A 54424-nucleotide genomic window follows, 5' to 3' on the forward strand; every position below is an offset into this window, starting at 1 on the left:
AGTCGACCGTGGAGTCACAGAATCCCTGGCAGCACCTCCTCCGACAGATCGGCAAAAGCCTGCTCTTGGTCGGCCAGATAGGCGCTCCAGGCATCCTCGGCCCAGATCTCCAGCCGGGTGTTGGCCCCGATGACCACGCAGTCGCGGCGCAGGCTGGCGTATTCACGCAGGGCCTGCGGAACGGTGATCCGGCCCTGCTTGTCGGCGACCTCGTCGGACGCGCTGGCGAACAGGACGCGGCTGTAGTCACGGACCGCCTTGGCGGTCACCGGCGCGGTGCGCAGAGCCTCGGTTATGCGCTGGAACTCCTCTACGGGAAAGACGTAGAGGCAGCGCTCCTGGCCTTTGGTGATCACCAGACCCTCCGCCAGCTCCTCACGGTACTTCGCCGGCAGGAACAGCCGTCCCTTGTCATCGAGACGCGGGTGGTGGGTGCCGAGGAACATCGGCCTCACCTCCCGTGCCCAGCGGAGCGCCAGGCATCGCAGCCCTGCCCTCCACTGCGCACCACCATACTCCACTTCTCTCCACCGTCAACTGATTCCACGCCTCTTCGCGGCGGGTTTCACCGACATTTCCCCAGTTCAAATGGGGTGGGGTGGAGTGGAGGGGGTTGGCGCCCCGACATAGGCCGCGGGCGTGTCGTAAACACCGTCCAATAGCTCAAAGATCATGAAATGCTCGTAGACCAGAGGAGAACCACGGGGGCCGAAACGGACGCCCGATCCGTCACGGGACCGGCACGTCATCCGCACAGGATCGGGATGAGGATGGGACACACTGTGGCCATTCACCCGGAATCATCCCTGATGACCAGATAAAGTCGCCGCCGGTCCGCGCGGCACCGTAGTGTCGGTAAACAGAATGAGCAAGGGGATCGCAAAGGTCCCGCGACAGAACCCCCCGGCGCGCAACCGCCGCACCTTCATGGAGGCCTGGGTGGCAGTAACCCATGACGTCTCACCGCAGCTTGATGATCTCGTCGTCACCGCGCACCGGATCCGTGAGTCGATCGAATCGGTGATCGAGGGCAAGAGCGACGTGGTCCGCCTGACCCTGACCGTACTGCTCGCCGAGGGCCACCTTCTCATCGAGGACGTCCCCGGAGTCGGCAAGACGATGCTCGCCAAGGCGCTGGCGAGGTCCATCGACTGCCCCGTACGCCGCGTGCAGTTCACCCCGGACCTGCTCCCCAGCGACATCACCGGGGTGAGCGCCTACAACCAGCAGACCATGGAGTTCGAGTTCAAGCCCGGCCCGGTGTTCGCCAACATCGTGGTGGGCGACGAGATCAACCGGGCCTCGCCGAAGACCCAGTCGGCCCTGCTGGAGTGCATGGAGGAGCACCAGGTCACGGTGGACGGGGCGACCTACCGGCTGGACTCCCCCTTCATGGTGATCGCGACGCAGAACCCCATCGAGATGGAGGGCACCTATCCCCTCCCCGAGGCGCAGCGCGACCGCTTCACCGCCCGGATCGCGATGGGCTACCCCGCCCCGTCCGCCGAGCTGGAGATGCTCGACGTGCACGGCGCCGCCTCCCCGCTGGACAAGCTGGAGCCGGTCGCCACCACCGAGGAGGTCAAGGCGCTCATCGAGGCGGTGCGCGGCGTCTACGTCTCCCAGCCCATCAAGATGTACGCGATCGACCTGGTGACCGCCACCCGCCAGTCCCCCGACCTGAGGCTCGGCGCCTCGCCGCGCTCCACCCTGCAGCTGGTCCGGGCCGCGCGGGCGCACGCGGCGCTGGCCGGCCGCGACTACGTCATCCCCGACGACCTGCAGGACCTGTGCGTCCCGGTGCTGGCGCACCGGCTGCTGCCCAGCGTCGAGGCCCAGGGACAGCGCCGCCCGCCCGAGCAGGTGATCGCCGACCTGGTCCGCCGGGTGCCCGTTCCCGAGGCCCAGCCGCGGTGACCTCCGGCCTCAAGGCGCTCACCGCCCGCGGCCGGTCCTTTTTGGCGTCCGGCGTCGCGGCGCTGCTGTGCGCCTTCGTCCTCGGCGAGCACGACCTGCTCAGGATCGGCGTGCTGATCCTGTCGCTGCCGCTGCTCGCCGCCATGGTGGTCGCCCGGACCCGCTACCGGCTGAGCTGCGCGCGGCGCCTGGACCCGCCGCGGGCCGAGGTGGGCAGCGAGGCCACCGTCACCCTGCGCCTGGAGAACGTCACCCGGCTGCCGACCGGCCTGCTGATGATCGAGGACACCGTCCCGTACGCCCTGGGGGCCCGGCCCAGGTTCGTCCTCGACCGGGTGGAGGCCAAGGGCGTCCGGGAGATCGACTACCGGGTCCGCTCCGACCTGCGCGGCCGGTTCACCATCGGGCCGCTGGCCATCCGGATCAGCGACCCGTTCGGCCTGGTCGAGCTGACCAGGGCCTTCACCATCACCGACACCCTGGTGGTGACGCCCCAGGTGGTGGCGTTGCCGCACGTGCGGCTGGCCGGCGAGTGGAGCGGCGGGGGCGAGAGCCGTACCAGGAGCGTGGCGGCGGCGGGGGACGACGACGTCGCGCCGCGCGAGTACCGCCAGGGGGACGACCTGCGGCGGGTGCACTGGCGCTCCACCGCCAGGCGCGGCGAGCTGATGGTGCGGCGCGAGGAACAGCAGTGGCAGAGCAGGGGCGCGCTGCTGCTGGACACCCGGCGCTACGCCCACCGCGGCGAGGGCCCGCGCTCGTCGTTCGAGGCGGCGGTCTCGGCCGCGGCCTCCATCGGCGTGCACCTCGCCCACGAGGGGCTCGGCCTGCGGCTGATCACCGACCAGGGGGCCGAGCACCTCACCGACAGCGGGCTGAGCCGGTCCCTGCTGGACACCCTGGCCGTGGTACGGGCCGGCACCGCCCGGTCGCTGGAGTTCGGCGTCGGCGCGCTGCGCCAGGGCGGCGGCGACGGCCTGATCGTGGCCGTGCTCGGCTACCTGGACCTGGAGCAGGCCCAGGAACTGGCCAGGGCCAGGCGCGGCAACGTGACCGGCGTGGCCGTGATGCTGGACGTGTCGGGATGGGAGCATCCCGAGCTGGGCGAGAACGAGGAGTTCCAGGCGGCGCGGGCGATCCTCGCCGGGACGGGCTGGCGCGTCGTGCGGCTGGCCGCGGGCGCCTCCGTCGCGAGCGTCTGGCAGGAGGCCGCGCGACGCGGCCCATTCGCAGCGAGCAGAGGTGACACATGAGACTTCCCATCGCCTCGGGGATGGCCACGGGAGCGGTCGCGATCGCTCTCTATCCCCTCTTCCAGGGAGGCGACTGGTTCTGGGCGAGCCTGGGGGCCGTCCTCGTGGTCGCCGGGATCGGCACGGCCGCCGGGTACTACGCGCTGCCCGGCTGGCTGGTGACGCCGGTGCAGGTGTTCGCCACGTGGATCTACCTCACCGCCACCTTCGCCGGTGACGAGGCCTGGGGCAGGGTGGTGCCCACCGCGGACTCGGTGGTGGAGCTGACCAGGCTGCTGACCAGGGGCTTCGCCGACATCCAGCGGTTCGCCGCCCCCGTGCCCGACAGCACCGGCATCGTCCTGCTCACCTGCGGCGGCGTCGGCGTGATCGCGATCGCCGTGGACCTGCTGGCCGCGCGGCTGCACAGGGCAGCGCTCGCCGGGCTGCCGCTGCTGGCGCTGTTCACCGTCCCGGCCGCGGTGGTCGCCGAGCCGATCGGCTGGCCGGCGTTCATCGTCGGCGCCGCGGGCTACCTGGGGCTGCTCGTGGCCGACGGCCGCGAGCGGGTCACCCACTGGGGCCGGGCGGTGCTGGTACGCCGCACGTCGGCCGCCACGACCGCCCGTCCCGCCTCCTCCGACGCCGGGCCGCTGCGGCTGTCGGGCAAGCGCATCGGTTTCACCGCGGTCGCGCTGGCCATCCTGCTGCCCGCGCTGCTGCCGACCCTGGAGCCCAGCCCGCTGTTCGCGTTCGGCGTGGGCAACGGCAGGGGCGGCGGCAACTCGGTCAGCATCCCCAACCCCATCGTCAACCTGCGCGGCCAGCTCTCGCTGCCGGAGAACTCCACGGTGCTGACCTACCGGGTCAGCGACGGTGACTCGCGCTACCTGCGGATGTACTCCCTCGACGTCTTCGACGGCGAGCAGTGGACGATGTCGGAACCCAAGGGCCGTCCCGAGGACCGCACGTCCGAGGCCGCCATGCCGCCTCCCCCGGGCCAGAACCCGTCCCTGTCGGTCACCTCGGCCACGCTCGACGTCGCCGTGAGCGACCAGGTCAGGAGGCTGAGCTTCCTGCCGCTGCCCTACCCGGCGGCCCGGGTCACGGCCGCGGGCGACTGGCGGCCGGACCGGGACACGCTGATGGTCTTCTCCACCCGCGACACCGCCGAGGGCCTGTCGTACCGGGTGATCACCGCCGAGCCCAGGTCCACGGCGGAGCGGCTCAGGGCGGCGGGCCCGCCGTCCGCGGCGATCGGCGAGCGCTACCTGGCGCTCCCGGAGAACCTGCCCGGCGAGATCAGGCAGCTGGCGACCCGGGTGACCGAGCGCGGCGCGAGCCCGTACGAGCAGGCGATCCAGCTCCAGAAGTTCTTCACCGAGGACGGCGGGTTCACCTACGACCTGTCGACCCAGGGGCACGACGGGCCGGCGCTGACCGACTTCCTGATCCGTAACCGCACCGGGTACTGCGAGCAGTTCGCCGCCTCCATGGCGGTGCTCGCCCGCGTCCTGGGCATCCCCTCCCGGGTGGCCATCGGCTACACCGGCGGCGGCAGGGTCGCGGGGGCCTGGCAGGTGCGCACCCACGACTCGCACGCCTGGCCCGAGCTGTACTTCGAGGGGACCGGGTGGCTGCGTTTCGAGCCGACCCCGGCGGGCGGGGCCGGTCAGGGCAGCGCCACGGTGCCGGAGTACACCCGGCCGCAGGCGGCCCCGACCGCCAGCGCCGCGCCGAGCGCCGCGCCGTCGGCGGAGGCCGGCGACTCGACGACCGGACCGGGCGGGACCGCGGCGAACCGCCGTGACCGGATGCTCGAACGCGACCTGGGCGGCCTGCCGATCGCGCCCGAGGAGGGCGTGCCGACGGCCGCGAAGATCGGCATCGGGGTGGCCGTCGCGCTGCTGGTCATGCTGATCCCCGGCCTGATCCGCTGGCAGCTGCGGCTCCGCCGCCGCAGGGCCTACTCGCGGCCGGTCCCTGCATCCGGGCCGGTCCCGGCCTCCGGGGGCGAAGGGCCGGTCGGGACGCCGGGACCGAGGCCGGCCGGGATCGCGTCGCCGGACGGGAGGCGCCGGGAGCCCGCGGTGGTGGCGGCCTGGGCCGAGCTCGACGACGCCCTGTGCGACTACGGGATGGCGCGGGAGCCGAGCGAGAGCCCGCGCTCGCTGGCCCGTCGGCTGGCGAAGCAGTACGCCTTCGACCCGGAGGCCACCGCCGCGCTGGCGAGGATCGCCGCCGCGGTGGAGCGGATGCTCTACGCCCGCAGCGGCGGGGAGGTCGGCACGCTCCGCGAGGACCTGTCCCGGGTACGGCGGGCGCTGGCGGCCACCGTGACCCGCGGCAGGCGGATCAGGGCGGTGCTGCTGCCCCCCTCGACGCTCCTGCGGATGCGGGCGATGGGCGGGCGGGTGCTGGACGGGTTCGACCTGCTGGAGAACATCCGGCTGCGCAGGCCGGCCAGGAAGGGCGCCTGAGCCCGGGCATGGATCACCTCCGGCCGTTCCCCGTCCGGGGGACGGCCGGACGCGTTCCCGCCCCGGGAACGGCCGGCCCCTGGGAGCGGCCGGGTGCGGAGGATCACGGGCGTGAGGGGTCGCCCGGCGGGCCGGAGGAATCGACCGGGCGCGAGGGGTCACGGGGCGTGAGGGACCGGACCTGAAGGGTCACGGACCCGAAGACGGCCGGCCGCGGAGGACCGGCGGGGCGCCGGAGATCGCCGGGCCGTCGCCGGGGCACGCGGGAGACGGATCCGGGCGCACGGAAGGGAAGTGTCACCGGGGAGGGACCCGCCGCCGCGGACGGCGGCGGCCCCGGCGGTCTAGCGCTCGTCGTGACGACGGCGCCAGCGCTCCTCCATGCGTTCCATGAAGCTCTGGCGGGGGCCGGGCCTGCGGCCGCCGCCCCCTGCCCTGCCGGGCGGCTGATCGGTCGGCGCGGCCGGACCGGCCTCACCGAACCCGTTCATCCGCTTCCAGCTCGACAGGCCCCACAGACATGAGGCGAGCATGACCACGAAACCGCCGACGCCGAGCGGGATGCCGAGCGGGACGTTGTTGATCACTACGCCGACCATCAGCAGGACGATGCCCAGGATGAAGCCGATTCCGGCCTTCACCAGACGACGCCTGTAGTGGCTGCGCGGATCACTGATCCTGACGGTATTGGCCCACTTCGGGTCCTCGGCGTAGAGGGCCTGCTCGATCTGGTCGAGCAAGCGCTGCTCGTGCTCAGAGAGCGGCACGGCGCCTCCCAAGGACAGCCCCAGGACGGGGAAGACGGTGACGGACGACACGGGGTGTCCGAACCTCGCGGTCGGTTATCCCCAGAATACGAGGCTGTAGACGTAGACGAAAGAAAACGTCCAACGTAGTCCAAACCGGAGGCGACGTCATGGTTCCATTCCATCAAACGGCGGGCGGATAAGGGAGGCCGGGAGTACCGCATCCCGGCCGAATCTTCGGGTCGCCCGGTCCATCGCCAGCTCGGCCTCCCGCCAGCCGGTCTCGCGCTCACCGAGACCGAGCTGCCGGGTCGCGCCCTCGGCCGGGCCGAGGTTCTCCACCCGCACGCCGACCAGCCGCAGCGGGACGTTCTCCAGGCCGGAGGCGGTGTAGAGATCGCAGGCGACGTCGTACACGATCTTGGCGACGTCGGTGGGGTCGTGCAGGCTCCGGGAGCGGGACAGGGTGGTGAAGTCGGCCCGGCGCAGCTTGACGCTGATCGTGCGGCCGACGACGCCGGCCCCCCGGAGCCGGGCCGCGACCCGTTCCGACAGCCGGAGCAGCTCCCGGCGGATCCGCACCGGGTCGTCGATGTCGGTGGCGAACGTCTCCTCGGCCCCGATGCTCTTGTCCGGCGTGTGCGGGGTGACGGGGCGGTCGTCGCGTCCCCAGGCGAGCTCGGCCAGGTGCGTGCCCGCCGCCTGCCCCAGCTCGCGCCGCAGGGTGTCCACCGGGACCGCGGCGAGGTCGCCGACGGTCGCGATGCCCAGCCGGGCCAGGGAGCGCTCGGTGCGCTCCCCGACGCCCCACAGCGCCGCCACCGGCAGCGGGTGCAGGAAGTCGACCACCTTGTCGGCCGGCACCACGAACAGCCCGTCGGGCTTGGCGTGCCGGGAGGCGAGCTTGGCCACGAACTTGTTGCGGGCCACCCCGACCGAGCAGGTGACGCCCTGCTCGCGGGCGACCTGCTCGCGGATCATCGCGGCGATCTCGGCCGGGCGGCCGAGCCGCTTGCGGGCCCCGGAGACGTCCAGGAACGCCTCGTCGGACGCGATGGGCTCGACCTCGGGGGTGAAGCTCTGGAAGATCTCCATGACCCGCCGGGAGACCTCGGCGTACTTCTCGCGGCTGGGCGGGAGGATCACCGCCTGAGGGCAGAGCCGCCGGGCCCGGGTCATGGGCATGGCCGAGTGCACCCCGAACTCCCTGGCCTCGTAGGTGGCGCTGAGCACCACCCCGCGGCCCGCGGACAGGCCGATGATGACGGGCCTGCCCCGCAGCTCCGGGCGCGTGCGCAGCTCGACACCGGCGTAGAAGGCGTCCATGTCGACGTGCAGGATCGGGCAGCCCGTGTCGTCCGACCCCAGGGCCGGACCGGGGCGCGGCATCTGCTGCTTTCTCGACACGACGTCATTCTACGGGAACACTCGTTCGATGCGGCGTTCACCGGTGTCCGAGGACGTGCAGCTGGGTGGCGATGTCGCGCAGGACGGGGTGCGCCGCAGCCGCCTGTTCCAGCGCGACCAGGGCGCCTGCGGCTCCGGGCTCGCCGTCCAGCACCCTGCTGGGCACCAGGTCTGCGAAGATCCGCACGCCGTGCACCTCGCCGGGGGTGAAGCCGGTCGCGGCCAGCAGCAGCTCCAGGCTCTCGCGGGTGAAGCGGCGGGGGGTGGGGTCGCGGTCGCCCCAGCGGCCGTCGGGGTCGGTGAGGACCTCGCGGGCCTCGTCGAACCGGCCGGCGATGGAACGGTGCAGCGCGGCGGCCAGCGGGTTGGCGGCGAGCACGCTGATCACGCCTCCGGGACGCAGCAGCCCGGCCATGGCGGTCACCGCGCCTGCCGGGTCCTCCACGTACTCCAGCACGCTGTGGCAGAGCACGAGATCGGTGTCCCCGGGAGGGAGCAGCTCTCCCAGGTCGGCGGCGTCGCCCTGCAGGGCGCGCACCCGCACTCCCGTCTCGGCCGCCCTGCGCTCCAGCGCGGCGAGCGAGTCGGGGCTGGGGTCGACGACCGTCACGGAGTGGCCCAGATCGGCCAGGGGGACGGCGAAACCGCCCGTGCCGCCCCCGGCGTCGACGATGTCCAGCCGTTCACGGCCCGTGGCGGCCGCCCGCTCGGCCAGCACGGCGCTCAGGGCCTCCCACACGACCGCGGTGCGGACCGCCGGGGTACCCGCCTGCCGCGAGATGCCTACGGCGTGCAACTTCAGATCGCCTCCTCGTACGGTGACGAGTCCAGCCTACGCCGCGTCCCGCGCGGTGCGGGCGGAGAGCCGGGGCGAACGGCTCCCCGCCGGGCACGGCTAGAGCGCCAGGGAGGGTTTGAGCTGCTTGAAGCGGGCCATCAGGCCGTTGACGAACTGCGGTGACTCGTCGGTCGACAGCTCCGACGCCAGGCTGACCCACTCGCTGATGACCACGCCCTCGGGGACGTCGGGCATCCACAGCAGCTCGTAGGTGCCGCCGCGCAGCAGGTTGCGGTCCACCGCGGGCATGCGGTCCAGCGTCCAGCCCTCGGCGTAGGCGGTGATCAGCTCGTCGATGCGCGACCGGTGACGGCAGACCCCCTCGACGATCGTGGTGGTGTACTCGTTGACGGGCGGATCGGCCCGCTCCAGGCGCTCGGCCAGGACGTTCCTGGGGTCCTCACTCCGCGCCTCGGCCTCGAAGAGGATGTCCAGCGCGCGCCTGCGCGCCTTACCCCGTGCCGACATCAGGCGCGGCCGAGATAATCGCCGGTGCGGGTGTCGACCTTGACCTTCTCGCCGGTGGTGATGAACAGCGGCACCTTGATCTCGGCGCCGGTCTCCAGCGTCGCGGGCTTGGTGCCGCCGGTGGAGCGGTCGCCCTGCAGGCCCGGCTCGGTCTCGGAGACGATCAGCTCGACGGCCGCGGGCAGGTCGACGTAGAGGACGTTGCCCTCGTTGATCGCCACGGTGGCCAGCATGTTCTCCAGGAGGTAGTTGGCCGAGTCGCCGACCGCCACCCGGGAGACGTGGAGCATGTCGTAGGTCTCGGTGTCCATGAAGACGTAGTCGTCGCCGTCCATGTAGGAGAACTGCATCTCGCGCTTGTCGACGTTGGCCACCTCGACCTTCACGCCCGCGTTGAAGGTCTTGTCGACGACCTTGCCCGACATCACGTTCTTGAGCTTGGTGCGGACGAACGCGCCGCCCTTGCCGGGCTTGACGTGCTGGAACTCCACGACGGCCCAGAGCTCGCCGCCGTCGAGCTTGAGCACAAGGCCGTTCTTGAGGTCGTTCGTCGTCGCCACTGATCTCTCCTGCGTACGGCCGCTCTTAAAGGACGAGCAGCTCTTTGGTCGTCCGTGTGAGAAGCTCCGGCCCGCCGTCGCGCGCCACGAGAGTGTCCTCGATGCGCACGCCGCCCCTGCCGGGCAGGTACACCCCGGGCTCGACGGTGATCGGAACTCGATCCTCTAGTCTAGCGTGCCCGGCGTCCCGCTCCGGATGTCGCGGAGACAGGAACGGCACCTCGTGGATCTCCAGCCCGACGCCGTGCCCCAGGCCGTGCTCGAAGAACTCCGCGTACCCGGCCTCGGCGATCAGGTCGCGGGCGGCGGCGTCCACCTCGTGCAGCGCGGCACCGGTCCGCGCGGCCACCAGGCCCGCGCCCTGGGCGGCGTGGACCAGGTCGTACAGCTCGCGCTGCCAGGCCGCGGGCTCGCCGATCGCCACGGTCCTGGTCATGTCCGCGTGGTAGCCCCGGTGGCGGGCCCCGAAGTCCATGGTGACCAGGTCCCCGCGCCGCAGCGGCCGGTCCGAGGGCGAGTGGTGCGGGACCGCGCCGTTGGGGCCGCTCGCCACGATCGGGTCGAAGGCGGGCCCGTCCGCGCCGAGGTCGGCCATCCGCCGCTCCAGCGCCCTGGCGATCTCCTTCTCGGTCACCCCGGGGCGCAGGCCGGGCAGCACCTGCTCGAAGGCCCGGTCGGTGAGCTCGCACGCGGTGCGCAGCAGGCCGATCTCGTCCTCGTCCTTGACCATGCGCACCGACTCCACCGTCCCCGACAGGCGGAGCAGGTCGCCTCCCAGCCGGAAGTAGGCGGCGACGGGCAGGTGGTCGGCCTCGATGCCGGTCCGGCCGGTGCCGCCGGTGCCGCCTGTCCGGCCGGACCCGGCGAGCAGCGCGCCGGCGACGTCGCGTTCCTCGACCACCTCGATGTCGGCGCAGACGTCCCGGGCCGCGCCGATGTAGCGGGAGTCGGTGGCCAGCGTGGCGGTGGCGTCGGCCCGGACCAGGACGGCCGCGTTGGAGCTGGCCAGGCCGGTCAGGTAGCGCACGTTCACGGCGTGGGTGACCAGGATCGCGTCCGCCTCGTGAGCGGGGAGCAGGGCGGCGAGGTTCTCGCGGCGCCGGGCGTGAAGGGCGGTCATGCCAGGCATGCTATTGACCGCCATGCCCCGTGTCGCCACCGCGACCGTCCCCCGCCCGCCTCTCCTGCGCCGTCGCGGCCGTCCCCCGCCCGGCGCGGGGGTCGAGCGCGAGACCGGACGCGGGGGCGAGCACGGGCCTCGGCTCAGGGCCGGGCGCGGGGGGCCGGCCTCTCGCCCGGGACCCGGCGCGAGGCCCACCGGACGCCGTACGGCCGGGGTCAGGCGGCGAGCTCCCTGACCCGCTCGATCAGCCGGACGCGCTCCTCGTGGGTGCGCGCCAGCGGGCTGACGTTGACGGTCGTGACGCCCGACTCGCGCATGGCCTGCAGGCGCTCGCGGACGTGCCCCTCCGGGCCGATCAGGGACGTCCTGTGCAGCAGCTCGTCCGGGACGAGCGCGGCGGCCTCGTCCTTCCTGCCGTCGAGGTAGAGGTTCTGGATCTGCTCCGCCTCCTTCTCGTAGCCGTACCGGCGGGCGAGGTCGTTGTAGAAGTTCCTCCCCCTGGCGCCCATGCCGCCGATGTAGAGGGCGGCCATCGGGCGGCCCAGCTCCAGCCAGTCCGAGACGTCGTCGCCGATGGCCAGCGGCGCCTGGGCGATCACGTCCAGCTCGCCCAAGGCCGGGTCCCGCCTGGCCTTGCCCGCGGCCAGGGAGGCGCCCCAGACGTCGGCGGCCTTCTCCGGGACGTAGAAGATCGGCTCCCAGCCCTCGGCGAGCTCGGCGGACAGCTCGACGTTCTTGGGGCCGATGGCGGCGACGACGATCGGGATGCGGTCGCGGACCGGGTGGTTGATGAGCTTCAGCGGCTTGCCCAGGCCGGTCCCCTGGTCGGCCGGGAGCGGGATCGTGTAGTGCCTGCCGTCGTAGGTCACGCGCTCGCGCCGCCACACCTGGCGGCAGATCTCGATGACCTCGCGGGTACGGCCGAGCGGGGCGGTGTAGGGGACGCCGTGGAAGCCCTCGATGACCTGCGGTCCCGAGGCGCCGAGCCCCAGGGTGAAACGGCCGTCGGAGACGTAGTCCAGGCCGGCTGCGGTCATGGCCAGCAGGGCCGGGGTGCGGGAGTAGATCGGCAGGATGCCGGAGGCGATCTGCAGCCGCTCGGTCTTGGCGGCGATGTACCCCATCTGGCTGACCGCGTCGAAGCTGTAGGCCTCGGCGACGAAGACGATGTCGAGGCCCGCCCTCTCGTAGTCGGCCAGCGCGGCCACCGTCTCCTTGAACCCTCCGGAGTAGTTCAGGGCCATACCGATGCGCATGGTGGGATCGTCCTTCCGCAGCACGACAAAACCGAATGTTGTTCCGTTGTCTCGGCAACAAAGGCTATCGACTCACCGCCCGCACACCAAGCCCCGCGCCACCGCCTCCGGGCCGGTAGCCTACGCATTCCGGGGTAGGGCGACCCCGGCGGAACCCGGCGGGAACGGACGAGGAGCGGTGTGCTGAGGCAATCGATCGTCGTGGCGGCGGGGGCGCTGGCGCTGACCCTCGGGGGGCATCGCCTCCTGCCCGAGCTGGGCGGGTTCACCCCCGTGCTGGAGAGCCTGCTGCCCTGGCTCGGCCTGGCCGTGCCGGTCCTGCTGGTCTGCGCGCTGGCCACCCGGTCCTGGCAGGTGATCTGCGCGGCGCTGCTCCCGGCGACCGTGTGGGGGGTCATGTTCGGCCCGGCGTTCCTGCGCACCCCGCCCGGAGGCCCCAGCGACCTGTCGGTCGCCACCATCAACGTGGGCGCGACCAACGGTGACTCGGCCGACGCCGTACGGGCGGTCTCCAGGGGGCGTGACCTGGTCGCGGCGCAGGAGCTGACCGCGGGCGGCCCGGCGGCCGAGGAGCTCAACGCCCGCTTCCCGCACCGCTACCGGATCGCCACGGTCGGCCTGTGGAGCCGCTTCCCGATCGCCGAGGCGCGCAAGGCCGACATCGGCCTGGACTGGGCCCGCGCGCTGCGCGCGGTGGTCGTCACCCCCAAGGGCAGGGTCACCGTCTACGTCATGCACCTCGCCTCGGCCCGGCCCGGCCGGACGAGCCAGCGCGACGAGACCCTGGCCTACGCGCGCCGGATGATCGACAAGGACGACAGCGCGCGCCTGCTGCTGCTCGGCGACCTCAACACCGCCACCACCGACCGCAAGCGGACCGGCCTGGTGCCGCCGCTCTCGGACGCCCAGCAGGAGGCCGGCAGGGGGTTCGGGTTCACCTGGCCGGCCGCCTTCCCGGTCACCCGGCCCGACCACATCCTCTACCGGGGGATGACCGCGACCAGCGCGGGCGTCGAACCCGCCGCGGGCAGCGACCACCGGGCCGCCGTCGCCTCCCTGCGGCTGGGCACCTGACCGCCCGTCAGGTCGCGGGGCCGGAGCGGGCCCGCAGGGCGGCCAGGTCCGCGGGGGTGTCGATGTCGGCGGGGTCGGCGACGTCGTCACAGGGCACCGCGACGACCAGCCCGGCACGGGCCCGCAGGAACGGGCGGGCACCGGCGTCGCCGGTCGCGAGCCGGGCGACCTCCGCGAAGTGCTCCCTGGCGATCAGCACCGGGTTGCGCCGCTCCCCCGCGTAGGTGGCCACGGCGACCGAGGCGCCCCGCCCGGCGGCCCGGATGAGCCGCCGCACCGCCCACGGCCCGACGAACGGCTGGTCCACCAGGGCGATCACCACGTGCGCGGCCGTGCCGGGGACCGCCTCCAGGCCGGTGCGCAGCGAGGAGCCCATCCCGGAGGCCCACTCCGGATTGTGGACGGTGACCGCACCCGGCACCCCCGTACCGGCGGCCCCGAGCACCACGATCACGGACCGGCAGCCGCCCTCGCGCAGCACCCTGACCCCCCGGTCCACCAGCCGCTCCCCGCGGAACTCCACCAGCGCCTTGGGGGTGCCGAGCCGCGAGCCCGACCCGGCGGCCAGCAGCAGGCCCACGCTCACCCGTTCCCCGGCGTCCTCGGAGCTCCCGGCCTCCCGGGCGTCCTCGGCCGACCCGGCCGACCCGGCCGACCCGGCCGACCCGGTCGTGCCGGTCGTGCCGGTCGTGCCGGTCACGTCGGCCGGTCGCGTGCCCGCCGGCCCCCCGGGCTCCCGCGCCGCGTTCACGTCCCCGGCCCGTCCCGGTGGATCCGGCCGGAGCCGTCGGTGAGCGGGCGGCCCGAACCTCCCCAGCGCAGCTGGATCAGCTCGGCGGCGATGGAGATCGCGGTCTCCTCGGGCGTACGCGCGCCCAGGTCCAGGCCGATCGGCGAGCGGAGCCTGGCGAGCTCGGCCTCCCCCAGGCCCGCCCGCGCGAGCCGGGCCAGCCGGTCCTCGTGCGTGCGGCGCGAGCCCATCGCCCCGACGTACCCGGCCGGGGTGCGCAGGGCCACCTCCAGCAGCGGGACGTCGAACTTCGGATCGTGGGTGAGCACGCAGATCGCGGTCCGCTCGTCCACCGCGGCCGAGACGAGGTAGTCGTGCGGCCACTTGACGACCACCTCGTCGGCCTCGGGGAAGCGCTTGGCCGTGGTGAAGACCGGCCGGGCGTCGCAGACGACCACGTGGTACCCGAGGAACTTGCCGACCCGGGCGACCGCGGCGGCGAAGTCGATCGCGCCGAAGATCAGCATCCGGGGCGGCGGCGCGAAGGACTGGACGAAGACCGCCAGCTCGTCGAGGCGCCGCTGCCCCTGGGCGCCGTACCTGCGCACGCCCGTCAGCCCCTGGGCCAGCATGCCCCGCGCGTCGTCGTCCACCGCGGCGTCCAGCCGGGCCACGCCCAGCGACCCGCCCGAGCGGTCCGGCCAGATCACCCGGCGGGCGCCCACCGTGCCCGGCCCGGACAGGACGGTCGCGACCGCCACCGGTTCGTGCCCGAGCACCGACGCGGCGACCGACCCCAGCTCGGGGAAGGTGTGTCTGGAGACCGGCTCGACGAACACGTCCAGGATGCCGCCGCAGGTCAGCCCGACGGAGAAGGCGTCGTCGTCGCTCACCCCGTACCGCTGCAGCACGGGGGTGCCCGAGGAGACCACCTCCCGGGCCAGCTCGTAGACGGCGCCCTCGACGCAGCCGCCCGAGACGCTGCCCTCGGCCTCCTCGCCGAGCACCGCCATGGACGCCCCAGGCGGGCGGGGCGCGCTGCGGAAGGTGTCCACCACGGTGGCCAGGCCGAACGTCTCCCCGGCCTCCCACCAGCTCAGGACCTGCGACAACACATCACGCACGGGTGCCTCCCAGCAGCGCCGCCAGTTCTTCGAAGGCGGCCAGGCTGTGCCCGGCCACGAAGTCGTCGATGTACGGCAGGGCGGCCCGCATCCCGGCCGTGAGCGGCTCGTAGCCGTCCCGGCCCTTGTGCGGGTTCACCCACACCACCCGGTGCGCCGTACGGGACAGCCGGGCCATCTGCGCCCCCAGCAGCTCCGCGCCGCCGCGCTCCCAGCCGTCGGAGGCGATCACCACCGTCGCCCCGGCGGCGTCGCTCCGCGTCAGGAACCGGCGCAGCTCCTCGCCCAGCCGGGTGCCGCCGCTCCAGTCGGGGACGGCGCGGGAGACGGCGTTCATCGCGGCCGCCGGGTCGCGGTGGCGCAGCTCGGCGGTGAGCCGGGTCAGCCGGGTGCCCACGCTGAACACCTCGGTGGCCCGGGGCTCGGACCTGACCAGCGCGTGGGCCAGGCGGAGCAGCGTGTCCGCGTACGGGGTCATGGAGCCGCTGACGTCGACCAGCAGCACGACGCGGCGGGGCCTGGTCCGGTGCTCGCGGTGGCGGAGCCCGGCGGTCTCGCCGCCCCGGCGCAGGCTCTCGCGAACCGTGGCCCGGCCGTCCAGCCGTCCCCGGCGCGAGGGCCTGAACCGGCGCGACCGGCGCCGTTCCCTCCCCGCCCGCATCAGGGCGAGCAGCCGGTGCACCTCGGCCAGCTCCGCTCCCGTCATCGCGGCCACGTCCCGGGTGCGCAGCACCTCCGTCGCGCTGGCGGTCGCCGCCAGGGCGGGGGGCTCGGCGCCGCCGTCGGGCTCGGGGGCGGCCCCGGGATGGGCCGCGGTGTGCCGGGTGACGGTGATCGTCGCGGGTCTCGCCTGGGACGCGCTCCGCCCGCCGAAGTAGGCCGCGAAGACCCGGTCGTAGCGGGGAAGGTCGTCGGCCGAGGCGCAGAGGGTGAGGCGCCCGGCCCAGTACACGTCGCCGGGACGCGAGGCGTCCAGGTGCGACAGGGCGCGGAGCAGGCCCTGGGTGCGCTCGTGGTCGGCCGGCACCCCGGCGGCCCGCAGGGTCCTGGCGAAACCGGTCATCACCCGCACCAGGTCCGGCCCGGCCCCCTCAGCCGCGGGACGCACCGAGGAGTCCGTTCCCGAGCACCGTCTCGTGGTCCTCCCGGTGCTTGAGCAGGGCGCCCAGGGTGGCGGCGGCCAGGCCGGGGTCGAACTCGCGCGCGCCGAGGGCCATCAGGGCCTCGGTCCAGTCGAGGGTCTCGGCGATCCCCGGCGGTTTGATCAGGTCGGCCTTCCGGAGCCGCCCGGTCGCCGTGGCCACCTGCTCGGCCAGGGTCAGCGAGCACTCCGGGAGCCGCCTGCGCAGGATCGCCACCTCCCGTTCGAACGAGGGGTGCTCCAGCCAGTGGTAGAGGCAGCGCCGCTTGAGCGCGTCGTGCACCTCGCGGGTGCGGTTGGAGGTCAGCACGACCACCGGGGGGACGTCGGCGCGGATCGTGCCGAGCTCCGGGACGGAGATCGCGAAGTCCGAGAGCACCTCGAGCAGGATCGCCTCGAACTCCACGTCGGCCCGGTCCACCTCGTCGATGAGCAGCACCGCGGGGTGCGTCTCGATCGCCTTCAGCAGCGGCCTGGCGATCAGGAAGCGCCGGTCGTACACCTCCCCCTCCAGCCGGGCGGCGTCGGTCACCCCGCCCGCCTCGGCGGCCTTGAGGTGCAGGAGCTGGCGGGCGAAGTCCCAGTCGTAGAGCGCCTGGGAGGCGTCGAGCCCCTCGTAGCACTGCAGGCGGATCAGCGGGGCCCCGAGCACCGCCGCCAGGGTCCTGGCCAGCTCGGTCTTGCCGACGCCCGCCTCGCCCTCCAGCAGCAGCGGGCGGCCCATCCTGAGCGCCAGGAAGGCCGCCGTGACGAGCCCCTCGCCCGCCAGGTAGGCCTGCCCGGCGAGCAGCTCCGCAAGCTGCTCGGGCGATTCCACGTCGGATGCCTCGATTGTCCGCCTCACCACCACCTCAGGCTACGCCGGTCACACGTCCCGGCGTGCCCCGCCGGCGAACGGGCCGGACGGGATCGCGGGACGGCGGCGCCGGTCGCGACCGGATGATCGTGGGAACGGGATGACAGCGGACGTACTGCCGGTCCCTTCGAAGAAGTATTGTCGCCCTCTGTGAAGAACCTGCTCGACCAGATCAACACCCCGTCCAGGGTCGTCGTGCTGGCGTTCCTGACCGCGGTCCTCAGCGGGACGGGGCTGCTCCTGCTGCCGGTCTCGGTCGAGGACGGGGTGTCGGCCTCGTGGACGTCCGCGCTGTTCACCGCCACCTCGGCGGTGTGCGTGACCGGGCTCGCCGTGCACGACACCGCGGCGCACTGGTCGGTCTTCGGTGAGGTCGTGCTGATGGTGCTGATGCAGATCGGCGGCTTCGGGATCATGACGCTCTCCTCGATCCTCGCATTGATCGTCTCCGGCAAGCTCGGCCTTCGGGCGCGTCTCAACACCCAGGCCGAGACCAAGACCCTGGGGCCCGGCGACGTGCGCCAGGTGATCGTGGGGGTCGCCAAGGTCACCCTGGTCGCCGAGGTGCTGACCGCCACCGTGCTCGCCGTCCGATTCGTGGTCGGGTACGGGGAGCCGGTCGGCCGCGCCGTGTACTACGGGGTCTTCCACGCGGTCTCGTCGTTCACCAACGGCGGGTTCGCGCTCTGGCCGGACAGCATGATGAGGTTCGTCCGCGATCCGTGGATCTGCATCCCGCTCATGCTGGCGGTGGTCGCCGGCGGTCTCGGCTTCCCCGTGTACGCCGTGCTGCGCGAGCACTGGCGCCGCCCGTCGCGCTGGAGCCTGCACGCCAAGATCACGTTGGGGACGACCGCCGTCCTGTTCTTCGGCGGCGCGCTGGCCATCACCGCCACCGAGTGGAACAACCCCCAGACGATGGGCGGACTCTCCCCGGGCCTGCGGATCATGGCCGGGTTCTTCCACAGCGCGATGACCCGCAGCGGCGGGCTGAACTCGGTGGACACCTCGCAGATGAACGAGAACTCCTGGCTGATCAGCGACGTGCTGATGTTCATCGGGGCGGGCAGCGCGAGCACCGGGGGCGGCATCAAGGTGACCACGTTCGCGCTCCTGGGGTTCGTGATCCTCGCCGAGCTGCGCGGCGAGCCGGACGTCACGGCGGGCCGCCGCCGCATCCCCGAGCAGCTCCAGCGCCAGGCGCTGACGATCGCCCTGCTGAGCGTGGCGTCGGTCACCGTCGGCACGCTCGTCATGATGGCGGTCACCCCGTTCAACCTCGACCGCGTACTGTTCGAGGTGGTCTCCGCCTTCGGCACGGTCGGGTTGTCGACGGGGATCACCGCCGACGTGGGCGCCGAGGGACATCTGGTCCTGACCACCCTGATGTTCGTGGGACGGCTCGGGCCGGTGACGCTGGGCGCCGCGCTGGCACTGCACGTGCAGACCCGTCGGTTCCGATACCCGGAGGAGGGTCCCCTCGTTGGTTGACAAGAGAAACCGCCACGAAGCGGTCGCGGTGATCGGCCTGGGCCGGTTCGGCGGCGCCCTGGCGATGGAGCTGGTGGGACGGGACGTCGAGGTGCTGGGCGTGGACAACGACCCCAAGAACGTGCAGCACTTCTCCGGCCGCCTCACCCACGTGGTGAGCGCCGACTCCACCGATCCCGACGCACTGGCCCAGCTCGGCATCGGCGAGTTCGGCAGGGCCGTGGTCGGCATCGGCACCGACATCGAGGCGAGCATCCTGACCACCTCGATCCTGGCCGACCTGGAGGTGACCTCCATCTGGGCCAAGTCGATCAGCCTGCAGCACAGCCGCATCCTGCGGCGGGTCGGCGCGCACCACGTGGTGCAGCCCGAGCACGACATGGGCGAGCGGGTCGCGCACCTCGTCACCGGGCGGATGCTCGACTACGTGGAGGTCGACGAGGGGTACGCCATGATCAAGACCATGGCGCCGCGCTGGGCGGACGGCAAGACCCTGGGCTCGCTGGGGATCCGCAGCGAGTACGGGGTCACCGTGGTCGGGATCAAGAAACCCGGCACCGGGTTCACCTACGCCGCCTCCGACACCCTGATCCAGAACGGCGACACCCTGCTCGTGGCTGGTGAGACCACCAGCGCCGAGCGGTTCGCCGAGGAGACCTGAGCCACCGTCCCCGGACCGGCGGGGACCGTCCCGGCCGGCGGGGCCCGGACGGCTCAGCGGGCCTCCGGGGCCTCCCCGTGCCGCCTGATGAGGGCGGACAGCTCGCGGACCTGGCGGACGGTGCGCTCCTTCTCCGACCCCTGCATGCCCATGGCCCCCACGGTGACGCCGTCGGTGAAGTCGATCTTCGCCCACGGCTCGCTCTCGGTCAGGCTGACCCCCAGCACCTGCGACCACTCGTAGCGGCGCACCCGCAGCGGGTTGACGACGGTGATCCCCCGCTCGTCGGCCTCCACACGGCACCGTCCCAGCAGGTGGAGGACCCCGGCGATCACGAGGCCGAGCACGACCATCGCGATCCTGTCGGCCAGGGTGAACGGATCGGGCAGGAAGACCGCCATCAGCACCGCGCCGACGACGATCACGCTCGCGAAGCCGTAGGCCGCGATCCGCCCGGTCCTCGGCCGCCACACGACGGGCAGCGGGGGCGGGGAGACGCTCTCCGGGCTCACTGTCAGATCACGATCCTTCGGAAGAACCGGCGCCTGCGGGAAACCGGCGCCCTCGGGAAGACCGGCGCCCTCGGCTGACCGGCGGCCGGAACGGCCACGACGACCACGACGACCGGTCGCGGCGCCGACGGCCGGTCGCGGCGCCGATGGAAACCTATCGCACGGTCGTGCCCGTCCCGTCGCACGGCACGGCACGGCACGGCACGGCACGGCGGGAGCGGCGCCGCACGGCACGCGGGAGCACCCGGCCACCGGTGACCGGCCGGTCACGCGCCCCTCCCCCGGCCTCCCCGGCTCCCCACCGGCCCGCCTCGGCCACCTCGGCCACCTCGGCCACCTCGGCCACCTCGACGCCCGCCCCGGCCTCTGGCCACCGGCCCGGTCGGCGTGACCGGGCCGGTGGCGCGGATCTCCGGCCGTCGCGTCAGAAGCCCGCCGTGACGGTCTTCTGCGAGCGCAGCTCCCTCAGCAGCAGCGCCGTCTCCAGCGCCGCGACGGTGGCCTCGTACCCCTTGTCCTCGTGGCTGCCGGCCACGCCCGACCGGTCGACGGCCTGCTCCAGCGAGTCGCAGGTCAGCACGCCGTTGCCGATCGGCACCTCCTCGTCCAGGGAGATCCGGGTCAGGCCCGAGGTGACGGAGTCGCAGACGTACTCGAAATGGGCGGTCTCACCGCGGATCACCGCGCCCAGGGCGACGACCGCGTCGCACCGCCGGGCCAGCGCCTGGGCCACCACCGGGATCTCCAGCGATCCGGCCACCCGGACCACCGTCACCTCCGCGCCGCTGTCCCGTCCGGCCTGCACGGCCCGCGCCACGAGCTGATCGGTGATCTGCCCGTGCCAGCGGGCGGCGACCAGGCCGAGGGTCAGCCCGCCGGCCTCGACGGCCGACGCCGCCGGTCGTCCGGTACCGCTCATGTGTCCTCCCGGGGAATGTCGTGGCCGAGGCGGTCGCGCTTGGCCGACAGGTACTTCTCGTTGTACGGGTTCATCGCCACCGGCATGGGCTCGCGGCCGAGCACCTTGACGCCGTAGCCGTCCATGCCGCGCAGCTTGGCCGGGTTGTTGGTCAGCAGCCGGGCCGACTTCACGCCCAGGTCTGCGAGGATCTGCCCGGCGTTGGAGAACTCCCGCGCGTCCACCGGCAGCCCGAGCTCCAGGTTGGCGTCGACGGTGTCGCTCCCGCCGTCCTGGAGGCTGTAGGCCCGGAGCTTGGCCAGCAGCCCGATCCCGCGTCCCTCGTGGCCGCGCAGGTAGACGATCACGCCCCGTCCCTCCGCGGCGATCCGCGACATCGCGTGCTCCAGCTGGACCCCGCAGTCGCAGCGCAGCGAGCCGAGCACGTCCCCGGTCAGGCACTCGGAGTGCGCCCGGACCATGACGTTCTCGCCGTCGTCGAGGTCGCCGAAGACCAGGGCCAGGTGCTCGCCGCCGTCCAGGGAGCTGGCGAAGCCGTACGCCCGCCAGACGCCGAACCTGTTGGGCAGCCTCGTCTCGGCGACCCGGGTCACCATCCGCTCGGTCCGCCGCCTGAACTCCACGAGCTGCTCGATCGAGACCAGCGCCAGGTCGTGCTCGTCGCAGAAGACGCGCAGCTCCGGCAGGCGCATCATGGTCCCGTCGTCGTTGACGACCTCGGCGAGCACGCCCGCCTCGCTCAGCCCGGCGAGCCTGGCCAGGTCCACGGCCGCCTCGGTGTGACCGCGCCTGGCCAGCACGCCGCCCGCGCGGTAGCGGAGCGGGAAGACGTGTCCCGGCCGTACCAGGTGGGCCGGTTCGGTCTCCGGGTCGCTCAGGGCACGGATCGTCCGGGCCCGGTCCGCGGCGGAGATGCCGGTGCTCACCCCGTCACGTGCGTCCACGCTGATCGTGTACGCGGTGCGCAGGCGTTCCCGGTTGTCGCGCACCATCAGCGGCAGGCCGAGCCGGTCGAGGTCCTCGCCGAGCATCGGCACGCAGATCACGCCGCTGGTGTGACGGATGGTGAAGGCCAGCAGTTCCGGCGTGGCCGCGGACGCGGCGAAGATGATGTCGCCCTCGTTCTCGCGGTTCTCGTCGTCGACGACCACGACGGCCCTGCCCTCGCGGATGTCGGTGATCGCGCGCTCGATGGGGTCCAGCCTGGTCACACGGCCTCCTCGGGGACGAGCACGGTCCGGGACCGGTACTCCTTGAGCCAGTTGACGAATCCGATCAGCACGAGCACGAAGAACAACCCGTAGACGGCCCCCGAGACGACGAGCCCGGAGCTGAAGGCCAGCGGCACGCCCACCAGGTCCACGGCGACCCAAATGATCCAGAAGTCCACCAGGGCGCGGCCCTGGGCCCAGGTGGCGACGGCGCTGCCGACGAAGATGTAGGCGTCCGCGGCGACCAGGAAGTAGCCCTTGGGCAGGGGGGCGTGCGCGCCCCAGGACAGGCCGGTGAAGAAGAAGAACACGGCGACCACGGCGGTGCCCGCGATCATCACCCCGGCCAGGACGAGCCGCTCGCGCCCGGTGGCGGGGCGCACCGGCAGCTCCCGGCCGTCCTGGGTGCCGCGCGACCAGCGCCACCAGCCGTACACGGCCAGCGCGCCGAACATGATCTGCTTGAGGGCGTTGCCGGTGAGGCCGGCGCTGACGGAGGCGGCCAGCAGCAGTACCGACCCGGTGAGCTGGACCGGCCAGGTCCACAGCGACTTGCGCATCGCCAGCAGCACCGTGGCCAGCGCGGCCACGTTCCCCACCAGGTCGGTCCAGAGCACCTTGGTCCCCAGGACCATGAATCCCGCCTGGGCCCAGTTCACGACACGCCTCCCCGCACGGTCGCGCCGTTGCCGCCGCTCCGCCCGCCCGCTCCGGGCGAGGAAGCCCCGGCCGAGGGAGTCGCGGGTGAGGGAGCCGCGGGTGAGGGAGCCGCGGTGTAGGCGCCGACCAGCTTCTCCACGTGCTTGGCGATCACGTCCACCTCGAGGTTCACCGGGTCGCCGAGGCCCTTGGCGCCGAGGGTGGTCAGGCGCAGGGTGGTGGGGATCAGGCTGACGGCGAAGCCGTCGCGGTCGACGTCCATCACGGTCAGGCTGACGCCGTCGACGGCGATCGAGCCCTTCTCGACCACGTAGCGGTCCAGCCCGGGCGGCAGGGAGATCCGGACGACCTCCCAGTGCTCGGCGGGCTCGCGCGCGAGCAGCGTCCCCGTACCGTCCACGTGACCCTGCACGATGTGGCCGCCCAGCCGCTGGTCGGCGCGGACCGCGCGCTCCAGGTTGACCAGGGACCCGGTCTCCAGCGCGCCCAGGCAGCTGCGGTCCAGGGTCTCCTTCATCACGTCGGCGGTGAACACCTCGCCGCGCACGTCCACCACGGTCAGGCAGACGCCGTTGACCGCGATCGAGTCACCGTGCCCGGCGTCGGCGGTGACCGTTCCGCCGCGGATCGACAGCCGGGCCGCGTCGGTCAGCGGCTCGATCCCGGCGATCTCGCCGAGCTCTTCGACGATTCCGGTGAACATTCACGACTCCTTCGGGGGACCGGCGGGATACAGGAGGGCGTCCGGGGGCGCGAGGCGGCCCGGCAGGAGAGGCCGGGGGGTGAGGGGGACCCGGCACCGCGCGGGGCGGGCGGCGGGGGACGACGGGCGGGCCGGCCTCGCCACGAGGGCGGCGGAGACGGGCCGGGACCGCGCCGTCAGGTCGCCCGGACGGGCCGGACACGGCCGGGCGAGCCGGGACGAGGGCCGCGGCCGGGGGCCGGGACAGGCATACGAACACGGGACGCCGGGGCCTGTGCGGCCGGGCGGACGGTGGTGGGGGGCGGCGGTGCCGTGTCCGTGAGGGACGTGCCCGGCCGCCCGGCGCCTCAGCGCCGGATCAGTCACCCGAGGTCTCCTACTCGCCAGTAGCTTTCTGCCACGGCGGCCCCGGGGATCGACGGGTGCGTACACCCGATAAGCGGAGGGTGCCCGAAGGCACACTCCGCTCGCGCGCTTCCTCCCATCCGGACTTTAACCGTCGGTCCTGGAGTTCCACCAGGTCAACCGGTCGATGGCCTCGACCGGGTCGCGGACTGTAACCGCCGGCTCGGAATTTCACCGACCCCGGAGCACGCTGCTCGCACTGTCACGGAAGGCGGACCGCGCAGCGGCCCGGCCTTTCCGTACACCAGTGTGCCATGTACGGCAAACCACGCCACACGAGAGTCCAGGATTCGGAACAGGAGAGCACGCCAGAGGACGTCAGGCCGCGCGCTCGGAGACCGCCCTGCGGGCCCTGCGCGCGTCCGGGGAGTAGCGCACCGGGGCGGGCACCAGGCCGATCCCGGTGTGCAGCGCCCGCAGCGAGGCCGTCGCCCACAGGTCGCCCAGCGGGCTGCCGGGAAGCCCGTACAGCCTGCGGGCCCAGCGCGGCAGGGTGGCGAAGGCGAGCAGGGTGATCAGCGGGAACATCGGCTTGAGCGCGGTCAGCCTGGCCGGGAGCGGGGCGTTGAGCGACTGCCGCAGCGGGTGGGGCACCTCGGGCGCGAAGTACAGCCCCGGCCGGCAGGCCCGGATGTAGTCGTCCATCTCGCCGACCGAGCCGGGCACGTCCTCGGGCCGCAGGCCGACGACCTCGGCGGCGCGGCGCCACTCGGCCACGAACCGGTCGGCCTCCTCGTCGCTCAGCCGCACCCCGGCCCTGCGGGCCACCGAGAGGTAGGAGTCGACCTCCCCGACGTGCACCCACAGCAGCGCGGCCGGGTCGTCGAGACGGAACCGCTCGCCGGTGTCGAGATCGAGGGCGGTGAGGCCGGCGTGAATCTTTCTGACCCTGGCCCCTGCGCGGGCGACCTCCTCGGTCGTACCGTAGGTGCGTACCCGTACGAACTCGGTCGTGCGCAGGAAGCGGGACCACGCCTCCGCGGGGTCCATCAGCGCGGAGTTCTGCGCGACCCCGCGCATGGCACGAGGATGCAGCCCCTGCATCAGCAACGCCCGGAAACCCCCGACGAGCAGGATCGGCTCCCCCATCACCTTCCAGGTCACCGACTCCGGACCGAACAGTCCGTGATCCATGCGCCACCTCCCTCGTAAGCGGGTAGTTACCCTACCCGGAGGGCCGGACACCTTTGTCCCAGGTCCGTGACACGAGCGGGACGGGATCGGGACCCGCGTGTCACCACCACGTCATGGGCGTGTCACAGATCCGTGAAAAGCAGTCTTTGGATGCCTTAATTGTGGCATCTCACCCCCTGGGTGCGTCAACGGAATTGAAGCTACAAACAGGTGGAAATTACACAACAATAAAATGAGTAACGGGTAGACCATTGATTTGACCTCGACTGTTTTGCGATGGTTCCAAGGATCCCGCTCAGCCATGCTCGTTGGGGGCACCCGCACGATGACCATCCCTGCACCAGCCGCGACCACGATCGGGGAGCCCTCCGCGGTGAGGACACCGGAGACGGTGGGCCGCTCCCCCGGCCAGCTGATGTGGCTGCGCTTCCGCCGCGACCGCACCGGGCTCGTCTCGGCCGGCGTGGTGATCTTCTTCTTCCTCGTGGCGATCCTCGCGCCGGTCATCTCCTGGCTCTACGGCAAGGACCCCTACGTCCTGTACGGCCAGGACACCCCCGGCCTGCTGAACGACTTCGGCTACCCGATCCGGCCCAACGGCGGCATCAGCTCCGAGTTCTGGTTCGGCATCGAGCCGAACCTGGGCCGGGACGTGTTCATGCAGCTCGTCTACGGCATCAGGACCTCGCTGTCGATCGCGGTGGCCGCGACGATCATCACGACCTGCATCGGCATCGTGATGGGCATCGTCGCCGGGTACACCGGAGGCAGGACCGACTACCTGATCGGCCGGCTGATCGACATCCTGCTGTCGTTCCCCTCGGTGCTGTTCATCATCGCGTTCATGCCGGTGGTGGAGAACCTCTTCGTCGCCTCCGACGAGGAGACGCCGGTCTGGCTCCGCGCGGTCACGCTCGTGATCGTGCTCACCGTCTTCGGCTGGGCCGGGCTGGCGCGGCTGCTGCGCGGCCAGGTGCTCTCGCTGCGCGAGCGGGAGTTCGTCGAGGCCGCCCGGGTCACCGGCGCCTCCCCGTTCCGGATCATCTTCAAGGAGCTGCTGCCGAACCTGTGGACGCCCATCCTGATCCAGTCGACGCTGCTGCTGCCGGCGCTGGTGACGGCCGAGGCCGCGCTCTCCTTCCTGGGCGTCGGCATGATCGAGCCCATCCCCGACTGGGGCCGGATGTTCCTGCGCGGCACCGAGGTCTACCGGAACGACATCACCTACCTCATCTTCCCGGGCGCAGCTCTGCTGATCTTCGTGATCGCGTTCAACCTTCTGGGTGACTCGATCCGCGACGCCTTCGACCCCAAGCTCAAGCGTTAGATCCGAATAGGAGAAAGATGACAGTCCGTACGCGGTCAGCGATGGCCGTACTCGCCATAAGCGCGCTCGCATTCACCAGCGCGTGCGCGGAGGGCAACCAGGGAGCCCCCGCCGCCCCCAGCGGCTCCTCCGGCGCGGCCGTCCCCTCGGCCGAGCCGTTCAAGGCGCCGACGATCACGGTCGGCACGGCGGACGACTCCAAGGGTCCCGCCATCGAGCCGGAGGGCGTCGTCAAGGGCGGCACCGTCACGATGATGGACCGTGACGACTTCTCCCACATGGACCCGGCCCAGCTCTACGTCAACACCGAGACCAACTTCTCCCTCCTGATCAACCGCGGCCTGACCGGCTACAAGCGGGTCGCCAAGGGCGAGTACAAGCTGGTCGGCGACCTGGCCACCGACGCGGGCACCCCCTCCGACGGCGGCAAGACCTGGACCTTCACCCTCAAGGACGGCGTGAAGTGGCAGGACGGCACGCCGATCACGTCCGAGGACGTCAAGTGGAGCATGGAGCGGACGTTCGCCTCGTTCGTCACCCAGGGCCCCACCTACATCCAGCAGTGGCTGACCGAGACCGACCACAAGAAGGCCTACCAGGGCCCCTATGACGGCAAGCGCCTCGACAACATCGAGACGCCGGACGACAAGACGATCGTCTACAAGTTCAAGACGCCGCACGCCGACGCCAACTACGCCTTCGCGATGGGCGGCTACGGCATCGTGCCCAAGGCCAAGGACACCAAGGAGAAGTACGACAAGGAGCCCTTCTCCAGCGGCCCGTACATCATCAAGAGCCACGTGGTCGACAAGACCATCGACCTTGAGCGCAACCCCAACTGGGACCCGGCGACCGACCCGATCCGCGGCGCCTACCCCGACAAGTGGCACCTGGAGTTCGGCCAGGAGGCCCTGCAGATCACCGACCGCCTGATGGCGGACGCGGGCGCCGACCAGACCGCCTTCACCTTCTACGCGACCGTTCCCCCGGAGCGGCTGCAGCAGGTGCTCGGCGACCCGTCCCTGGCCGGCCGTCTGCTCAAGAGCCCCTCGCCGTACGGCAACTACTACTACTTCAACCTCGACCGCATGAAGGACATCAAGGTCCGTCAGGCGATCAACCACGCGTGGCCGTCCAAGCAGATCCAGCAGGTCATGGGTGGCCCGCAGGCCGCCGCGCTGCCGACCACGATCCTCAACGAGAACACCACGGTCGGCTACGAGCCCTACGACCTGTTCGGCAAGACCACCAAGCCCGAGGGTGACGTGGAGAAGGCCAAGCAGCTGCTGGCCGAGTCGGGCAACCCGACGCCGACCGTCGTCTACGCCTACAACCAGACCCCGGTCCAGGAGCAGGTCACCGTGGTGATCAAGAACGCCCTGGAGAAGGCCGGCATCAAGGTCGTCGCCAAGCCGCTGGACCGCAAGACGTACTACGACTCGATCGGCAAGATCGAGAACGAGTTCGACATCTACTGGGGCGGCTGGGGTGCCGACTGGCCGTCCGGCTCGACCGTGATGCCCGTCATCTTCGGCCCGGTGGCCGACGGAGCGCCGAACTACTCGCACCTGAAGGACGAGGCGCTGACCAAGGAGATGGAGGAGATCATGGCGATGACCGACATCGACGCCCAGAACAAGGCGTGGATGGCGCTCGACAAGAAGATCCAGGAGACCATCACCCCGCTGGTCGTCGCTGAGAACAGGATCGCCAACACCCTGCACGGCTCCAAGGTGGGCGGCGTGGAGATCGACCCGCAGCAGTGGGTCGTCCCGCCGAACCAGATCTTCGTGAAGCCGTGACGCTCGCGAAGCCGTAGGAGACACCGACGGCCGCGGCCCCGCGGGAGGGGAGACGACCCTCCCGCGGGGCCGCGGCCAGGGGCCGCACGGCCCCCCACAGCGGTCCCAGTCATCTCGGGAAACAGGCAATGCTTCCATTCATCACTCGCCGTACGCTCGGCGCCGTGGTCACCCTCGTGATCATCTCCGCGGTGACCTTCTTCCTCTTCTTCGCGGTGCCCGCCGACCCCGCGAGGCTCGCCTGCGGCAAGGTGTGCCCGCCCGACCTGCTGGAGCAGGCGCGGCGCAACCTGGGACTGGACCAGCCGCTGTTCGCCCAGTTCGTGGCCTGGCTGGCCGGCATCTTCGTCGGCCGCGAGTACGAGGGACTGGGCAGCTGCCCGGCCCCCTGCCTGGGGTACTCCTTCGTCAACCGCGAGCCGGTGTTCGAGACGATCCTGGACCGGCTCCCGGTCACCGTCTCCCTCACCGTCGGCGCCGCGGCCATCTTCCTGGTCTTCGGCGTCCTGACCGGCATCGTCGCCGCGCTGCGCCAGGGCAAGCCGCTGGACAAGATCGCCAGCGTGGCCTCCCTGATCGGCGCCTCCGTGCAGATCTACTTCATCGGCACGCTCGCGCTGTACTTCCTCGTCTACAAGGGCCAGATCCTCGCCCAGCCCAAGTACCTGCCGTTCACCGAGAACCCGATCGCCTGGGCCGGTGGGCTGCTGCTGCCCTGGCTGGTGCTGGCGGTCATCTTCACCGCCAACTACACCCGCATGACGCGCTCGACCATGGTCGAGCAGCTCGGCGAGGACTACGTCCGCACCGCACGGGCCAAGGGCATGTCCGGCCGGAGCGTGGTGATGAGGTTCGCCCTGCGAGGTACCCTGACCCCCATCATCACCATCTTCGGCGTGGACCTCGGCACGCTGATCGGCGGGGCCATCATCACCGAGACCACCTTCGGCCTGCAGGGGCTCGGGCGCCTCTCGCTCAAGGCGGTGGACACCTCGGACCTGCCCATGCTGATGGGAACGGTGCTCGTGGCGGCCGGGGCGATCGTCTTCTTCAACATCGTCGTCGACGTCCTGTACGCCTTCATCGACCCCCGCGTGCGGCTGGGTTAGGAGTTCTGAAGAAAGTGTCGAACCCGTTCCTCTCGGTCCGTGACCTGACCGTCGACTTCCACACCGAGGACGGCGTCGTCCACGCGGTGGGCGGGCTCTCCTTCGACGTGGAGAAGGGCACCACGCTGGGCATCGTCGGCGAGTCCGGGTCCGGCAAGTCGGTGACCAACCTGACCGTGCTCGGCCTGCACAACCCGGAGACCACGCAGATCGGCGGAGAGATCCGGCTGGACGGCGAGGAGCTGATCGGCGCCTCGCGGTCCACCATGGAGAGGCTGCGCGGCAACAAGGTCGCGATGATCTTCCAGGACCCGCTGACCTCGCTCTCGCCGTACCACACCATCGGCAAGCAGATCTCCGAGGTCTACCGCAAGCACACCGGCGCGAGCCGGGGCGAGGCCAGGGCCCGCGCGATCGAGATGCTGACGCGGGTCGGCATCCCGCAGCCGAGGACCCGGGTCGACGACTACCCCCACCAGTTCTCCGGCGGCATGCGGCAGCGCGCGATGATCGCGATGGCGCTGGTCTGCGACCCCGACCTGCTGATCGCCGACGAGCCCACCACCGCGCTGGACGTGACCGTGCAGGCCCAGATCCTGGACCTGCTCAAGGAGCTCCAGGACCAGGAGGGCACCTCGATCATCCTGATCACCCACGACCTCGGCGTGGTCGCCAACACCGCGCACGAGGTGCTGGTGATGTACGCCGGGCGGGCGGTGGAGCGCGGCACCGTGCGGGAGGTCCTGCACGAGCCCCGCCACCCCTACACCTGGGGCCTGATGGCCTCCATGCCCCGGCTGAGCGGCCCGGTGGACGTGCCGCTGCGGCCGGTCCGCGGCACCCCGCCCAGCCTGCTCAACGTCCCGCCGGGCTGTCCCTTCCATCCCCGGTGCGACTACAAGGAACTGGCCGGTCCCGAGCTGTGCCGTTCCGAGCGGCCCGAGCTGTCCCCGCACCGCGGCCACGGCGACGCGTGCTACCTGACCCTCGCCCAGAAGCGGGAGATCGTGAAATGACCGAGACGACCGGCGAACCCCGCGGCGAGGCGCTGCTGGAGCTGTCCGGGCTGAAGAAGCACTTCCCGGTGATGGGCGGTGTCGTCTTCAAACGGCAGGTCGGCAAGGTCCACGCGGTGGACGGCATCGACCTGACCGTGCACCGCGGGGAGACGCTCGGCCTGGTCGGCGAGTCCGGCTGCGGCAAGTCCACGGCCGGACGGCTGGCCGCCCGCCTGCTGGAGCCCACCGAGGGCAGCATCCGCTACGCCGGGCGGGAGATCGGGCACGCCGGGCGCAAGGAGCTGAAGCCGATCCGCCCCGAGATCCAGATGATCTTCCAGGACCCGTACTCGTCGCTCAACCCGCGGCACACCGTGGGCACCATCGTCGGCGGCCCGATGGAGATCAACGGCATCGACCCGCCGGGCGGCAGGACCAGGCGCGTCCAGGAGCTCCTGGAGATCGTCGGGCTCAACCCCGAGCACTACAACCGGTTCCCGCACGAGTTCTCCGGCGGCCAGCGCCAGCGCATCGGGGTGGCCCGCGCGCTCGCCCTGAACCCCCGGCTGATCATCGCGGACGAGCCGGTCTCGGCCCTGGACGTCTCCATCCAGGCCCAGGTCGTCAACCTGCTCCAGCAGCTCCAGCGGGACATGGGGATCGCGTTCCTGTTCATCGCGCACGACCTGGCGATCGTGCGGCACTTCTCCCAGCGGGTCGCGGTCATGTACCTCGGCAAGATCGTGGAGATCGCCGACCGCGCCTCCCTGTACGAGCGCCCCCGCCACCCCTACACGCACGCGCTGCTGTCGGCGGTGCCCGAGGTGCTGGAGGACGAGGTGCCGCGCGAGCGCATCCGGCTGGCCGGGGACGTGCCCTCCCCGATCAACCCGCCGTCCGGCTGCCACTTCCGCACCCGCTGCTGGAAGGCCCAGGAGAAGTGCGCGGTCGAGGAGCCCCCGCTGGTCAGGCTGGAGGGCAACGCGGCGGGTCACCTGACCGCCTGCCACTTCCCCGAGCAGCCGACCGTGCACGGCGAGGACGTGGTGCTGGACCCGGCCCTGCAGCCGTGAGCGGATAGCCCTCCGGCCGTCCCGCCCTCCGGGGCGGCGAGGCCTTCGCGAAAGGCCGCCTTCCGACAGGGGAGGCGGCCTTTCGGCGTCACCGGGGTCCTGCGGGCGTCACCGTGGTCTTCCGGACGTTACCCGGGGGCTTGCGGCGTCGCCGGAGGGCCTTGCGGCGTCGCCGGGGGTTCAGTGCCACCGGAGGCTTGCGGCGTCACCGGGGGCCTTGCGGGTGTCCCGGGACGACCGGGGTCAGCGGCCCTTCGCCAGGGAGCGCAGGGCGTCGACCGCGCGGGCCGGGTCCTCGGCGCCGTAGACGGCGTTGCCCGCCACGAACACGTCGGCGCCCGCCTCGGCGCAGCGTTCGATCGTCGTCTCGGAGACGCCGCCGTCCACCTGGAGCCAGACCTGCCCGCCGTGCCGGTCGAGCAGCTCGCGGGTCCGGCGGATCTTGGGCAGGACCACGTCGAGGAACTTCTGCCCGCCGAAACCGGGGTCGACGGTCATCAGCAGCAGCATGTCGAGCTCGCCGAGCAGGTCCTCGTACGGCTCGACCGGGGTGGCCGGGTTGAGCGCCAGGCCGGCCCGGGCGCCGGCGCCGCGGATCTGGCGCAGCGTGCGCACCGGGGCCTTGGCGGCCTCGGCGTGGACGGTGACGCTCCCGGCCCCGGCCTCGGCGTAGGAGGGGGCCCAGCGGTCCGGGTCCTCGATCATGAGGTGGCAGTCGAGCGGCGTCGAGGTCGCCTTGAGCAGGGACTCGACGACCGGCAGCCCGAGGGTCAGGTTGGGCACGAAGTGGTTGTCCATGACATCCACGTGCAGCCAGTCGGCGTTGGGGACCGCCGCGGCCGCCTCGGCGAGGCGGGCGAAGTCGGCGGACAGGATGCTGGGCGAGATCTGTACGGCCATGATGCGCCGATTCTATGGGTCCCCCGCCTCCCGCTCCGCCCGGGACCCGGCCGGACGCACCCGGCTCCGGCCGGGACCCGGCAGGTCCGTCCCGGTCCGGTTCCGGCCCGGACCTCGCACGTTCGGTCCGGCTCGGGCTCACCCCGGCGTCGGGCCCGCTCCGGCCGGTCCCGGCGGAGCCGGGTCGCGGGCGCGGCGGGGCCGCTCAGTGACCGCCGCCCGCCAGGTTGAGGCCGACGACGCCGCAGAGGATGAGGAGGATCGAAGCGATCTTGAGGGGGGAGGCGTTCTCGCCCAGGAGGATCATGCCCAGCGCGGCGGTGCCGACGGCCCCGATGCCCGTCCAGACGGCGTAGGCCGTCCCCACGTCGAGGCTTCTCAGGGCGAGCGCGAGAAGACCGAAGCTGACGACGGCGGAGACGACGAAGCCCGCGGCCGGCAGCGGTACGGAGAACCCGTCACTGAGCTTGAGCGAGTAGGCCATGACGACCTCGAACAGACCCGCGACGACGACCAGGACCCAGGCCATGACAGACCCCTTCCGTGAAGGAGCGTCGTCTTCGCTGGCCGGGTACGGCGCGTCTCGTCCGGACGGGCCCCGGTCGGGTCCCGTACCGGCGACAACGGCCGTGGCCCTCCCGGGATTCCCCGGCCGCACCCGGGACCACGGCGGGCCACGATCACGCCGTCCGGCCGGTCCGCTCCTCCGCCGGGACCCGGCGGAGGAGCGACGACGGCTCAGTGACGGCGCACGACGGCGCACGACGGCTCGGCGACGGCTCAGTGACGGCGCAGCAGGGCGAGGAACATCGCGTCGGTGCCGTGCCGGTGCGGCCAGAACCGCGCGTACGGCCCCTCGCCCAGCCCCTCGGTGACCTCGGGAAGGTACGCGCGGGCGTCCAGCGCCTCCACGTCGTCGCGGCGGCGCAGCACGTCGCCGACCACGGCGACGGTCTCGGCCAGGTGCGGCGAGCACGTCACGTACGCCACGACGCCACCGGGGCGGACGGCCTCCAGCGCGGAGGTCAGCAGGCCGCGCTGGAGCGCGGTCAGCTCGGGCAGGCTCCGCGGATCGCGGCGCCAGCGGGCCTCGGGGCGCCGGCGCAGCGCGCCCAGGCCGGTGCAGGGGGCGTCCAGCATGACCCGGTCGAAGACCCCGGGCCGCCAGGCGGGCCGGGTCCCGTCCGCGGTGACGACCGCGGCCCGCCGGGTCGTCTGGCGTACCAGCCGCGCCCGGTGGTACTGCAGCTCGTTGGCCAGCAGGTGCGCCCCGCCGCCGAAGGCCACCGGCCCGTCGCCGCCCGTGCCGTCTGTGCCACCTGTGCCGCCGTCCGCCCCCGGATCGGGGGAGGTCGCCGGCAGGCCCGCCTCGTCGCCGTCGGACGCGAGGGCGTCGAGCAGCCCGGCCTTGCCGCCGGGCCCCGCGCACAGGTCGAGCCAGCGGGAGTCGGCACCGCGCACCGGGACCCGGGTCAGCGCCAGCGCGACGAGCTGGCTGGCCTCGTCCTGCACGGCGGCGCGCGACTCGGACACCGCGAGGATCGACCCGGGATCGCCCTCGGGCAGGTAGGCGGCGTAGCGGGAGTAGCGGGCGGGCTCGGCACCCGCGGCGAGCAGTTCCTCGGTCGAGGAACGGCCCGGTCGGGAGACCAGTGTCACCCGGGGACGCTCGTTGTCCGCGGCGAGCAGGGCGGCCGTCTCGTCGAAGTCGCCGCCCACGGCGTCGCGCAGCGCGTCCACGATCCACCGGGGATGGCTGTGAGCGACCGCCAGATGGCCGACCGGGTCGTCGGCGGGATCGGGGGCCACGATCGGGATCCACTGCTCCAGGGAGCGGGTGGAGACCTTGCGCAGCACGGCGTTGGCGTACTTGGAGGCGCCGATGCCGACCCGCAGCCGGACCAGGTCGACGGTGGTGCCGACGGCGGCGTGCGGGGGCACCCGGGTGCGCAGGAGCTGGTGCACCCCCAGGCGGACGGCGTCGAGCAGCGGCGGGTCCACCTGCTCCGGCGCCCGGTCGCTGCAGGCCGCGATGATCTCGTCGTAGGTGCCCAGGCCGCGCAGGGTGCCGTAGGCCAGCTCGGTGGCCAGACCCGCGTCGCGCCCGGACAGGCGGCGCTCGCGCAGCAGCGCGGGCATCAGCAGGTTCGCGTACGCGTCCCGCTCGTCGACGGCGCGCATCAGGTCGTAGGCGGTGTTGCGCGCCTCGTCGCGGACCGGCCTGGGCGGTCTGCCACCCCGGCCGCCCCCCCTGCCGCGACCCTGGCCCTGGCCCTGCCCTTGACCCTGGCCCTGCGCCTGTCCCTGTCCGGGGCGCCGGGTCCGGCGCCGATCGCCGCCCTGGCCGTGACCGCGTGGCGCGTCACGGCCGTTGCCACCACTGCTCATGATCTTCAGGCCAGCCGATCCTCGTCGGTGAGCCGCACGCCGCGGGCCCACTCCCCCGCCCCCATCGGGCGCTTGCCCTGCGGCTGCACCTCGCCCAGCTCGACCGGGTAGGTCGCGGTGCCGACCAGCACGGAGTTCTTGGACGCCGCGATCCGGCCGGGCTCCATGCCCGGCGCGTCGGGAACCGGCCGTACCGGGCCGAGCTTGATCCGCAGGTCGCGGAACTCCGTCCACGCGCCCGGCGCGGGGGTGCAGGCCCGGACGAGACGGTCGACCCGCATGGCGGGCGCCGACCAGTCCACCCTGGCGTCCTCCACGTTGATCTTCGGGGCGAGGCTCACCCCCTCGGCGGGCTGCGGTACGGCCTCCAGCTTGCCGTCCTCGATCCCGTCGAGGGTGGCCGCCAGCAGTCCCGCGCCGGACTCGGCGAGCCTGGCCAGCAGCCCGCCCGCGGTGTCGGCGGGGCGGATCTCCTCGGTGAGGACGCCGTAGACCGGGCCCGCGTCCAGCTCCTTGACGATCCGGAAGGTGGTCGCGCCGGTGATGGCGTCGCCGTGCAGCACGGCGTGCTGCACCGGTGCCGCGCCGCGCCAGGCGGGCAGCAGCGAGAAGTGCAGGTTGACCCAGCCGTGCGCGGGGACGTCCAGGGCCGACTGGGGCAGCAGCGCGCCGTAGGCGACCACCGGGCAGCAGTCGGGGGCGAGCTCGCGGAGCCGCTCCAGGAAGGCGGGGTCGCCCGCCTTGGGCGGCTTGAGCACCTCGATGCCCGCCTGCCCGGCGAGCTCGGCGACGGGGCTCGGGTGCACCCTGCGTCCCCGGCCCGCCTGGGCGTCCGGACGGGTGACGACGGCGACGACGTCGTGGCGCGGCGAGTCGATCAGGGCCCGCAGCGCGGGCAGTGCGGTGTCCGGGGTTCCGGCGAAGACCAAACGCAAGGTTCCTACAGAGCCTTCCCTTGGGTGGGGTGCGGGGAGAACTTGAACGCGGGGGCCGACAGGCCGCTCCAGGGGGCCTCGCGGATCGCCTTCATGGCGAGCTTGCGCTGCGCCGCGTCCATCCGGTCGATGAACAGCACGCCGTCCAGGTGGTCGGTCTCGTGCTGGAAGCAGCGGGCCATCAGGTCGGTGCCCTCCAGGGTCACCGGCTCACCGTGCATGTCGAAACCGGTCGCCACGGCCCGGATCGCGCGGGGGGTGGGAAAGGACAGGCCCGGGAAGGACAGGCAGCCCTCCTCGCCCTCCTCGTCGCACTCGTCCGACAGGTTCAGGTCGGGGTTGATCAGGTGCCCGAGCTGGTCGTCCACGTAGTAGGTGAAGACCCGCAGGCCGACCCCGATCTGCGGTGCCGCTAGCCCGGCCCCGGGGGCGTCCATCATCGTGTCGGTGAGGTCCTTGACGAGCTTGCGCAGTTCCTTGTCGAAGTCCTTGACCGGCTCGGCCGGAGTGCGCAGCACCGGGTCGCCGAAGAGGCGGATCGGCTGGATGGCCAACAGGGGTCTCCTCACGCTTCAGGGGATCACCCCAGTCTAAGGGCGACGGCCGCCCTGCCCGGGCCACCTGGCCGGGTCAGCGGGAGCGGGCCTTCATGGCGGCCTTGCGGGCGGACTTGGCCACCGCGGCGTCGGTGTGCCGGGAGCCCAGCAGGTCCAGGACGGCGATCGTGTCGGGGTGGTCCACCAGGGCCATCTCCTCGACCACGCGCAGCAGGTCCTCGCCGGGTTCGAGCGCGTCGAACTCGCAGATCGCCTCGGAGGCGTCGCCGTTCTCCAGCAGCGAGGCGAGCGAGTCGACGGCCAGCCAGGTGTTGTCGGCGGGCGTGAGCGCGGGCGCGGGCAGGTCCCGGATGTGCAGCCAGGAGGCGGCGTAGCGCCACATGGCGGGCTCCGACAGCGCCTCCCGCAGCGGGGCCTCGGCCTCGGGGCCGAGCTCCTCCAGGATCGTGCCGACCGCTCCGCGCCGCCCGGCCGTGCCCGAGGCGGCGACCTTGACGAGCTCGCGGGCGGCGGCCTCGGGGTGGCGCGACTCCAGCCAGACGGTGACGGCGCTGGGGGCGGCGGCCCCCTTCATGATCGCCTCGACCAGCTCGGCCGCGCCGAGGTCGGCGAAGACCGCGGCCTCGGCGCCCGTCGGCGCGTCGTGGCCCTCCCGCATCAGGTCCTGGCGCACGGCCCACATGCCGAGCGGGGTCAGCCGGGGCCACCCGGCCCGGGACGTCTCGACCAGCCCGCAGTAGGCCAGCAGCTCCAGCGCCGACTCCAGCTGGGCCGGGAGCGCGGCGGCCAGCCCGCGCATCTGGGCCGGCCGGGCCCCGCAGGCCACCTGGTGGGACTGCAGGATGCCCTTGACCAGGGTCGCGGCCGACAGGCCCTCGCGCACCGCGTACAGCGTGGCGAGCATCTCGGCCAGGTGGTCGTCGATCAGCTCGGAGCCGGTCAGGTCGTCGTCGGCACGGTCCAGGACGTCCATGACCACGCCGTCCCAGAACTCCAGCAGCGTCCCGGGCGGCAGGTCCGGCGAGAGCGTCAGCGGGCCGGGCACGACCCGGCCGCGGGCGATGCGGAGCATGCCGGTGTTGACCGCGACCACCCAGAGCAGGTGCAGCCGCGCCGGGCCCGGCAGGCCGAGCTCCTCGCACGGCGCGAACGGGTCGGGCAGCAGGCCCTCGGGGGTCACCGCGCGGGCGCCGGTCCACGCGGCCACCCGCCGGGCGTCGACCACCAGCGGCACCCGGAGCACGGCCTCGGCCAGCTCGGCGTCCGGGGCCAGGTCGACCGGCGGGAAGCTCAGCGCGTCGCCGCGCGCGGCGCAGTCGCAGCGTGGAGCGGTGACGGACTCCTCCAGGACGGCCGCCCGCAGCTCGCGGGGCGCCGCTCCCAGCTCGTCGACCAGCCTGCGGAGCTCGCCGATGTCGAAGACGTTCCCACTGTTCCCGCTCTTTGCCACCCGTGAAACTTACTGCACTCGCGCCTCACGCATACACGGCTCAGCCGATGGCGCGGGAACGTGCCTTGAACGCCGCCTTGCGGGCCGCCTTGGCCGTGTCGCGGTCCCTCAGCGAGCGTCCGAGCAGCTCAAGGACGTCGACGACGTCGGGGTGGTCGACCCGCCACATCTCCTCGATCACCTGCGAGGCGGGGCCGGAGGCCGACATGTTCTCGGCGAACGTCTCGGGGTCCTCCTCGGCCGCGGGCATCGCCAGGGCCAGCATGTCCACGCTCATCCACAGCGCCTCCTGCTGGGTCAGGGCGGGCGCGGACAGGCCGCGCGCGGTCAGCCAGTGGATGGCGTGCGGGCGCAGCTCGGAGTCCTCCAGGAAGGCGCGTACGGCCTCCTCGGCCTCGGGGCCGAGACGGTCGACGATCGTCACCGCGACGCCCCTGGCGGCCGCGGGCGCGCCGGAGACCGAGCCCAGCAGCTCGGTGGCGGCCCGCGCCGGGGTCCTGCCTCCCAGCCAGCCCTCGATGTCGGCCTCGGCCGCCTCGGCGGGCATCCCCGACAGCAGTCCCTCGATGAGCTCGGGCGCGTCGGCGGCGCTCAGGTCGGCCGCCTCGGGCGCCTCGATGCCCAGGTCGGTGTAGAGCTCGCGCAGCCCCCACAGGGCCAGCGGGGTGAGCCGCAGGGTCTCGGTGCCGGGCTCGGCGATCCCGCAGTAGGCCAGCCGCCGTACGGCCTCGGGGACGTCGATCTCGCCCTCGCCCTCCTCGGCCAGGCCGATCTCCTCCAGGTAGTCGCCGACCAGCGGGACCGGCACGGGCGCCTGGAGGCGGTAGAGCATGTCGCACAGGCCGTAGAGCTCCTCGTCGAGCGAGACGTGGCCGGTCACCGCGCCGCCGGTGTCCCTGTCCACGACGAACTCCACGGTCGCGGCCCAGACCTCGAGCGGGTCGAGGTCCTCGCCCTCGAAGATCGTGGTGCCCTCGACCTCGACCAGTCCGGTGTGCACCGCCAGGTCCCACAGCAGGCCCGGGTCGGCCACGGCGAGCTGGGCGGCCGCCTCGGCGGCGTCGCGGACCCGCAGGCGCCCCTTGACGGTCGGGGTGCGGCCCCCGGCGAGCATCCACTGCACCAGCCTGCGCGCGTCGGTCAGCAGCGGCACCCGCGGCACGCTCGCGGCGAGGGTCTCGTGGGGCGCCAGCCGTACCGGGGGCAGCGGTGAGCAGCCGGGGCACTCGCAGTGCTCTACGGCGGGCTCCTCCTGCACCGCCGAGACCGACAGGACCGCGTCCTGTTCCAGGGAGTCGGCGCCCATCGCGCTGAACAGGCTCTTGGCCATGCCGAACCGGGAGGTGTCGGCGAGGGCGATGGGCATCTCGGGTTCGATCCGGTCGAGCACGGCGCGCATCCGGACGGCCATCTTGCCGCCGATCTCCTCGGTGGCGAGCAGGAAGTCGACCAGGGTACGGGCGGCGGCGACCGTCTCGGCGGCGCTCTCCGGAGGGGCGATGACCTTGCGCGGGTAGATGTTGAGCAGCAGTTCCTCGAAGGCGACGGGCGTGAAGTCACCCAGCTCGTTCACGTCCAGATAGTCGCTGGCGTAGTCGCAGAGCAGCCGCACCTCGTCCACGTCAACGTCGAGGCCGTGCGCACGCCCCCACGCGCGCAGGTCGTCTACGGCCCGATTCACCCATTCGATCGACACAGGGGAAAATTAACGGCTTACTGCCAGCACCGCGAATCGGGGAAAAACCTCAAATCACGTCGAGGGGGTCAATGCATACCTTGACCACCTCCGGAGCCTTGCGCGCGGAGCGCACCCCGACGGCCCCTTTCAGGGCCGCCGCGAGCGCCGGTCCGAGGTCCGGCGCGATCCGCACCATGGCGCGTTCCCGCACGTGATCGCCTCTGGAGGAGGTCACGGGGACGGGGCCGAGCACCTGGGCCTCGGGGGGCAGGGTGATCTCCCCGAGCATTTCCCTGACCGCCCCGGGGGATCCGGTGAGCGTCGCCATTTTCACCGCGGGGGGGAAACCGAGTTCTGTCCTGTCGGCCAGTTCCCGCTCGGCGTGGGTGACCGGGTCCCAGCGCAGCAGCGCCTGCACCGAGGGCAGCGAGGAGTCGGCGAGCACGACCAGCTCGGCCGAGGGCCGCAGCAGCGCCGCCGCGTTCATCCACCGCCGCAGCGTCTCCTCGGCGGCCCGCAGGTCGGGACGGCCCAGCAGCGCCCAGCCGTCCAGCAGCACCGCCGCGGCGTACCCGCCCCGGGGCACCGGCTCGGCCCCGGGCGTGGCCACCACCAGGGCCCGGCCCGGCCCGACCGTGGCGAGCACCCCGTCCCTGCCGGAGGTCTTCACCGGCACCGAGGGGAAGGCCCGGCCCAGCTCCTCGGCGGTGCGGCGGGCACCGACCACCTGGGCCCGCACCCGGCCCCCGCCGCAGGAGGGGCAGCGCCAGTCCGCCGCGATCCGGCCGCACCAGCGGCAGTAGGGCGACACGTGACCGGCGCGCAGCGCGAACGGCCCGCCGCAGTGCCCGCAGCGCGCGGGCGCCCGGCAGCTCTGGCAGGCCAGCGCGGGCAGGTACCCCCGCCGGGGGACCTGCACCAGCACCGGACCCGTCTCCAGCCCGGCGCGCAGGGTCCGCCAGGCCAGGCTGGGCAGCCGGGCGGCCCTGGCGGCCTCGTCCCTGGCCAGCTCCGCGTCCTCCCCGGCCGGCCGGACCTTGGGCGCCCTGGCCCGGACCGTGGCGCGCGCCGCGACGACGGGCCCGGCCCAGCCGGCCGCGATGAGCCGGGTGGCCTCCGCTGTGCGGGCGTGACCCCCGATGAGCAGGCCGGCGCGCGCCTGGTGCGCGCGCAGCGCCAGGACCTCCCTGGCGTGCGGGTACGGGGCGAGCCGCTCGGAGTGCAGGTCGTCGCCGTCGTCCCAGACGACCGCCAGCCCCAGGTCGGCGACCGGGGCGAACGCCGCCCCCCTGGTGCCCACGACGACCCGTACCCGGCCCCTGAGCGCGCGCAGCCACCGGCGGTAGCGCTCGGCGGGCCCGAGGTCGGCCGTCAGCGCCACGTGCGCGCCGGGCCCCAGGGCCGCGCTCAGCGCGGCGTCGGCCAGGGTGACGTCCTTCCCGTCGGGAAGGACCACCAGGGCCCCCCTGCCCCCTCGCAGGACCTCCCGTACGGCCACCGCGACCGCCTCCGGCCACTGCGGGCCGTGCTCGGTGGTCCCGGGCAGGGCGGTCCACACCGCCCGGGGCGAGTCCCCCCGGGCCAGCGCCGCCAGGAACGCCTCCCCCTCCCGGTAGTCGGCCCACGGCCCGGGTCCGGCCTCCTCCGGGAGGGCGGGCGCGCCGGTGGGGGCCTCGGCCCGGCCGGTGACCCCGTCCACGCCGGCCGCGCCCCGGACCGAGTCCGGGACCGAGTCCGAGGTCGCTCCCGATGCCGATCCCGGAGCAGGGCCCGGGTCGGGGTTCACCGGCGTGGGGCCGGGACGCTCGCCCGGGGCGGGGTCCGGGGACGGTCCGGGGGCTCGCGCCGGGTCCGCCCCGGAGTCCGGACCGGATCCCGGTGTGATTTTCGGCCCGGGATGCGTCCCGGGCGTGTCGTGATCTTCGGCCTCCACCCTGGCGTGCCGGGGCGGGACGGCCAGGCGCAGCACGTCGGCCATGGTCCCGGCGTAGCGGTCGGCCACCGCGCGGGCCAGCGCGGCGATCTCCGGGGTGAGCACCTGCTCGGCCGAGACGACCCTCTCCAGGCGGGCCAGCTTGCCCTGGTGGTCGGTGGTCTCCGCGCGTTCCAGCAGGAAGCCGTCGACCAGCTTGCCGGCGAACCGGACCCGGACCCGGCAGCCCGGCACCGCGGTGGCGTCCAGCGGCGCCGGGACGAGGTAGTCGAACGGCCGGTCGAGGTGCGGCAGCGGCGTGTCCACGAGGACCCGCGCGACCGGCGAGGCCGCGGCCAGCTCCGGCACGCCCCGGGTCGCACGGGCCGCGTCGAGCTCCAGCAGGCCCGCGCCGCCCACCGGGACTGCGACCGCCGGGCGCTCGCGTACGGCGTCGAGCGGCAGCAACGCGCCGTCGTCCGCTGTCGGGCCGGCGTAGGTCACCGAGCGCCTGCCGGTCCTTCGGGGTGGGGCACCTGCGGGTCCTTCGGGTGGAGAGGGGAACGCGGGACGATCCCGAATCCTAGTCTCCGGCCGCGCCGATCAGGTCACGTCGCACGCCCCGCCCTCCCCGCCTGAGAACGGGGACGGGACGACGGGGGAACGGGTGGGACCACGACGGGGACGGGAGGGCACCCCACGTCCGGCGCGCCGCCCGGGGATCCCGGAAGTCCCGGAACCCCCGAGGTCCCGGCCCGCGACCTCCGGAGGGTCCCGGCCGGTGCCGGCCCCGACCGCGGCCGGCGGGACCCGGACGTGTTGACAAAGAAGATCGCCTCCAACACCATTCAACTATTCATATAGCGAAAGGGTGCTTTGTGTGATCGAATTCCATCTGGACCGCGGATCGGGGGTGTCGACGTACCTCCAGCTCGTCCACCAGGTCAAACAGGCCCTCCGGCTGGGCACGCTGCGGCCCGGCGACCGGCTGCCCACCGCGCGGGAGGTCGTCGAGGCGCTGACGATCAATCCCAACACCGTGCTCAAGGCCTACCGCGAGCTGGAGCGCGAGGGGCTGGTGACGGGCAGGCCGGGGCAGGGCACCTTCGTCCAGCGCTCGATCGGCGGCGCCCGGCTGGCCGACCACGCCGCCCTGCACCGGGACCTGGAGGAATGGGTGGGGCGGGCGCACGCGGCCGGTCTCGACCGTGACGACATGGAGGCGCTGTTCGCCACGGCGCTGGCCGGCCGCCTCCGGGAGGGCATAGCGTGACCGACGCACTGCGAACGACCGGCCTGGGGGTCCGCTACCGCCGCACCTGGGCGCTGCGCGACTGCTCGCTGGCCGTCCCGCCGGGCCGGGTCGCGGCCCTGCTGGGTCCCAACGGGGCGGGCAAGACCACGCTGATGCACGCGGTCGTCGGGCTGCTGGCCCCGGACGCCGGGACGATCTCCGTCGCGGGCCAGGTGGCCTTCATGGCCCAGGACAAGCCGCTGTACGACGCCTTCACGGTCGCCGAGATGCTCGCCTTCGGGCGCAGGCTCAACCCCACCTGGGACGACGCCTACGCCGTCGCCCGCCTGGAGGGGCTGGGCGTCCCGCTGGAGCGCAGGGTCTCCGGGCTCTCGGGCGGGCAGCAGGCACAGGTCGCGCTCACCGTCGCGCTGGCCCGGCGTCCGGGTCTGCTGGTCCTGGACGAGCCGCTGGCCAACCTCGACCCGCTGGCCCGGCACGACGTCATGCGCGTCCTGATGGCCGCGGTCGCCGAGCAGCCGCTGACGGTCCTGCTCTCCTCCCACGTCGTCGCCGACCTGCGCGACACCTGTGACTGGCTCATCGTGATCAACGGCGGCCGGGTGCAGGTCAGCGGGGACATCGACGACCTGCTCGCCGACCACCTGGTGCTGACCGGACCGGCCGGGGCCGGCACCCCACCGGCCGGGAGCCGGGTGGTCGAGGCGAGCCGCACCGGCACGCGGACCCGGCTGCTGGTGCGGGGCGCGTCCGTGCTCGACCCGCGCTGGAGCGCCCGTCCCGCCGACCTGGAGGAGCTGGTGATGGCCTACCTGCGCAGCCCCGACGCGGCCGCGCTCCCCGCTCCCGCGGAGGTGAGGGCGTGATCTGGACGACCTGGCGCCAGCACCGGGCGCAGATCCTCGTCACCGGCGCGCTGCTCGCCGCGCTCGGCCTGCTCCTGCTGGGCTCGGCGGTGGAGGCCGGGCTCCACATCTCCGAGCACGCGCCACCCGGCTGCCCGGGAACGGCCGCCACGTGCTGGGACCTGGCCAGAGCCCTCGGCGAACGCCACGACACCGTGTACTCGATCTTCGGCTGGATGCCGATCGTCGCCCCGGCGCTGATCGGCGCGTTCTGGGGCGCGCCGCTGCTGGGCCGTGAGTACGAGCGCGGCACGTACCGGCTGGCCTGGACCCAGTCGGTCTCCGTGCGCCGCTGGCTGACCGTCAAGCTCGCCGTGCTCGGCACCCTGGTGGTCGTCGCCGGGCTGCTGACGTCGTTGATGATCAGCCTGTGGCGGCCGGTCTTCCGGCAGGACGTCTTCGGCAACGTCGGCGTCTTCAACATGGTGGGCGTCGCCCCTGCGGCGTGGTGGCTGTACGCCTTCACGGCGGGCACGGCGGCCGGGGCGCTGCTGCGGCGCACGCTGCCCGCGATGGCGCTGGTGGTGGCCGTGGTCTCCGTGACGACGTTCACCCTGTTCGGCCTGAGCGAGCACTACGCCGAGCCGGTGCGGACCGTGCTGTCGGGCACCACCGTCCCGCCGGACCCCGACGCGCGGCTGGTGAGCGGCGCCTGGGTCGACCCCTCCGGGAGGGAACTGGCCGCTCCCCCGGCCGGGGTCTGTCTCCGCCCGCCGGACGCCGGGCGCAGCAACCGGAACCAGGAGGCCCACGAACGGTGCCTGTTCGGCAAGGGCTACCGCTACGCGCTCTACCACCACCCGCCGTCGCGGTTCTGGCGCTTCCAGTGGACAGAGGCCGCCCTCCTGACCGCCGGGTCGCTGGTCCTCACCGGCGTGACCGTCCACCACACGCTCCGGCGCAAGGGGTGAGCCTCACCCGCACGCTCCGCCGCAAGGGGTGAGGCTCCCCCGTACGCCGCGGCTCAGGTGAGCCTCGCCCGCACGCTCCCGCTCGAAGGCCGGCTCCCCGCACGATCCGGCGAGGGCAGGGCGAGGCTCCTGTGCACGCCCCGGAACAGGGGCGAGCGTCCCGGGTCCGTTAGTAAATGAACGTTCTTTTACAAACTCTTCCCGAAGCGGTAGCCTCCTCACGACGGGGTTCGTGAATGCTCATTCACGAACGGACGAGGACCCGACCGGAGGAGGGCCATGGCACGGCCTCGCACCACCAGCGACGAGGCGATCCTGCGGGCCGCGGGGCGGGCGATCGGCGGTCACGGCCCGGCGGGCCTGACCCTGGCCGCCGTCGCCGCCGAGGCCGGGCTCTCCCCGGCCGCGCTCGTGCAGCGGTTCGGGTCCAAGCGCGGCCTGCTGCTGGCCTTCGCCGAGTGGTCCGCCTCCGGCACGGGCGAGGTCTTCCGGCGGGCACGGCAGCGGCACGACGCTCCCCTGCCCGCCCTGCAGCAGGCCCTGACCGAGCTGGCCTCGACCATGCGGACGCCCGAGGAGGCGGCCAACGGCCTGGCGTTCCTGCAGCTGGACCTGACCGATCCGGAGTTCCGCGCGCACGCCGTCACCCAGGCCCGCCGGATGCGGGAGGAGATCACCGGCCTGCTCACCGAGGCCGTCGCCACCGGCGGGCTGACCGGCGACGCCGATCCCGTACGGCTGGCCCGCGCGGTCCAGGTCGCCTACAACGGCACGCTCATCCTGTGGGCCCTGACCGGCGAGGGCGACCTCGTCCACGCCCTGCGCGCCGACATCGACCATCTGCTGTGCGTCCACCGGCCCGACGGCCTCGACGCCCTCGACCACACCGACGACCCACCGAGGAGGTCCACACCATGACATCCCTGCCACCGTTCACCGTCTCGGTGTTCATCGGCACCAGCCTGGACGGGTTCATCGCCCGCCCCGACGGCGACATCGGCTGGCTCACCGGCCGGGGGGAACAGGCCGGCGACATGGGCTACCGGGAGTTCATCGCCGGGATCGACACCGTCGTGATGGGCCGCGTCACCTACGAGACCGCCCTCGCCTTCGGTGCCGGGCACTGGCCGTACGACGGCATGCACGTGGCGGTGCTCAGCACCCGCCTGGAGGAGGGCGCCGACCCCCGCGTCACCGTCCACCGCGACCTCGACGGGCTGGTACGGGCCCTGACCGAGCGCGGCACCAAGAGCGTCTACGCGGACGGGGGCCAGGTCGTGCGTTCGTTCCTGCGCGCCGGGCTGGTGAACGAGCTGACCGTCACCACGGCCCCGGTGCTGATCGGGAGCGGCCTGCCCCTCTTCGGCCCCCTGGAGGCGGACATCCCCCTCGTCCACCGCTCCACCACGGTCCACGACGCCGGTTTCGTCCAGACCACCTACACCGTGGAGAACGGGGGGTAGGGCCTGCCCGGAGGCGAGATCACGAGGTCGCGGATCCACCCGCGCCACGACCCGATGGAGCACCGGCACGGCGCGGGCCGACGCCTCCGAGGCGCGCCAGGGCGAGCGCCGTCAGCATCGTGCCCCCGCGGACATGCCCCGCGCTCCGTCACGGACGCGATCTTGTACGTGGACCGCGCCGGCATCCCCTCAAGGCGGCTGACCGGCGCACCCGCCTCACCTCGCCGGAGGTGCTCCAGCGCGGTCTCGTGATCTTTGGGCCCGGCGACCCACCAGGTGCCGCGGGCGGGGATCCCGCCGGGCGGGATACCGGGCCCGCCACCCCGAAGACGGATCTCGGCGGCCTCGGGCCCGACCCGGACTCCCTGACCGCGGGCCTCCGGGACTACGTGCTGTGGGCCTTCGTCGCCCGGCGCGGCGCCTACCCCGCCGGTGCCGCCGACCTCGACCGCCACGGGCTGAGGGACCTGGCCGGGGCGATGACCACCGGTCAGGCGGATGACCTTCGGCGGCCAGTGGACCGACACCGCGCCGGAACGGGCACCGGCTACGGGTCGCGGGGGCACGACGGCACGCCCCTGAGAGCCGCCCCCGCCCCGCGTTCACCCCCGCCGGGGGTACGCGCCGGTCAGGATCCGATGGTGACGGCGACCTCGACGGTGACGTCGTCCTCGTCGTGACCGGCCTCACCGGCCTCCTCACCGGCTACCTGCCCGGGGTCGGTTTCGGTGCCGGTGCCGACGACGCGCTGGCGGATCTCCGCGTCGCGCAGGTCGACGCCCAGCCCGGCGACGGCCTCGAACAGCCCCACGACGGCCGGGTGCACCACCCCCTCCGGCACGGTCGCGTTCCCGGCCGGACGCCACGAGGCCACCAGCTCGGTACGCGCGGGCAGCTCCCCGGTGACGACGCCCTCTCCGCCCCAGCCCTCCGGCACCGGCTCCCGCGTGGGCCAGCAGCACAGCAGGCGCACCGTCTCGGGCCCAGGGCCCTCCTGGATCGTCGTCCAGAACGGCCCCGCCGGGCCCAGGCCGTCGCGGTGCAACGCCGTGAACAGCTCGCCGAACAGCTCGTTCGCGAGCTCGTTGCCGGCGTCGGTGTCGTCGGCGACACCGACCAGGAGAACCCGCGCGACGTACGGCTGCGCCGCGGCCCGTCTCCTCGTCACGTCCACCGGGGCGGCATAGGCGGTGACGGCCAGCTCGGCCGCGGTGTGCGCGGCGTCCTCCGCCGCCCGTCGCGACAGGACCTCCTCGCGATGACGTGCGAGCGTGCCCGCGACGTCGCCGTCGCGCAGCGCGTCCGCGATCCGGGGAAGGGGGACGCCCGCGTCACGGAGGACCCGGACGGTCGCCCCGGCACGGACCTGCGACTCGGAGTAGCGCCGGTAGCGTGACCCGTCGTCGACCTCGGCCGGGACGAGGACGCCCTTCTCGTCGTAGTGGTGCAGCGCCTTCACGCTCAAACCCGTCAGGTTCGCGAACTCACCGATGCTCAACATGGATCCAGCATCCGACCTCCTCCAGCAGGAGGGTCAAACGCCGCCCCCGGGAACCCGGCTGGACCCGCGGCCCGACGAGACCCGCGGGCCCGCGGAACCCGCGCCCCCGGCGGAACCCGCGACCCGGCAGGACTCGCGCCCCGGCGAAACCCGCGCTCCAGCGGGAGCCGGACGTGCGACGGCCCCCGTGGGAGGTTCACGGGGGCCGTCGTGGAACACGGCGCGGGTCAGAGACCGGCGGCGGCGCGCAGGGAGTCGGCGCGGTCGGTGGACTCCCAGGAGAAGCCCTCCCGGCCGAAGTGACCGTAGGCGGAGGTGCCCGAGTAGATCGGGCGGAGCAGGTCGAGGTCACGGATGATCGCGGCCGGGCGCAGGTCGAAGACCTTCAGCACGGCTTCCTGGATCTTGTCGATCTCGACCTTCTCGGTGCCGAAGGTCTCGACGAACACGCCGACCGGGTGAGCCTTGCCGATGGCGTACGCGACCTGGACCTCGGCGCGGTCGGCCAGGCCGGCGGCCACGATGTTCTTGGCGACCCAGCGCATGGCGTAGGCGGCCGAGCGGTCGACCTTGGACGGGTCCTTGCCGGAGAAGGCGCCGCCGCCGTGGCGGGACATGCCGCCGTAGGTGTCGACGATGATCTTGCGGCCGGTCAGGCCGGCGTCGCCCATGGGGCCGCCGATCTCGAAGCGGCCGGTCGGGTTGACCAGCAGGCGGTAGCCCTCGGTGTCGAGCTCCAGGCCGGCCAGGACCGGGTCGACCACGTGCTCCTTGATGTCGGGGGCGAGCATCTCCTTGAGGTCGATCTCGGCCGCGTGCTGGGTGGAGACGACCACGGTGTCCAGCCGGACCGGCCGGTCGCCGTCGTACTCCACGGTGACCTGGGTCTTGCCGTCGGGACGCAGGTAGGGGACCGTGCCGTCCTTGCGGACCTGCGACAGGCGCTCGGCCAGGCGGTGCGCGAGCTGGATCGGCAGCGGCATCAGCTCGGGGGTCTCGCGGCAGGCGTAGCCGAACATCAGGCCCTGGTCGCCCGCGCCCTGGCGGTCGAGCTCGTCGTCGGCCTCGCCCTCGCGGTTCTCGTAGGCGTCGTCGACGCCCTGGGCGATGTCGGGCGACTGCGCGCCGATGGAGACCGACACGCCGCAGGAGGCGCCGTCGAAGCCCTTGTGCGAGGCGTCGTAGCCGATCTCGAGGATCTTCTCCCGGATGAGACCGGGGATGTCGACGTAGGTCTCCGTCGTCACCTCTCCGGCGACGTGAACCTGACCGGTGGTGATCATCGTCTCGACGGCGACCCGGCTCTTGGGATCGCCCTTGAGCATGGCGTCGAGGATCGCGTCGCTGATCTGGTCGGCGATCTTGTCGGGGTGGCCCTCTGTGACCGACTCGGAGGTGAAAAGACGACGGGACAAGTCAGTGGCTCCTCATGCAGCGGCTGCTGGCGTCTGGGGGCTCTGGCGTCGGCACGACACCAGTAGCGCTTCGCGAAGTCTAACCGCACCCGTGTCGACGTCGCGAAGCCGTCCCGGATCGTGTCGCCGGAAATTTCGCCCGCCCGGAAAATCCGAGATGTCATAGATCGGGCAACGGGTCGGGGGGCAGCGTCTCGGGGGCGAAGATCTCGGCGTCGGCGGCGGAGATCACGGCGGCGTACTCCTCGTCGATCTCGAACACCATCCCGCCGAGCTCGATGGCAGTGCCCGCGGAGAACTCCGGCGGCCCCAGCCGGGTACGCCGCGCGTGGGTGGCGTAGACCGAGGTCGGCGCGTCACGGTCGAAGAACTTGGTGGACAGCACGCAGATGGCGCGATCGGTGATCACGATGAGGAAGGTCGCCATGCCCGGCGGGCCCGCGGAGAGCGCCGGCAGGACGTAGTGGATCTCCTCCCCCGGGGGGAGCAGAGCGCGGCATCGGGCTCTGACCGCGGCGGTGACCGGCATGATCGAGACCCCTCCGACTGCGATGTTGCAGGTCGTCTCGGAGGAAGTATCCGTCGGCGGCTGCGCCGGGGCAAGGGGGCGCGGAGGGGGGACCGGCGGGAGGGCGTGCGGGCGGGACCCGTCAGCCCAGGCGGGCGACGACGAGGTCCCAGACCGTGTCGGCCAGGGCCTCCTTGGGACCGCGCGGGATGTCGGTCCGCCCGCCGTCGGCGGACAGGACCACGGCCGCGTTGTCGGGGGTGCCGAAGGCGAGGTTCTCGCCGACCTGGTTGACGACGAGCAGGTCGCAGCCCTTGCGGGCCAGCTTGGCGCGCCCGTTGGCGAGGACGTCGTCGGTCTCGGCCGCGAACCCCGCGATCACCGCCGGGGACGGCTTGAGACCCTCGCGGCGCCGCTCCCCCAGCTCCGCCAGGATGTCCGGATTTTTCACCAGATGGATGGCGTCGGGGTCGCCCGCGGTCTTCTTGATCTTCGATCCGCTCCGGGCCGCGGGCCGGAAGTCGGCGACGGCCGCGGCCATGACCACGACGTCGGCGCCCTCCACCGCCTCCAGCACGGCGGCGCGCAGCTCCAGGGCCGACTCGACCCGGACCACCTCGGCCCCGGCCGGGTCGGGCAGGGCGACGTTGGCGGCCACCAGGGTGACCTCGGCGCCGCGGGCGAGGGCCGTACGGGCCAGGGCGTATCCCTGCAGCCCCGAGGAGCGGTTGCCGATGAAGCGGACCGGGTCGATCGCCTCGCGGGTCCCCCCGGCGGAGATCACCACGCGGCGGCCGGCCAGGTCGGCGGGGCGCCCGCCCAGGACGCGCCGGCAGACCTCGAAGATCTCCTTCGGGTCGGGCAGCCGGCCCCGGCCGCTGTCGGCGCCGGTCAGCCGGCCCACGGCGGGGTCCAGGACGATCGAGCCGCGCTCGCGGAGCGTGGCCACGTTGGCCCGGGTGGCGGGGTGCTCCCACATCTCGGTGTGCATCGCCGGGGCGAACACCACCGGGCAGCGCGCGGTGAGCAGGGTGTTGGTCAGCAGGTCGCCGGCCAGCCCGTGGGCGGCCTTGGCGAGCACGTCGGCGGTGGCCGGAGCGACGACCACCAGGTCGGCGCCCTGCCCGATGCGGACGTGCGGAACCTCGTGCACGGACTCCCACACGTCGACGGTGACCGGGTTGCCGGACAGCGCGGCCCAGGTGGGCTCGCCGACGAAGCGGAGCGCCTCCCTGGTGGGAACGACCCGCACGTCGTGGCCGGACTCGGTGAACAGGCGCAGCAGCTCGCACGCCTTGTAGGCGGCGATGCCCGCGCTCACGCCGAGGACGACCCTCGGCACCGCGGGCAGGCCGTCCTGGTCGGGGGTCGGCATCGGAAGGGGGTCAGCCCTCGATCGGCTCGGAGGTGAGCAGGCCCTCGCTGACCTCGCGCAGCGCGATGGAGAGCGGCTTCTCCTGCGCGTGGGTCTCGACGAGCGGGCCGACGTACTCCAGCAGGCCCTCGCCGAGCTGGGAGTAGTAGGCGTTGATCTGACGCGCCCGCTTGGAGCCGAAGATCACGAGACTGTACTTGCTGTCGACGATGTCGAGCAGGGCGTCGATCGACGGGTTGGTGATGCCTTCGGAGTAGGCGGCGCTGCTTGCCACGTGGATTTCCCCTAGCTAGGTGAACGTCCGAGGCGTGAACCCTCGGGAGCATCAGCCAACAAGGCTATCAGCCGATGGCACACGTCCCGGACGGACGTGTTGACGAGCGTCACGTCGAACTCCTGCTCGGCCGCCATCTCGATCCGGCCGGCCGCCAGCCGGCGGGCGATGACGTCCTCGGGCTCGGTGCCCCGGCCGCGCAGCCGCTTCTCCAGCTCCGCCCAGCTCGGCGGGGCCAGGAAGACCAGCAGCGCCTCCGGCATGGTCGCGCGGACCTGCCGGGCGCCCTGGAGGTCGATCTCCAGCAGGGTGGGGACCCCGGCGGCGAGCTTGTCCAGCACCGGGCCGCGCGGCGTCCCGTAGCGGTTGCCGGCGAACTCGGCCCACTCCAGCAGCTCCCCCGAGGCGGCGAGGCGGTCGAACTCCTCGTCGTCGGCGAAGAAGTACTCCACGCCGTGGGTCTCCCCCGGGCGGGGCTTCCTGGTGGTCACCGAGACCGACAGCCACACCTCGGGGTGTGCCCGCCGAAGCTCGGCGACGACCGTGGACTTGCCGACGCCCGACGGCCCCGACAGGACCGTCAGACGTCTGCCCTCCGGCAGGCCGGTGAGGGCTGCGGCCCCCCTCGGACTCCCGGCCGGGGACGTGGAGCGACCGGCACCGCCCTCGGCGGTTGCCTCCGGAGCCCGACTCCTGTCGGACCACGACGTTCCGGTCACTCCAAACCCCCCGTGATGCGTCCCCGTGCGGGGCTGCGTGGTCGTATGAACCGAGACTAGCTCTCGGCCCCGCCGAACTCACGCTCGAGCGAGGCCCGCTGGTTCGTACCCAGGCCCCGCACGCGGCGGGACTCTGCGATGCCGAGCCGCTCCATGAGCTGCTTGGCGCGGACCTTGCCCACGCCGGGGAGCGACTCCAGGAGAGCCGAAACCTTCATCTTGCCGATGACGTCGTCGGCCTGCCCGTCTTTGAGCACCTCAGCCAGAGAGACCGCCCCGTGCTTCAGGCGGTTCTTCACCTCGGCACGCTCTTTGCGTGCCTTGGCAGCCTTCTCTAGGGCTGCGGCGCGCTGCTCAGGGGTAAGGGGAGGAAGAGCCACGCCGGGTCACCTCGAATTTCCTGTCGATGTACTCGGACGGGAAGGGAAACTAGCTGGTCATGGCGCTCCAAGCAACGTCAAGGCCACTTTATCCCCCGAGAAAATCTCCTTCGTGACTTTCCGTACCCGTGATCTCGCGCTGTGTGGACGAAACTACGCTCAGGGCCGAGTTTTCCGGGGATCCGGTCAGTGGTGGCGTCCGGTGGCCGCGGACGTCCTCCGCAGCGCCGCGGCGATGCCCGCGGCGGTCGCGCCGGGGTCGGCGGAGCCGGTGATCGGACGGCCGATCACGAGCAGATCGGCCCCGTCGGCGAACGCCTGCTCGGGGGTGGCCACCCTCGCCTGGTCCTGGCTCGCGGCCCCGGCGGGCCGGACCCCGGGAGTGATCAGCGTGATGTCCGGGCCGACCTCGGCGCGTACCGCGGCGACCTCGCGCGGTGAGCAGACCAGGGCCTGTGCCCCCGCGCCGACCGCCAGGGCCGACAGGCGCCGTACGGCGTCCTCGGGCGGGCCGCTGACGCCCATCTGGTCCAGGTCGGCCTCCGAGAGCGAGGTGAGCAGGGTGACCGCGGCGATCTGGGTGTGCGGCATGGCCTCCACCGCCGCCCGGATCATCGCCGGTCCCCCGCCCGCGTGGACGGTCAGGATGGCCGGCTTGAGCCGCGCCACGGCCCTGGCGGCGCCCGCGACGGTGTTGGGGATGTCGTGCAGCTTCAGGTCGAGGAAGACCCTGACCCCGCTGGCGCCGCGGACCGAGGCGATCACGTCGGGGCCGTACCGCAGGTACAGCTCCAGCCCGACCTTGACGGTGGTGACGTGCGGGGTCACCAGGCTCGCCCAGCGTGCCGCGGTCTCGAGATCGGGCGCGTCCAGGGCGACGGCGATGGGTGCGGGCGTCACAGGGAACTCTCCTCAAGATCTGTACGGTGCCGGGTGGGCGCCCCCGGCGGGCGGTGGGCCAGCCCGACCGCGTCGGCCAGCCGGTGGAACCCGCGGGCCGCCAGGAGCTCCTCCAGCTCGCGCAGGATGCGCAGGCAGGCGTAGGGGTCGTGGAACAGCGCCGTGCCCACCGCGACGACACAGGCCCCCGCCAGGATGAGCTCGAAGGCGTCCCTGCCGGTCAGCACGCCGCCCATGCCGATGACGGGCACGCTGGGCAGGGCCGCGTGGACCTGCCAGACGCAGCGTACGGCCAGCGGCCGGATCGCCGGCCCGGACAGGCCCCCGGTGACGGCCGCGAGCGAGGGCCGCATGGCCTCGGTGTCGATGCTCATGCCGAGCGGGTTGTTGATCATCGAGAGGGCGTCCGCGCCGCCGTCCACGCACGCGCGGGCGATGCTGACGATGTCCATCACGTCCGGGGAGAGCTTGGCCACCACGGGCACGTCGTAGCGCATCACCGAGCGCACCGAGGCGATCACCTCGGCGCTGGCCGCCCCGTCGCGGGCGAAGACCCGGCCGCGGTCCTCGATGTTGGGGCAGGACAGGTTGACCTCGACGGCGGTGACGCCGGGGGCGTCGGTGAGCCTGCGGGCCAGCGCGGTGTACTCGGCCACGGTGCCGCCGCCGATGGAGACCACGGTCCGCACGCCCCGCTGGGCCAGCCAGGGCAGCTCGCGCTCCAGGAAGGCGTCCACGCCCGGCCCCTGCAGCCCGACCGCGTTGAGCATGCCCGAGGGCGTCTCGGCCATCCTGGGGGTCGGACGGCCCGCCCTGGGGGCCATGGTGATCGACCGCGTGGTCAGCGCGCCGATCCGGGCGAGGTCGAAGAACTGGGCCAGCTCCGAACCGGACGCGGCGCACCCCGCGGCCGTGGTGACCGGGTTGGCCAGCTCCACGTGCCCCAGGTACGTCCGCATGTCAACCGACATTCCGCGTTCCCCCACCGGGTGCTCCCAGCGCGTCGAACGGGATGGTCCCGACGTCGTCGAAGCGGACGCGCTCGCCCCGGAAGACCGGTCCTTCGACGCACGAGCGCACCATCCGGGTTACACCGTCGTCCCCGATGACCGGGAGCACGCACGTCATGCACACCCCGATCCCGCACGCCATCCGCTCCTCCACGGCCACCTGGACCGGGATGTCGAACTCGACGGCCACCGCGGTGACGCCGCGCAGCATCTCCAGCGGGCCGCACGCGTAGACCGCGTCGGCCCGCACGTCGGCGATCACGCCGGGCAGCACGTCGGTCACCCGGCCGCGCATGCCCAGGGAGCCGTCCTCGGTGGTCAGCGTGGTGGTCTCCCCCATCCTGCGGGCGCGCAGGGCGCCGAAGACCCGGTCGGCGGAGTCGCCGCCCAGGACGAAGTCGACGCGGCAGCCGCGCCCCTGCAGGGCGTCGGCCACCGTGAACAGCGTCGCCGACCCGTGCTCGGCGCCGACCAGCACGCACGTCACCGGGTCGCGGGGCAGCGGGAACGGGCGGCCGAGCGGGCCCACCAGGTCCAGCGGGTCGCGGGCGCGGCGCTCGGCCAGCCAGGCCGTGCCGGGCCCGCGCACCGCGAAGACGAACTCGACCGTGCCGCCGTAGTCGGGCTTGACGTCGTGGACGGAGAAGGCCCGGCGCGTCAGCATCGACGTCTGCGGCCCGCCGACGGCCACCCCGACGAAGTGGCCGGGACGGAAGCGCTCGGCGATGCCCGGCGCCACCACCGTCAGCGCATGGTAGGCGTCGACGCGGCGCGTCGTCAGCACCGTGCCCGTCACCTGTACCGGAGTAACAGGCGTCTCCCTCACCTCCGACTACGGCACCGGCGCCGTTTACGAACCTCCCGACCGCTCCTCAGTCGCCTCTCAGCCGCCTTGCGTGCTCCTGCAGGGACCGCACGCCGATGTCGCCCCGGACGATCGCCTGGATGCCTTGGACGGCTGCGGCCAGGCCCTGGACGGTGGTGATGCAGGGAATGGCGCGCAGGACCGCGGCGGTGCGGATCTCGTAGCC

General features: G+C 72.9%; 52 protein-coding genes, 1 pseudogene and 2 riboswitches. Of the genes and pseudogenes, 16 read left to right on the plus strand and 37 right to left on the minus strand.

Annotation, left to right across the window (positions count from 1 at the left end):
- Positions 1-14: 14 nt before the first annotated feature.
- Positions 15-446: a division/cell wall cluster transcriptional repressor MraZ gene (gene mraZ / locus ACIBCT_RS24520; protein ID WP_344896758.1), complete on the minus strand. Its 432-nt coding sequence runs from the start codon at positions 444-446 to the stop codon at positions 15-17.
- A 481-nt stretch (positions 447-927) separates the two neighbouring features.
- On the opposite strand from mraZ, the gene ACIBCT_RS24525 reads away from it, so the two are divergent.
- The 3 genes from ACIBCT_RS24525 to ACIBCT_RS24535 are packed head-to-tail and all read left to right on the plus strand — an operon-like array spanning position 928 to position 5629.
- A complete protein-coding gene (locus tag ACIBCT_RS24525; RefSeq protein ID WP_399192293.1) occupies positions 928-1917 on the plus strand; it encodes an AAA family ATPase in 990 nt (329 codons plus the stop codon).
- Positions 1914-3170 (plus strand): DUF58 domain-containing protein, encoded by a 1257-nt coding sequence (locus ACIBCT_RS24530; RefSeq protein WP_399192185.1) that lies wholly within the window; start codon positions 1914-1916, stop codon positions 3168-3170. Before ACIBCT_RS24525 ends, ACIBCT_RS24530 begins: the two co-directional genes overlap by 4 nt.
- Positions 3167-5629, plus strand: coding sequence for a transglutaminaseTgpA domain-containing protein (locus ACIBCT_RS24535; RefSeq protein ID WP_399192187.1), 2463 nt, complete (start codon positions 3167-3169; stop codon positions 5627-5629). The genes ACIBCT_RS24530 and ACIBCT_RS24535 overlap by 4 nt, the downstream gene beginning before the upstream one ends.
- A gap of 344 nt (positions 5630-5973) precedes the next feature.
- Here ACIBCT_RS24535 and ACIBCT_RS24540 read toward each other — a convergent pair whose 3' ends face one another.
- From ACIBCT_RS24540 to ACIBCT_RS24570, 7 genes are all read right to left on the minus strand, one after another.
- On the minus strand, positions 5974-6396 hold the full coding sequence (locus tag ACIBCT_RS24540; protein WP_344896746.1) for a DUF3040 domain-containing protein: 423 nt from the start codon (positions 6394-6396) through the stop codon (positions 5974-5976).
- Between the two features lie 147 nt (positions 6397-6543).
- Positions 6544-7782 (minus strand): DNA polymerase IV, encoded by a 1239-nt coding sequence (gene dinB / locus ACIBCT_RS24545; RefSeq protein ID WP_399192189.1) that lies wholly within the window; start codon positions 7780-7782, stop codon positions 6544-6546.
- Between the two features lie 37 nt (positions 7783-7819).
- The gene (locus tag ACIBCT_RS24550; RefSeq protein WP_399192191.1) at positions 7820-8578 is read right to left on the minus strand and encodes a class I SAM-dependent methyltransferase; all 759 of its coding nucleotides are present in this window, start codon (positions 8576-8578) and stop codon (positions 7820-7822) included.
- Between the two features lie 99 nt (positions 8579-8677).
- Positions 8678-9088: a transcription antitermination factor NusB gene (gene nusB, locus ACIBCT_RS24555; protein ID WP_344896740.1), complete on the minus strand. Its 411-nt coding sequence runs from the start codon at positions 9086-9088 to the stop codon at positions 8678-8680.
- On the minus strand, positions 9088-9648 hold the full coding sequence (efp, locus tag ACIBCT_RS24560; protein ID WP_344896737.1) for an elongation factor P: 561 nt from the start codon (positions 9646-9648) through the stop codon (positions 9088-9090). The genes nusB and efp overlap by 1 nt, the downstream gene beginning before the upstream one ends.
- Before the next feature lie 25 nt (positions 9649-9673).
- Entirely contained in the window at positions 9674-10768 is a 1095-nt protein-coding gene (locus ACIBCT_RS24565) for a M24 family metallopeptidase (RefSeq protein WP_399192194.1), read from the minus strand.
- A gap of 218 nt (positions 10769-10986) precedes the next feature.
- Positions 10987-12027: an LLM class F420-dependent oxidoreductase gene (locus ACIBCT_RS24570; RefSeq protein ID WP_399192196.1), complete on the minus strand. Its 1041-nt coding sequence runs from the start codon at positions 12025-12027 to the stop codon at positions 10987-10989.
- A 180-nt stretch (positions 12028-12207) separates the two neighbouring features.
- Here ACIBCT_RS24570 and ACIBCT_RS24575 point away from each other — a divergent pair, with 180 nt between their 5' ends.
- Entirely contained in the window at positions 12208-13101 is an 894-nt protein-coding gene (locus ACIBCT_RS24575) for an endonuclease/exonuclease/phosphatase family protein (RefSeq protein WP_399192197.1), read from the plus strand.
- A 7-nt stretch (positions 13102-13108) separates the two neighbouring features.
- Here the strand turns inward: ACIBCT_RS24575 and ACIBCT_RS24580 are convergent, their stop codons facing one another.
- The 4 genes from ACIBCT_RS24580 to ACIBCT_RS24595 all read right to left on the minus strand — a co-directional run bounded on the left by ACIBCT_RS24580 (position 13109) and on the right by ACIBCT_RS24595 (position 16943).
- Positions 13109-13687: an NTP transferase domain-containing protein gene (locus ACIBCT_RS24580; RefSeq protein WP_399192295.1), complete on the minus strand. Its 579-nt coding sequence runs from the start codon at positions 13685-13687 to the stop codon at positions 13109-13111.
- A gap of 161 nt (positions 13688-13848) precedes the next feature.
- Positions 13849-14955, minus strand: a complete 1107-nt coding sequence (locus ACIBCT_RS24585) for an XdhC family protein (protein ID WP_399192200.1) — start codon at positions 14953-14955, stop codon at positions 13849-13851.
- Entirely contained in the window at positions 14948-16063 is a 1116-nt protein-coding gene (locus ACIBCT_RS24590) for a VWA domain-containing protein (protein WP_399192202.1), read from the minus strand. Before ACIBCT_RS24590 ends, ACIBCT_RS24585 begins: the two co-directional genes overlap by 8 nt.
- On the minus strand, positions 16047-16943 hold the full coding sequence (locus ACIBCT_RS24595) for an AAA family ATPase (protein WP_399192204.1): 897 nt from the start codon (positions 16941-16943) through the stop codon (positions 16047-16049). Before ACIBCT_RS24595 ends, ACIBCT_RS24590 begins: the two co-directional genes overlap by 17 nt.
- A 159-nt stretch (positions 16944-17102) precedes the next feature.
- On the opposite strand from ACIBCT_RS24595, the gene ACIBCT_RS24600 reads away from it, so the two are divergent.
- Both ACIBCT_RS24600 and ACIBCT_RS24605 read left to right on the plus strand, forming a co-directional pair.
- Positions 17103-18443 (plus strand): TrkH family potassium uptake protein, encoded by a 1341-nt coding sequence (locus ACIBCT_RS24600; RefSeq protein ID WP_399192206.1) that lies wholly within the window; start codon positions 17103-17105, stop codon positions 18441-18443.
- Complete coding sequence (locus ACIBCT_RS24605; RefSeq protein ID WP_399192208.1) at positions 18436-19104, plus strand: potassium channel family protein; 669 nt, start codon at positions 18436-18438, stop codon at positions 19102-19104. Before ACIBCT_RS24600 ends, ACIBCT_RS24605 begins: the two co-directional genes overlap by 8 nt.
- 53 nt (positions 19105-19157) lie before the next feature.
- Here ACIBCT_RS24605 and ACIBCT_RS24610 read toward each other — a convergent pair whose 3' ends face one another.
- The 7 genes and pseudogenes from ACIBCT_RS24610 to ACIBCT_RS24640 form a co-directional block, all read right to left on the minus strand.
- A complete protein-coding gene (locus ACIBCT_RS24610; protein WP_399192210.1) occupies positions 19158-19616 on the minus strand; it encodes a PH domain-containing protein in 459 nt (152 codons plus the stop codon).
- 154 nt (positions 19617-19770) lie between these two features.
- Entirely contained in the window at positions 19771-19953 is a 183-nt protein-coding gene (locus ACIBCT_RS24615) for a hypothetical protein (protein ID WP_399192212.1), read from the minus strand.
- Between the two features lie 87 nt (positions 19954-20040).
- Positions 20041-20535 (minus strand): 6,7-dimethyl-8-ribityllumazine synthase, encoded by a 495-nt coding sequence (gene ribH / locus ACIBCT_RS24620; RefSeq protein ID WP_399192214.1) that lies wholly within the window; start codon positions 20533-20535, stop codon positions 20041-20043.
- On the minus strand, positions 20532-21746 hold the full coding sequence (locus ACIBCT_RS24625) for a bifunctional 3,4-dihydroxy-2-butanone-4-phosphate synthase/GTP cyclohydrolase II (protein ID WP_399192216.1): 1215 nt from the start codon (positions 21744-21746) through the stop codon (positions 20532-20534). The genes ribH and ACIBCT_RS24625 overlap by 4 nt, the downstream gene beginning before the upstream one ends.
- Positions 21743-22405 carry a nicotinamide riboside transporter PnuC gene (locus ACIBCT_RS24630; RefSeq protein WP_399192218.1) on the minus strand — a complete coding sequence of 221 codons (663 nt, stop codon included), beginning with the start codon at positions 22403-22405 and terminating at the stop codon, positions 21743-21745. Before ACIBCT_RS24630 ends, ACIBCT_RS24625 begins: the two co-directional genes overlap by 4 nt.
- Positions 22406-22524: 119 nt before the next feature.
- Positions 22525-23109, minus strand: a pseudogene (locus ACIBCT_RS24635) (riboflavin synthase); the annotation flags it as partial.
- Between the two features lie 467 nt (positions 23110-23576).
- Positions 23577-23707: riboswitch (FMN riboswitch) on the minus strand.
- Positions 23708-23832: 125 nt separating this feature from the next.
- Entirely contained in the window at positions 23833-24648 is an 816-nt protein-coding gene (locus ACIBCT_RS24640) for an oxygenase MpaB family protein (RefSeq protein ID WP_399192219.1), read from the minus strand.
- A 301-nt stretch (positions 24649-24949) separates the two neighbouring features.
- On the opposite strand from ACIBCT_RS24640, the gene ACIBCT_RS24645 reads away from it, so the two are divergent.
- The 5 genes from ACIBCT_RS24645 to ACIBCT_RS24665 all read left to right on the plus strand — a co-directional run bounded on the left by ACIBCT_RS24645 (position 24950) and on the right by ACIBCT_RS24665 (position 30957).
- Entirely contained in the window at positions 24950-25975 is a 1026-nt protein-coding gene (locus ACIBCT_RS24645) for an ABC transporter permease (RefSeq protein ID WP_399192221.1), read from the plus strand.
- 17 nt (positions 25976-25992) lie between these two features.
- A complete protein-coding gene (locus ACIBCT_RS24650) occupies positions 25993-27777 on the plus strand; it encodes an ABC transporter substrate-binding protein (RefSeq protein WP_399192223.1) in 1785 nt (594 codons plus the stop codon).
- 128 nt (positions 27778-27905) lie between these two features.
- Positions 27906-28886, plus strand: coding sequence for an ABC transporter permease (locus tag ACIBCT_RS24655; RefSeq protein ID WP_399192225.1), 981 nt, complete (start codon positions 27906-27908; stop codon positions 28884-28886).
- A 14-nt stretch (positions 28887-28900) separates the two neighbouring features.
- Positions 28901-29902: an ABC transporter ATP-binding protein gene (locus tag ACIBCT_RS24660; RefSeq protein WP_399192227.1), complete on the plus strand. Its 1002-nt coding sequence runs from the start codon at positions 28901-28903 to the stop codon at positions 29900-29902.
- Positions 29899-30957, plus strand: a complete 1059-nt coding sequence (locus ACIBCT_RS24665; protein WP_399192229.1) for an ABC transporter ATP-binding protein — start codon at positions 29899-29901, stop codon at positions 30955-30957. The genes ACIBCT_RS24660 and ACIBCT_RS24665 overlap by 4 nt, the downstream gene beginning before the upstream one ends.
- A 243-nt stretch (positions 30958-31200) precedes the next feature.
- Here the strand turns inward: ACIBCT_RS24665 and rpe are convergent, their stop codons facing one another.
- From rpe to ACIBCT_RS24705, 8 genes are all read right to left on the minus strand, one after another.
- Complete coding sequence (gene rpe / locus ACIBCT_RS24670) at positions 31201-31857, minus strand: ribulose-phosphate 3-epimerase (protein ID WP_399192231.1); 657 nt, start codon at positions 31855-31857, stop codon at positions 31201-31203.
- A 205-nt stretch (positions 31858-32062) separates the two neighbouring features.
- A complete protein-coding gene (locus tag ACIBCT_RS24675; RefSeq protein ID WP_399192233.1) occupies positions 32063-32386 on the minus strand; it encodes a DMT family transporter in 324 nt (107 codons plus the stop codon).
- Positions 32387-32405: 19 nt separating this feature from the next.
- Positions 32406-32471: riboswitch (guanidine-III (ykkC-III) riboswitch) on the minus strand.
- Positions 32472-32637: 166 nt separating this feature from the next.
- On the minus strand, positions 32638-34245 hold the full coding sequence (locus ACIBCT_RS24680) for an RsmB/NOP family class I SAM-dependent RNA methyltransferase (protein ID WP_399192235.1): 1608 nt from the start codon (positions 34243-34245) through the stop codon (positions 32638-32640).
- Positions 34246-34250: 5 nt separating this feature from the next.
- Complete coding sequence (gene fmt, locus ACIBCT_RS24685; RefSeq protein ID WP_399192237.1) at positions 34251-35180, minus strand: methionyl-tRNA formyltransferase; 930 nt, start codon at positions 35178-35180, stop codon at positions 34251-34253.
- 5 nt (positions 35181-35185) lie between these two features.
- Positions 35186-35734: a peptide deformylase gene (gene def / locus ACIBCT_RS24690; RefSeq protein WP_344896674.1), complete on the minus strand. Its 549-nt coding sequence runs from the start codon at positions 35732-35734 to the stop codon at positions 35186-35188.
- A gap of 76 nt (positions 35735-35810) precedes the next feature.
- Positions 35811-37187 carry a hypothetical protein gene (locus ACIBCT_RS24695; RefSeq protein ID WP_399192240.1) on the minus strand — a complete coding sequence of 459 codons (1377 nt, stop codon included), beginning with the start codon at positions 37185-37187 and terminating at the stop codon, positions 35811-35813.
- 40 nt (positions 37188-37227) lie between these two features.
- The gene (locus tag ACIBCT_RS24700; protein ID WP_399192242.1) at positions 37228-38868 is read right to left on the minus strand and encodes a hypothetical protein; all 1641 of its coding nucleotides are present in this window, start codon (positions 38866-38868) and stop codon (positions 37228-37230) included.
- A gap of 64 nt (positions 38869-38932) precedes the next feature.
- Positions 38933-41281: a primosome assembly protein PriA gene (locus ACIBCT_RS24705; protein ID WP_399192244.1), complete on the minus strand. Its 2349-nt coding sequence runs from the start codon at positions 41279-41281 to the stop codon at positions 38933-38935.
- Between the two features lie 376 nt (positions 41282-41657).
- Here ACIBCT_RS24705 and ACIBCT_RS24710 point away from each other — a divergent pair, with 376 nt between their 5' ends.
- From ACIBCT_RS24710 to ACIBCT_RS24730, 5 genes are all read left to right on the plus strand, one after another.
- Positions 41658-42050: a GntR family transcriptional regulator gene (locus ACIBCT_RS24710; RefSeq protein ID WP_399192246.1), complete on the plus strand. Its 393-nt coding sequence runs from the start codon at positions 41658-41660 to the stop codon at positions 42048-42050.
- Positions 42047-42898 (plus strand): ABC transporter ATP-binding protein, encoded by an 852-nt coding sequence (locus tag ACIBCT_RS24715; protein ID WP_399192248.1) that lies wholly within the window; start codon positions 42047-42049, stop codon positions 42896-42898. The genes ACIBCT_RS24710 and ACIBCT_RS24715 overlap by 4 nt, the downstream gene beginning before the upstream one ends.
- Positions 42895-43848, plus strand: coding sequence for a hypothetical protein (locus ACIBCT_RS24720; RefSeq protein WP_399192249.1), 954 nt, complete (start codon positions 42895-42897; stop codon positions 43846-43848). Before ACIBCT_RS24715 ends, ACIBCT_RS24720 begins: the two co-directional genes overlap by 4 nt.
- 279 nt (positions 43849-44127) lie before the next feature.
- Positions 44128-44766 (plus strand): TetR/AcrR family transcriptional regulator, encoded by a 639-nt coding sequence (locus tag ACIBCT_RS24725; protein WP_399192251.1) that lies wholly within the window; start codon positions 44128-44130, stop codon positions 44764-44766.
- Positions 44763-45311 (plus strand): dihydrofolate reductase family protein, encoded by a 549-nt coding sequence (locus ACIBCT_RS24730; RefSeq protein ID WP_399192253.1) that lies wholly within the window; start codon positions 44763-44765, stop codon positions 45309-45311. Before ACIBCT_RS24725 ends, ACIBCT_RS24730 begins: the two co-directional genes overlap by 4 nt.
- Before the next feature lie 628 nt (positions 45312-45939).
- On the opposite strand, the gene ACIBCT_RS24735 is transcribed toward ACIBCT_RS24730, so the two are convergent.
- The 10 genes from ACIBCT_RS24735 to ACIBCT_RS24780 all read right to left on the minus strand — a co-directional run bounded on the left by ACIBCT_RS24735 (position 45940) and on the right by ACIBCT_RS24780 (position 54219).
- On the minus strand, positions 45940-46812 hold the full coding sequence (locus ACIBCT_RS24735; protein ID WP_399192255.1) for a MerR family transcriptional regulator: 873 nt from the start codon (positions 46810-46812) through the stop codon (positions 45940-45942).
- A gap of 227 nt (positions 46813-47039) precedes the next feature.
- On the minus strand, positions 47040-48227 hold the full coding sequence (gene metK / locus ACIBCT_RS24740; RefSeq protein ID WP_399192257.1) for a methionine adenosyltransferase: 1188 nt from the start codon (positions 48225-48227) through the stop codon (positions 47040-47042).
- Between the two features lie 160 nt (positions 48228-48387).
- Positions 48388-48756, minus strand: coding sequence for a hypothetical protein (locus ACIBCT_RS24745; protein ID WP_399192259.1), 369 nt, complete (start codon positions 48754-48756; stop codon positions 48388-48390).
- 121 nt (positions 48757-48877) lie between these two features.
- Positions 48878-50110: a bifunctional phosphopantothenoylcysteine decarboxylase/phosphopantothenate--cysteine ligase CoaBC gene (coaBC, locus tag ACIBCT_RS24750; protein ID WP_399192260.1), complete on the minus strand. Its 1233-nt coding sequence runs from the start codon at positions 50108-50110 to the stop codon at positions 48878-48880.
- A 10-nt stretch (positions 50111-50120) separates the two neighbouring features.
- Complete coding sequence (gene rpoZ, locus ACIBCT_RS24755; RefSeq protein ID WP_344896629.1) at positions 50121-50384, minus strand: DNA-directed RNA polymerase subunit omega; 264 nt, start codon at positions 50382-50384, stop codon at positions 50121-50123.
- 11 nt (positions 50385-50395) lie between these two features.
- Complete coding sequence (gmk, locus tag ACIBCT_RS24760; protein WP_344896818.1) at positions 50396-50986, minus strand: guanylate kinase; 591 nt, start codon at positions 50984-50986, stop codon at positions 50396-50398.
- 173 nt (positions 50987-51159) lie between these two features.
- Positions 51160-51483: an integration host factor, actinobacterial type gene (gene mihF, locus ACIBCT_RS24765; RefSeq protein WP_344896626.1), complete on the minus strand. Its 324-nt coding sequence runs from the start codon at positions 51481-51483 to the stop codon at positions 51160-51162.
- Positions 51484-51669: 186 nt separating this feature from the next.
- Positions 51670-52383, minus strand: a complete 714-nt coding sequence (pyrF, locus tag ACIBCT_RS24770) for an orotidine-5'-phosphate decarboxylase (RefSeq protein WP_399192263.1) — start codon at positions 52381-52383, stop codon at positions 51670-51672.
- A complete protein-coding gene (locus tag ACIBCT_RS24775) occupies positions 52380-53354 on the minus strand; it encodes a dihydroorotate dehydrogenase (protein ID WP_344896620.1) in 975 nt (324 codons plus the stop codon). The genes pyrF and ACIBCT_RS24775 overlap by 4 nt, the downstream gene beginning before the upstream one ends.
- Positions 53344-54219, minus strand: a complete 876-nt coding sequence (locus ACIBCT_RS24780) for a dihydroorotate dehydrogenase electron transfer subunit (RefSeq protein ID WP_399192265.1) — start codon at positions 54217-54219, stop codon at positions 53344-53346. Before ACIBCT_RS24780 ends, ACIBCT_RS24775 begins: the two co-directional genes overlap by 11 nt.
- Between the last annotated feature and the right edge of the window lie 205 nt (positions 54220-54424).

Origin of the sequence: Streptosporangium sp. NPDC050855, from assembly GCF_044456585.1 — a bacterium.
In the GTDB taxonomy this organism is placed as follows: domain Bacteria; phylum Actinomycetota; class Actinomycetes; order Streptosporangiales; family Streptosporangiaceae; genus Streptosporangium; species Streptosporangium longisporum.

Bases quoted from the DNA above. Each gene is read 5' to 3' on its own strand.
- mraZ (WP_344896758.1), bottom strand. From the start codon at position 446: ATGTTCCTCGGCACCCACCACCCGCGTCTCGATGACAAGGGACGGCTG.
- ACIBCT_RS24525 (WP_399192293.1), top strand. From the start codon at position 928: ATGGAGGCCTGGGTGGCAGTAACCCATGACGTCTCACCGCAGCTTGAT.
- ACIBCT_RS24535 (WP_399192187.1), top strand. From the start codon at position 3,167: ATGAGACTTCCCATCGCCTCGGGGATGGCCACGGGAGCGGTCGCGATC.
- nusB (WP_344896740.1), bottom strand. From the start codon at position 9,088: ATGTCGGCACGGGGTAAGGCGCGCAGGCGCGCGCTGGACATCCTCTTC.
- ACIBCT_RS24565 (WP_399192194.1), bottom strand. From the start codon at position 10,768: ATGACCGCCCTTCACGCCCGGCGCCGCGAGAACCTCGCCGCCCTGCTC.
- ACIBCT_RS24570 (WP_399192196.1), bottom strand. From the start codon at position 12,027: ATGCGCATCGGTATGGCCCTGAACTACTCCGGAGGGTTCAAGGAGACG.
- ribH (WP_399192214.1), bottom strand. From the start codon at position 20,535: ATGAGCGGTACCGGACGACCGGCGGCGTCGGCCGTCGAGGCCGGCGGG.
- ACIBCT_RS24640 (WP_399192219.1), bottom strand. From the start codon at position 24,648: ATGGATCACGGACTGTTCGGTCCGGAGTCGGTGACCTGGAAGGTGATG.
- ACIBCT_RS24645 (WP_399192221.1), top strand. From the start codon at position 24,950: ATGCTCGTTGGGGGCACCCGCACGATGACCATCCCTGCACCAGCCGCG.
- ACIBCT_RS24650 (WP_399192223.1), top strand. From the start codon at position 25,993: ATGACAGTCCGTACGCGGTCAGCGATGGCCGTACTCGCCATAAGCGCG.
- ACIBCT_RS24655 (WP_399192225.1), top strand. From the start codon at position 27,906: ATGCTTCCATTCATCACTCGCCGTACGCTCGGCGCCGTGGTCACCCTC.
- ACIBCT_RS24665 (WP_399192229.1), top strand. From the start codon at position 29,899: ATGACCGAGACGACCGGCGAACCCCGCGGCGAGGCGCTGCTGGAGCTG.
- rpe (WP_399192231.1), bottom strand. From the start codon at position 31,857: ATGGCCGTACAGATCTCGCCCAGCATCCTGTCCGCCGACTTCGCCCGC.
- ACIBCT_RS24675 (WP_399192233.1), bottom strand. From the start codon at position 32,386: ATGGCCTGGGTCCTGGTCGTCGTCGCGGGTCTGTTCGAGGTCGTCATG.
- ACIBCT_RS24680 (WP_399192235.1), bottom strand. From the start codon at position 34,245: ATGAGCAGTGGTGGCAACGGCCGTGACGCGCCACGCGGTCACGGCCAG.
- ACIBCT_RS24725 (WP_399192251.1), top strand. From the start codon at position 44,128: ATGGCACGGCCTCGCACCACCAGCGACGAGGCGATCCTGCGGGCCGCG.
- ACIBCT_RS24730 (WP_399192253.1), top strand. From the start codon at position 44,763: ATGACATCCCTGCCACCGTTCACCGTCTCGGTGTTCATCGGCACCAGC.
- ACIBCT_RS24735 (WP_399192255.1), bottom strand. From the start codon at position 46,812: ATGTTGAGCATCGGTGAGTTCGCGAACCTGACGGGTTTGAGCGTGAAG.
- ACIBCT_RS24745 (WP_399192259.1), bottom strand. From the start codon at position 48,756: ATGCCGGTCACCGCCGCGGTCAGAGCCCGATGCCGCGCTCTGCTCCCC.
- coaBC (WP_399192260.1), bottom strand. From the start codon at position 50,110: ATGCCGACCCCCGACCAGGACGGCCTGCCCGCGGTGCCGAGGGTCGTC.
- ACIBCT_RS24775 (WP_344896620.1), bottom strand. From the start codon at position 53,354: ATGTCGGTTGACATGCGGACGTACCTGGGGCACGTGGAGCTGGCCAAC.